Genomic DNA, 55,935 nt, shown 5'->3' on the forward strand with positions numbered 1-55,935 from the left:
GGTTGATGCGATAGACCGGCTCGACGATCAGCATCCAGGCCATGTTGTAATAGCCCAGCGGCTGCGGGCCCAGCAGGGCCGCGATCAGGAACTGGTCGAGCCGCAGGTTGACGTAGTTCACCGCCCGGTCGCCGACCTGGAACATGCCGAACCGCATGAAATGGCGGATCTCGTCATAGCGCAGCCGCATCTTGATCTGCAGCAGGTCGCGGCCGGCGATCCACAGGAACAGGCTGCGCAGCAGGGCGGTCAGCAATTGCGACAGGATCAGCGCATAGATGCCGACGCCGGCCCACAGCAGGGCGGCGGCGCTGGCCGCGCTCAACAGGTTGGCACCCAGCTCGACCCGGCCCAGCCGCTCGAACCGCAGGTTCTTCTGCAGCAGGGCCTGGAAGGTCTGGCCGATCGGGGCCACCGCGAAATTGGCCGAGGCGACCAGCAGCATGCCGGTCAGTTCCGGCTGGCCGTAGGCATAGGCCAGCACGGGTGACAGGAGGGCGGAAACCGCGGCGACGGCGCAGCCGAACAGCAGGTTGAACCAGTAGAGGCTGGACAGCTGGTCGCTGTCGGCATCCTGCTTGGCGATGATGCCCTGGGTGACGCCGGCATCGGCGAAGATATAGGCGAAGCCCAGCACCAAGTTGACGATGGCGAACAGGCCCAGCTGAAATGGCGGTAGCATATGGGCGGCGACCAGGGTCACGCCGAAGCGCGCGCCGATGTTGGATATCGTGGTCGCCGCGGTCCAGCGGACCGATTTCAGGGCTTTGACGCGCAAACTCATCGCGGTTCGATCATCCTTTGGCACCGGGTGGAAAGGCCCCGGAGGGCACAAAAAGTGCGGTGACCGCGCCGAACGCTTGGGGCGGGTCAAGGTTTGCGTCCGGGTTGATCGGGTTCTTGGCTTTTTACGCGGATTTCGCGCAACCGGTGAAACGCCGGCGCCCGTCAAACGGTTCCCCGCAGTTTTTCGAAGACATGCGCGAAGACGGTGTGGCCTTTGCGCGGCATCGCCGGGCGACCGTCACGGGTCTTTTCAGGGAGTGTAATATCATCCTGGTCGTTTGCGGAGTGATTATCCGCCGTTCCCCCGGCTCGACCGGGGGACAGCACCTTGACCTTCCTTCGAGAGACAGGTGCATCATGCCCAAAACCGCCGATCGTTCTTTCTCGACCCTGGTGAAGCAAGCGCCGCTCATCGGCCCGCTCGCACGCCGCCTCGCCCGCACGCCGCTGGTCGAACACTTGCGCAAGCGCCTGGGATTCCACGGCTCCGCCGACTATTGGGATGCGCGCTACCGGGCGGGCGGCACCTCCGGCGCGGGTTCCTACGGGCGCCTCGCCGCGTTCAAGGCCGAGGTGCTGAACGAATTCGTCCGATCCCGCGGCATCACCTCGATCGTCGAGTTCGGTTGCGGCGACGGTGCTCAACTGGCCCTGGCCGATTATCCATCCTATGTCGGCGTCGACGTGGCGCCGGCGGCGGTGGCGCTCTGCACCGAGCGGTTCGCGGCCGATCCGAGCAAGCGCTTCTATCTCGCGGGCACGCTGCCCGGTGAACTGGCACCGTTCGACCTCGTCCTCTCGCTCGACGTGATCTATCATCTGGTCGAGAACGCGGTGTTCGACACCTACATGCGCGGCCTGTTCGACCATGCGCGGAGCCACGTGGCGATCTATGCCAGCGACCTCGACGTTCCCGGCCCGTCGCCGCACGTCCGCCACCGCGCCTTCACGCGCTGGGTCGCGGCGGAACGGCCCGATTGGCATCTGGCCGGCATCGTCCCCAACCGCTATCCGTTCGACGCGGCCGATCCGGACGAAACCTCGTTCGCCGATTTCCACTTCTTCGAGCGGCGCGCTTGAGAGACTGCCCGCCGGCTGCGTCTATCGGGTATAGCCGGAATAGACGTCCTGGCCCGCCGCCTTCTCGACCTTGCTGAGGATGATGCCGGTCGGCATGTCCGGATCGAGCGCCAGGCGGCGCAGGGCCTCGCGCACCAGCCGTTGGCGCGTGCGCTTCCAGGACACGACCAGGGCGACCGCGTCGACCGAACGGGCCAGCAGCATGGCATCGGGCACGCGCATGATCGGGGGCGAATCGACGACGATATAGTCGTACTCGCGCCGCGCGTCACGCAGGATGGCCCCCAGGCCGTCGGCTTCCAGCATCGGCGCCAGCCGGCCCGATTCCTCGGTCGCGGTGAGGTAGTTGAGCCCCGTCAGGTCGTCGATGCCGATCCAGTCGCGCCAGCCCGCAGGATCGTCGAGGAAGCTCGGCTGACCCGGCCGCGACGGCGGCGGCAGGATCGTCTCCAATGTCGGGCGGCGGAAATCGCATTCGATCAGCAGCACCCGGCAGCCGTCGCGCGCGGCGAGCCGGGCGAAGGACAGGGCGAACGAGGTCTTGCCCTCCCCAGGCACGGCGGAGCTGACCAGGATCGTCTTCAGGGCGCGGCCCTCGGATGCCCAGCGCAGTTTCGCCCGGAAGGCGCGCAGCGTCTCGGCGACCGGGGACGTCGGGTGGTCGACGACATACCGGTGCGGCAGCCGCTTGCGCCCGAGGTTGCGAACCATTGGAATCGCGGCCAGGCCGGGCAGGCCGGTCACGGTGCGGACCTGCTCCAGCGTCTCGAAGCCATGGTCGAGCTGGGCGTAGAGAATGGCGCCGGCGATCGCGACCAGGCCAGCGGCGAAGCCGGCGAGCATCGCCATCAGGGTGATCTTGGGGCTCGACGGATGCAGCGGCACGAAGGCGGCCGAGATCATGCGCGCGTTCGCGGTCTGATGATCCTGCGGCTTCGCGGTCTGGGCGATGCGCAGCATGAATTCGTCATAGACCTTCCGCTTGCTCTGGGCGTCGTCGTTCAGCCGCTGCAGCTTGTCCTGGGCAGCGGTGCTGGCCGTCGCCTTGCCGTTCAGCACCGCGATCTGCTGGACCAGGCTCGCCTCGCGGGCGCGGGTCACGTCGACCTGGCCCTTGAGCGAGCTCACGACCTTGTCGATTTCCCGGCTGATCGCGCTTTGCAGGCCGGCGACCTGCTTGTTGGCCGCCTTCATGTCCGGATGGTTCGGGCCGACCCGGGTCTGCAGGTCGGACTGGTTGCGCGCCGCCTCGGCTTCCTGGCCGCGCAGCTGCTGGATGACCGGCGAGGCCAACACGTCGGTATTGGCGGCGATGCCACTCTGCTTGGCGTCGATCGCCTGATTGTATTTCGCTTCCGCCGCCGCGCGGTCGGCCCGGGCGGTCGACAATTGCCCGTTCAGTTCGGCGACCTGCTGGCCGGCGATCGTACCGCCCGGTGTCACCAGCAGGCCGGTCTTGTTGGTGAAATCCTGGACGCTCTGCTCGGCGGCGACCATCTGTTTGCGCAGATCCTCGCCGCGCGCATCGAGCGACTGGTTGGCCTCGACGGTCGCTGCCCGGTTCTCCGAGATGTATTGCGACAGGTAGGTCTGGATCAGGGAGTTGACGACGTTCGCCGCGACCTCCGGATTCTCGCTCTTGTAGGTGATCGAGATGACATAGTCGCGGCCGTCGTTGACCAGGTCGAGGTTGTGGGCGAGCGTGTTCAGCACGTCGTCGTGGATGGCCGCCCGCTCGTCGCCGACCGCCGTCTGATGGCCGCGCATCAGCCCCTGGACGATCGGGATCGGGTTGATCTCGGCCCACAGGCTGTCGTCCTTGGGCTTCAGGCGGGGATTGAATTCCGGCACCTGGTCCAGATGCAGCTTGTCGGCGACGGCTTCGAGCACGATGCGCGAGCTCATGACCGCCATTTCGCTGCGCACGAGCGCCTGGTCGCCGGTCGGTGTGATCAGGGTCTCGAGTTCGGGGATCGACATCTTGCGCGTCGCAACCACGACCGCGCCGTCGGCGGTGAACCGGGGGGTCAGCTGCTTGCCGATCAGGACGGCCAGCACCATCGCGGCCAGCACGGTCGCGCAGATGATCCAGCGCCGGCGCCACAGCAGCGCGCCCATGCCAAGGATGGACGTGACCTCGGCCGCGGGCGGCGGCGCGAAGCTTTCGAGCGCTGAATGCTCGATCAAGGCGCCGCGACGATAGATCGGAGCGGCCGGCAAGCCGCTGCCGCTGGTAGCGTCGGTCATACGCAAGTTCCTATATTTCAACGTCGGCGAAAGGATCTTGCAAAGACGGGCCTTTACGCCGAGATGCCGGTACTAGTCACCCGCGTAAACGATCTTATCCCTAATTCGTTGCGCTGCACACAATGACAATTATGGCGCAGGCGGCGAACACGCCGCCGCACAGCAGCGCCTTGAAGGTCCCGCGCACCACGCGGGTCAGGCCGGTCACGCCTTCGATCTCGCGGCGTTCGGCCGAGCGGTTCTCGCGGCCCATCAGCAGGACCATATAGAACGAGAAACCGAAGATGGTGTAGGTATCGCGGATGTCGACCGGATGGGGATTGATCGCCCGGGTCGCAAAGGCGCGCTTCAACGCCGCGAACTGGCTGGGTGTGAAGGATCCGGCGATGGCGGGGCCGACCCGGTTCGCCAGCACCTTGAAGAAGGGGTCGAGTTCGGCCTGAGGCGGCATCAGGACCTCGGGACCGGTGCCGTACCGTTCGCCTGCTGGCTCCGACTCCCAAGACATGCCGATGGCTCCCGGCGGCGCGATTTGATCGGCCGCCATCCAGAAAAAGCTTTGACGGACCGGTTTTCTTGGGGGAAGGCTTGCCGCTCCGCCCGATCGATCCGCCGGTGAACTGTAAAAATCGGTCCGACGATGGAGCGACTTTGGCGCACAGAGCGTTGACAAGGGCTTAAGCTTACGAGAGCGAGATTGATGGACGCAACGTTCGGTGGGGCCGGCATCGAGCGGCGATGGCACGGTGCCGGGATGCCGCGGTCCAGCTTGGTTTCCGGCGTGCTGGCCGCCATGCTGGTCTCGACGCTGTTCCTGACGCGCTTCGCCCTGACCCTGGGCCATAGCGAACTTTCCCTGGCCCTGGTGGTGGCGCTGTTTGGAACGGCATTGCTGGTGCTGACCGGAGCGGTGCGGATCAGCCCGACGCGGTTCGCGCTATTCGCGCTTGCGGTCGCGACCCTGCTGCTGTCGGTGATGCTCGGCGGCAGCACCAGCCCGTCCTATCTGTCGTTCCTCAACCTCATCCTGCTCTATGCCTGCTGGCTGTTCGTAGTGCCGGACGATCGGCAGTTCGAGGCAGCGATGCGGACGATGCGCAAGATGCTGCTGATCATCGCGGTCTCGGGCATCCTGCAGTTCTTCGCGCAAGTCGCGATCAAAGGACCGGTGCTGTTCAATTGGCAGAACGTCTTCCCCTATACCTGGATCAGCCACGGCTTCAATTACGTCATTCCCGTGCCGGGCCTGGGCGGGATGAACAAATCGAACGGCTTCTTCCTGCTGGAACCGTCGAGCCTGTCGCAGATGATGGCGATCGGCATCATCATCGAACTCGAGTTCTTTCGGCCGTCCTGGCGCCTGGCGGTATTGGCCGCGGCCCTGGCGCTGTCGTTTTCCGGGACCGGCCTGGTGTTGTTCATGGCCATCGTACCGCTGATGCTGCTGACGCGGGGCAAGGGCGGCATCCTGCTGGTCGCAGTGCCGGCCCTGGTCGGGCTGGCCCTGCTCGTGGCCGGTCCCAGGATCGCCCTGTTGTTCGACCGCCTGCAGGAGTTCGGATCGGACCAGTCGAGCGGCTTCGCCCGCTTCATCTCGCCGTTCTTCCTGTTCAGCGACTATCTGTATCCGCACCTCTCGACGACGCTCTTCGGCATGGGGCCGGGCTCGATCGAGGGCTTCTCGCTGAAGGCCGCCTACCTGATCCACGATCCGACCTGGGGCAAGCTGATCTTCGAATACGGCTTCCTGGGCGCGGTGCCCTTCGTTCTCTATGTCGCGTATTGCTTCTTCGCCGGAGCGCGCTCGATCTGGCTGGCGAGCGCGCTGTTCCTGAACTACCTGCTGCTCGGCGGCAATCTGGTCGATGCGCGGCTGCAGGTGCTGATCCTGGTGCTGGTCGTGCTGCAGAACCGTCCGCGCGACGTCGCACGGGCCGCCGTCAGAACTGCAGCGCGAGACTTACGTAGTTCGGCGCGCACGGCCCGGACAGCTTGAGCGACTGCATCTGCTGGCTGTCCATGCAGCCGGCGAGAAACGCCAGTCCGACCAGAAGGCCCGCGACCCGAAGCAACGCCATGGCAACCTCCGCTGAAGCCGAACCAACCTAGCATGGAAATAGGCGTCGCGGCGCGCCAGTCAATGGAGCGGCGGCGCGTCGAGGCCCAGCGGCTGGCGCCGGTCGAGCCATCCCTTCGCCAGGCCGGCGAGCCGATGATAATGCCGCTCGAACAGGAACCAGAAGATCCAGGCGGCACCGTTGGCGATCGCGAAGACTTCGAGGAAGGTCGCGAGGTCGTAGTGCCCGGCTGCGGGCCGGTGGACGGCAAACCAGATCAGCACGGTGTAGTGGATCAGGTAGAGCGAATAGCTGTAGTCGGCGATCCGGTCGATCGCGCGGCTGACCAGGCGCGGCACGGCGATCGGCGCCGCACCCAACAGGAAGAAGCCCCCGAACAGGATGCCGGCAGTGAACAGCGCGAACTGCAGGTCATAGACGCGCGTGTCGGTCACGAGCGCCCTGCCGGCCAGCAGTACCGCCGACAACAACATCAGGCCGGCGAGGCCCCAGGCCCAGCGCCGCCGGCCGGGCAGCGCCTGCGGCCCGCCCCGGCGCATCAGCCGATCCTGCGCCCAGGCTGCGGCGGCCCCGATCGCCCAGACGAAGCTCAGGCATTGGCCGACTCCGCCCATGGCATTGTAGAGCGGGACGATGCCGACCGCCGCGAGGATCAGGATGTCCCGTGCGCCCAGCCGCTTGCGCCGCGCTACGAAGAAGGCGAGATAGCCGAACGTCAGGTAGATCCACCACTCGATCGCCACGGTCCAGAATGGCCGGCCCGAGCCGAACGCCTCGATGAACCAGGACTGCTCGGGCACGCCCAGCCGGCGCAGGATCTGGAACGCTGGATATTCCTGCAGCATGACCAGGTTGCCCAGCCAATGCAGCGGGGTCGAACTGGCGGCGTAGGGATAGGCCGGCTGGTCGCGCATCAGCCCATCGACCACGGCGACCAGCACCAGGGCGGGCAGATAGCCGGCGAAAATCCGGCAGAACCGGTCGATCAGGTAATGGCCGAAGCGATAGTCGGCCCGGTCGCGCTTCTGTTGCACGCTCAAGGCGATGAGGAAGCCCGACAACAGGAAGAACACCAGCACGCCGAACGTTTCCCAGCGCCCGCCGCGATCGTGGCCGGCCAGGAAATAGGCCGTGCTATGGCCGAGCAGCACGATCTGGGCGGCGAGGGCCCGGACCAGATTGAGATAATCGACCTGGCAGGGGGCGAGCTTGACCGAATGGGCCATCAGGAGCTTTTGGGCGTGGGGTGGGACGGCATCACGCTGCGCAGAGCGCGGCGGATCGCCTTGCCCGGCCGCAGGGTCGAGGCCAGGGCCAGATAGGCCAGGGCCAAGGGTTTGCGTCCGCCGACCAGTGCGATGGTCGAGCGGCGGTAGAGCCCGTCGGACAGCAGCTGTGCCTTGAGCGCCAGCCGATCGCGCCACGGCCGGCGGCGTTCGTGCTCGATGAACGCGTCATAGGCCAGGGTCGGACGGCCTTCCCGTGCCGCATAGAAATTATGATAGGTCCAGCGCACGCTCATGAATTGCCGGGTGGCGCTGCGTGCCGAAACCGCGTTGGCGTGCACTCTGTAATACAGCAGGATTTCGGGCTGGATCAGGATCGGGGCGCCGGTCGCCAGCATGCGGGCGAACAGATCGACGTCCTCAGCCGGCTCAGTCCGTTTGTCGTAGCCGCCGAGGTCGATCGCCGTCTGTCGGCGAAAGATCATGCTCGGATGCAGGAAGCTCAGTGGTTCGCGGGCGACAAGGAAGCGCTGCAGTTCCTCGCGGCTGCGCGGCAGCGGCGTGCGGCTGCCGTGGCGGGCGCCGGCCGGATCGATGATCTCGTAGTAGCTGCCGGCGGCGACCAGGTCGGGATTGGCCGCGACGAAGGCCAATTGCCGCTCGAGCCGCTGTGGCACCATCAGGTCGTCCGAGTCGAGGCGCGCCACCCAGTCGGCACGCGCGACTGCCAGCCCTTGGTTGAGCGTGTCGGCAATGCCGGAATTGGCCTTGGCGATCGGCCGCACGCGCTGGTCCTGGGCCGCGTAGCGCGCGATGATCCGGGCCGTCTCGTCGGTCGAGCCGTCGTCGACCAGGATGAGTTCGAAATCGTCCTGGGTCTGGGCCAGCACGCTGTCGATCGAGGCTGCCAGATAGGCGGCCCCGTTGTAGATCGGCATCACGACGGAAACCCGTGGCGCGGCACGTGTCATAGGCTAGGATCCAGCGGCGGGAACAAGGATAAGGTGCTGCTGATCAACGTCGGAACCTAGCGGAACGGTCCCACATTGTCGTTGAACTTTCCATCGATTGCTCCGTAAATCCAATTTAAAACACGCGTGCACTGCGGGAACAATCCATAGGATAGTTCGTTCATAAGGCGCGTCACCGCGAAAATCGAGTATGGTGCGTTGCACAATCGACACGTTGAGTGTCTCAGAATCTTGCGCTTCAGCATCTTATCATTGCGGGCCGCACTTCGTGCCTCGCGCCGATCGCGAGGGGATATGCCGGTGCCAACCAAGCTTTTGATCGTCAGCTCGTCTGACACGAAATTCTTCGGCCTGCTGAAGGACATGATCCTGTCGCTCGAACGGCTGGCGCGCCTGCCCACCAGTTCGCTGCCGCCCTATGCGCTGGGCATCATCGATCTGGGCCTGTCGGACGAAGATCGCGCCTGGCTGGCCGAACGCGGCGCCGTCATCGTGGTGCCCCGGCCGCACATGGGCGCGGGCTCGCTCGATCGACCGCTCGAACTGGCGTTCCTGGTCCGACCGTTCCTGCCGGAATATTTCCCCGATTTCGAAATCTACTGCTGGATCGATTCCGACGTCTGGCTGCAGAACGAGGAGGCCGTGTTGGCCCTGGTCGACGGTGCGGCGAGCGAAGGCATGGCGATCGCCCATGAGAACGAGCGGGCCTATCGGTTCCAGCGATGGCTGTTCCTGTGGACGGCGAAGCATTTCGTCCTGGGGTACGGCGCGCTTCGCGGTGCGTGGCTGCTGACCCGGCCGCATCTCAATGCCGGCATGTTCGCGATTCACGCCGGGGCGCCCCATTGGGAAGCCTGGGCCCGGCGCTACAAAGCCGCGATCGTCCGCACGGGCAAGATCACGCCGCACGATCAATTCGCGCTCAACCAGGCGGTATACCAGGACCGGCTGCCCACCCGGGTGCTCGACGCCGGCGCCAACTGGATCTGCGACCGGGGCGTGCCGATGTGGAACGACGACACCGGCACCTTCTGCACGCCCTATGCGCCCTACAAGACGATCTCGGCGCTGCATCTGGCCGGGCCGGGCAAGCGCACGGCCTATCGCATCGGGCGTACCGGCGGCGGCAATTTCACGACCATGATCCGCTATGGGGCGGCGCCCAAGGATGCGCCGATGGCGTCCCCGGCCGGGCTGTCGGTGGCGGCGCAATGACGGATACGGCGTCAATGCGCGTGGCCCTGATCGATCCGTCGCTCTTCACGCTGCCGTATGACGAGCGCCTGGCCGAGGCGCTGCAGCGTCGCGGCCACCGGATCGAATTCTTCGGCAAGGCGCTCGGTCCCCGCGAGGCGGCGCCCGCGACCGTACCGCTGCGCCGGCATTTCTACGGCGAGCTCCGGGCGCTGGGGGCGGAGCGCTGGCCGCCCGCGCTCGCCAAGGTGGCGAAGGGCCTCAGCCACATCCGGGCCATGGAAAGCCTGGTCCGCGTGCTGGCGCGGGAACGGCCCGACGTCATCCATTTCCAGTGGCTGCCGCTGCCGGTGGTCGATCGGGCGTTCCTCGCGCGTTTCGCCCGGATCGCGCCGATCGTCATCACCTGCCACGATTCGCAGCCGTTCAACGCCAATCCCGGGGCTGCCGTGCAGCGGGTCGGCGCCACGGCGATCCTCGCCCGCTTCGACCGGGTCATCATCCATACCGACCAGGCGCGCGCACGCCTCGCGGCCTACGGCGTCGAGCCTCGCCGGATCGCACGGATCGCCCATGGCTTCCTCGACGAATCGGCGCCGGCCGTGGCGCCGCCGACGATCGACGCCGACCGGCCGGTGCGCTTCCTGCTGTTCGGCAAGATCAAGCCCTACAAGGGCATCGACCTGATGATCGAGGCGGTGAAGCGCCTGCCGCCGGCGGCACGCCGGCGCATCGAGGTCCTGGTCGTCGGAAAACCCTACATGGATACGACGGCGCTGGTCGCCGCAGCGGCCGGGATGCCCGAGATCCGGTTCGAATTCCGTTTCGTCCCGGACGAGGAAATGGCGGAGCTGTTCCGTTGGGCCGACGTGCTGGCCTTTCCCTATCGCGAGATCGAAATGAGCGGCGTGCTGATGGCGGCGCTCAAGACCGCCCGTCCGATGGTCGCCTCCGATATCGGCGGTTTCGCCGAGCTGCTGCGCGACGGCGAAACCGGTTTCCTGGTGCCGCCGGGCGATGTCCCCCGGCTGGCCCATGCGATCGGGCGGTTGGTCGACGAGCCGGGGACCCGCGTCCGCATGGCCGCGGGCCTGGTCGATCTGGTGCGGGCGATCCCGAGCTGGGACGCGATCGCGGCCGAGACCGAGGCGCTTTATGCGGCCGCAATCGCCGAGCGCCGGACCGACGAGGGCCGCCGCCCGGCGGCGGCCCCGTCCAGGGCGGCCTAGCCTTTCCTCAGAACCAGCGTTCCGGGACGATCACCGTATCGCCCGGCTCGATCACGGTGCTCTGCTCGGCCGCCAGTTCGGTGTGGGACGCATCGCCATGGCGGATGACCCGCAGCCCGGACTGCTTGGCGCGGTAGGTATAGCCGCCGGCGAGCGCCACCGCGTTGATCGCGCTCAGATCGCCCTGCCAGTCATAGCTGCCGGGCTTGGCGACCTCGCCCACGACATAGACCGGCAGATGGTGCGTCACGATGACCGAGACGCTGGGGCTGACCACGATGCCGCCGCGGCCGAGCCGGTCGCGCAGCGCCCCTTCGGCGGCGGTCGGCGTCAGGCCGGCCAGCTTGGCGCGGCCGGCCAAGAGGACCGAAACCTCGCCGTGATCGTCGATGACCTGCTCGCCGGTCAATTGCGGCTGCCCGAATACGGTGATGGTAACCGTGTCGCCGGTATGGAGCAGGGTCGCGTCGTCGGGCGGCGCCGACGCGGCGGGTCGCGGCGCATCGGCGCAACCCGCGACCAGGCCGGCGAGCGCCAGGCCGAGCATTGGTGAAAACAGCGCATGTTTGTTGAAGCCTGGGCGAGGCATGCTTGAGATTCCCTTCTTGTCCGGCCTCAGAACTGCTTCTTGAGGGTCAGCATGAGGATGTTGTCATCGAAGGTGCGGCTGGTACTCGACGTGAGATTCTGGAACGTGTAGTCGACGCCGACGATCAGGCCGCGCACCGCCTCGTAGTCGAGACGGGTTTCCGACGTGATGATATCGTAGCTGCGCGGGGAACGTTCCAATTGGCGCGCGTCATAGCTGACGTCGGCCTTGAACAGCAGGTCACGGTGCAACTCGTGACTGACGGTCAGCGTGGTCAGGTCGTGGACGTAGCCGGGGCTGTCGATGAAGATGTCCTCGAAATATTCATGGACGAATTTGAGGTCGATCTGGCTGAGCCGCGTCGGCGACCAGAGCACGTCCACGATTGCGTCCGGCTCGTTGATCTTGCCAAAGCCGGCGTCGGCATAGGTCTGGGTCTGGTAGCCGCCGGTGAGCGAGACCAGGAACAAGCTATCGATGTCGAACACGAAGCCCGCGTCGCCGCGCACCCCGTTGCTGGCGCGCCGACGGCCCGAGGCGTCGATGTCGCGGCCAAAGCTGCGCCCGTCGGGGCGGATTTCGACGAAGACCTTCTGCTCGCCGAAGAAGGTGTGATCGAACCGGACGTCGCCGAAGATCTCCTGGCGGTCGCGGTCGTTCGTGATGATCAGGCCCTGGGTGCCGAACGACTGGTCGAAGATGGTCTGGCTGTAGCCGGTCGTGAGTGTGAGCAAATTATGGGCGCCGGTGCCGATTGACGTGCCGGCCTCGGCGTCGTAGAGCAGATAGGTTGCCGGCTTGAATCCATTGATCGTGTTCGGGTCGGAGCGCGGGACCGCAAGGCGCTGCACGCCGCCGTTCAGGAACAGGCCGAGATCGGTGCCGAGTTGGTCAGAGAGCGTCAGTCGCGAGCCGCCCTGCCAGAAATCCTCGTTCGTCAGCGAGAGATACTGCCGCTCCTGACCATTGAGGTCGAGGTGCGCGCGAAACCCGCTCGTGCCGTAGTCCGCACCGAGGCGCGCCCCGTAATCAGCGAAGAAATCCGACTTCGTGTCATTTTGCAGCGCGAACACATTGTCGTTGAATCCTAAATCTGCCACGGCCGAGGCCTGGAACGTCACGCCGCCGATCTGTGTTCCTGGGATTGTGGTGCGGCGGTCGAAGCGATCCTGCAGCAGTTCGTCCGGTCGGACGTCGTCCGCCGAACTGTCGGCAACGCCCTGAGCGGCAGCGGGAAGGCAGGCGCCCAAAGAGAGCAGGATCGCAAAGCCGGAAACGAACGCAGCCAGGCTTCGGCCGGGCGCCCGGGCAGGGCGTCGCCGAAAATTTAATCCGGAAACAGTTCCCGGGTTCGGAACTGAATGCGAGCTGGTCGTGTTCTTTTTTGTGCGATGCAGCATTAGCGCTTGTGTCCAGCTCATAACGATGATTCAATTAGTAACAATTTTACGTTTTTCTTAGGGAAAAATTCCCTCCCAGCGGAAAAAAACTGAAACGACGCGGAAAAAATTCTGATAGAACTATGTTGCGTTGCAAAGGCGCAATCTTCTTTCAGGTGCTACCAGGCTACGTTTGGAACGCAGGAAAGTCGAGATTTCTACCGGAGAATACGAAGTATCCCGGGAGAATCAATCAGGGGCAGTCAATGCCTCAAATTTGCCCTGAACCTGCCGGTCGCACCTTCATTAGCATATTGCGTATGCGAATGAGATTTGAACTTGGCAGCGGGCATCTCTAGTCGATCCTGCAAGCAAACTCCGCGTACATTTCTCTGTGGATTTACTTGTCCGAGGATCATAATGAAGCCTTCGATGTCGAATTTGACTGCGCGCGCCGAAGGGTTGTCGGTTGGCGATCGGCCATCGTTCGGCACCGCCGGCTACGGCGCGGGCTTCCCAGGGCGCCCTGCGAGCGGCGAGAGGCAGGGGGCGGCATTGCCCCTGCGTGCACCGGCCGGCCGGCCGAGCAAGCGTGCGTTCGACCTCGCTGCCAGCCTTGTTCTCATCCTGCTGCTGGGTCCGCTGCTGCTCCTGATCGCGATCGCGGTGCGGTGCGACGGCGGCAATGCGCTGTTCGGCCATCGCCGGATGGGCGCTGCCGGCCGGACCTTCCGCTGCTGGAAATTCCGTTCCATGGTTCCCGATGCCGAGGCCGTTCTGGCCCATACGCTGGCCAGTGATCCCGCCGCCCGTGCCGAATGGGACCGCGATTTCAAGCTGCGCCGCGACCCCCGGGTGACGCCGCTCGGCAATTTCCTGCGCAAGTCGAGCCTGGACGAGCTGCCGCAGCTGTTCAACGTGCTGAAGGGGGAGATGAGCCTGGTCGGTCCGCGCCCGATCGTGGCGGCGGAAGTCGAGCGCTATGGCGCGTCGATCGAGGAATATCGCGCCTGCAAGCCCGGGATCACCGGCCTGTGGCAGGTCAGCGGCCGCAATGACGTCGATTATGCCGACCGGGTCGAACTCGACCGGCAATATGCCCAGACCTGGTCGCTGGCCGGCGACCTGATGATCCTCGTCCGCACGCTGGGCGTCGTCGCCCGGCGCAGCGGCGCTTATTGAGAGGGCTCGGAAATGACCGAAGCCGCGATCCTGCTGGCGCTGGCCTTGCTCTTCCTGGGCCTGGCCGCGCACCCCTTCGTGTTCTACCCGATCAGCCTGCGCTACCTGACGCGCCATCGCGCGTCTGCGGCAGAGCCGTTCGGCACGCCTGCGCCCGTGGCGCCGCGCCGCTTCGCGGTCTGCGTCTGCGCCTATAACGAGGCATCCTGCATCGAGCGCAAGGTTGAGAACATGCTCGAGCTGCGCGCCGTCGTGGGCGATCTCGACATTCTGGTCTATGTCGATGGGTCGTCCGACCGGACGGCCGAACTGCTTCGCCCCTATGCGGACCGCATCACGCTGGTCGTCTCGCCGGAACGTCGCGGCAAGACCTATGGCATGAACCTGCTGGTCAGCCGCACCAGCGCCGACATCATTTTGTTCACCGATGCGAACGTGCGTATCGATCCCACCGCGATCGCGGCGATCGACCGGCGCTTCGCCGACCCGGAGGTCGGCTGCGTCTGCGGCCATCTGATCTATACCAATGGCGAAGAGACGGCGACGGCGGAGGTGGGCTCGCTCTATTGGCGGCTCGAGGAAGCGATCAAGCGGGACGAGAGCACGCTGGGCGCGGTCATGGGTGCCGACGGCTCGCTGTTCGCGATCCGCCGCAGCCTGCATCGTGCGGTGCCGGCCAACTTGATCGACGACATGTTCGTGTCGCTGGGCATCCTGTGCGACGGCCGCAAGGTCGTAACCGCGCCGGACGCGCTGGCCTATGAAGCGTCGGTCACCTCGTCGAACGAGGAATTCCGCCGCAAGGTCCGCATCGCCTGCCAGGCGTTCAACGTGCATCGCGAACTGTGGCCGCGCCTGAAGCATCTGCCGCTGACCGTCGTCTACATGTACATCTCGCATAAGCTGCTGCGCTGGCTGGCGGCATTCAACTTGGCGCTCTGCGCGCTCGCGGGGTCCGCCGGACTGCTGGCCATGGGCGTGCCGGTCGAGGCGCTGGCGCTGTTGCTCGGCCTGTTCGCGACCTCGCTCTGGGCGGCGCTGCGCTTCCAACTACGGCCGCTGTCGTCGATCGCGGAAATCCTGGTGGCGCTGGCCGGCGCCTCGCTCGGCGTCATCCACTCGCTGCGCGGTCAGAAATTCCAGACCTGGACCCCGGCGTCTTCGATCCGGCGTGCCGGCCATTGACGTTGCGACCGATCGGCGCGGGCCGAATCCACCACGCCATCGATCGCCGACCGGACTATGATCGGGCCGGGGCGGCCGTCCGGACCGCCCATCGGTGACACGACGGAACGCTCGATCTTGACCATCGCCCCGCATCGTCGCGACGTGTTGATTGGTGCGGCCGCCCTGGCCGTCTGGCGGCCGTCCCTCGGCTGGGCCGCCGAGCCCGCGCTGCTCGCCCTCGATTTCACGCAGGGCCTGCCGGCCGGAGTCCGCCTGGACCGTGCCAGCCCAGGCATGGTGGATGGGCCGGGTGGGACCCTGAAGCCCGCGGCGGCGCATGTGCCGCGCCTGGCGCTCGATCCGGCAAGTGGCCGGCCGCAAGGGCTGCTGATCGAGGGGGCTGCGACCAATTTCGCGCGGAACTCGCTCAGCCTTTCGAGCCATACCTGGCAGTTCAAGGGCGCTGCCATCGCGGCCGTCGCGCCCGAGATCGAGGCGCCGGACGGTTCGCACACCGTGGCCCGGCTGCGCATCCACGAACAGAAGGGCGACCTGGGCGTCGTCGGTGGTGGCGGGCCGATCGGCGCGGGCGAGATCTGCACGCTGTCGGTCTACCTGCGCCAGATCGGCGACGGCACCGAATGGTCGCTGAACCTGTTCGACTATGGCACCTACCACGGCCATTTCGAACGGGTTCCCCTGACGCCGTCCTGGCAGCGCGTCAGCTTCACGATCCATTGGGACGGCCGCGACATCAGCAACAAGGTCATCAACCTGGCGCCCGGCCGGCCGGAATGGGTGCAGGAATCGACCCATGAGGCCCTGGCCTGGGGTTGCCAGCTCGAGCTGGGCCGGGTCGCCTCGTCCCTGATCGCGACGGATACCCTGCCGGTCGCGCGGGCCGCCGACGTGGTGACGATCGACGCGGCGGCCCTGTCACGGCCGACCGGCCTGTTGCGCCTGGCGCTGCCGCGCGGCGGGGTGCGTGGCGGCACGCTGCTCGACACGGAGGGTGGCGGCATCAAGCTCGGCTACAGCCAAAGCGGATGGCTCGAAGCGACGGTCGGCGGGCTGACCGTCGCTGGCACCAGCGACGCGACCGCCGATACGGTCGTCGAACTCGGCTGGGGGCCGACGGGCGTCACGCTCAGAAGCGGCGCCGGCACTGTTCTGATCATCCGTGGCGTCAGTGCCGGCAAGACCGGGCCGATCGCGTGCGGCGCCAGCGCCCGGCTGTTCGCCCGGATGGATGGCTCCGCCCCGCTCAACGGCGTGCTGGGTGCGCTGACGCTGGAGGCTAGCGCGCCGATGCCGAAGGTCGCCGCAACGGCGGCGGCGGCACCCAGCTTCGTGCCGGCGGGCTATCGCCTGGCGTTCGGCGACGAGTTCGACGATGGCGACGTCGCGCGCATCAACGAGAACGCGACTGGCGGCCGGCCAGGCGCGCCGGCATGGCGCAGCCGCTACCACCAGGATCGCTTCACGGTCATCAACCAGGAAAAGCAGATCTACATGGATCCGGCCTTCGGTGGGAAAGCGGACCATCCGCTGGGCGTGCAGCCCTTCTCGCTCAAAGACGGCATCCTGACCATCACCGCCGATCGCGCCGATCCGGCGGCGGTTAGCCCGCATATTCTGAATTTCAAATACACCTCAGGCTGCATCACCAGCGAACTGACCCACTGGCAGACCTACGGCTATTTCGAGATGCGCGCCCGCCTGCCGGTCGGCAAGGGCTTCTGGCCGGCCTTCTGGCTGCTGCCCAAGGCATCGCGCTGGCCGCCGGAGATCGACATCTTCGAGGGTGCCGGCACCCGACCGGGCGCCGTCCACCTGGGCGTGCTGATCGCCCAGGGCAAGACCGCCGACAAGTGGATCGAAGACGTTATCAACGTCGCCGACGGATTCCATGTCTACGGGCTGGAATGGACCCGCGACCAGTTGACCTGGTTCCTCGACGGCAAGCCGGTCTGGCAGCAACCGAACGGCATCAACGAGGATATGTACATCCTGGCCAACCTGGCGCTCGGCAGTCACGACCCGAAATTCATCCCCGACCCTGACGACACTACGCCGTTCCCCGGGCGGTTCGAGATCGATTACATCCGCGCCTATCGCAAAGGCTGACGAGGAAAAGCCGCCGAGGCCAAGGACCCGGCGGCTGATTTCATGGGTGCGGACTGCGCCCGGCAGTCAGACGCTGATGCCGACCGATCCCAGGATGCCGCTCAGGCTCGAGACGCTCGACTGCAGGTTCGCATCCGCCGCTGCCGCCGCGGTGGCGCCGCTCGAGGTCGTGGTGCCGTTGGTGTCGGCACTGGTCAGGGCCGTATCGCCGCTGCCGTTGACGTTGCCGCCGCCGGTACGTTGATAGATCGCCTTTCCGACGGCGGTCAGCTCGTAGACGCCGCCCGTCACCTTGCCGCCGGCCACGACCTTCTTGTCGAGCTTCAACCAGCCGGCGGAGCGGATGTTGGCGACGGTCGTGGGCTCGGTGCCGGTCGCGTTCCACGGAATGGTCAGCGGGGCATTGTTGTCGCCGACCGCCTGCAGCACGCGCTGCTGGCTCGTGTTCAACTTGCCTTCGGCGAGCGCCTGGGTGGTCGAGGGCGTGGCCGACGAGGATTGGGTGAGGAGTGCGGTTAGCGCGCCGCCAGAGTTGGTGGAACTGCCGCCGAGGATGTTCACCGCGCTTGCCGAACTCGTGGCCGTGCCGAGCCAGTTGGCCAAAACACCGGTCGACGAGGAGACGCCGAAGGAAGACGGAATAGACATCGCACTAACCCCTAGGTGTTTCCCCGGGAGGGACAGGCGCGTCCGAAGCGCCCTTCGCAAAGTCGACTGGGTTCAACCAATCCGGAGTCGACGGGCCGGAGCCGTTACAGGCAGGCGCATTTGCACCGTGCTGCCATAGAAGCATCAAATCGTTAACGAGTCGAGTACAAAGCCGGAAAACGCATGCTAACGCTGGCATCGGCCGCGATCCGGCGTTAATGCTGCGGTCGGTAACTGGATGGCCGGCGGTTTCATTCGTCCGGCGCGAGGCTTCAAGGGGAGAGGGCGTTTCATGAGCGCGACGGGTCCGACATCGGGCAATGGGCAGGCAAGCGGCGCCGCGCCTTCCTTGCCGCTGTTCTTCAAAGACGTGACCGTGCTCGATGCGGGCCTCCATGGCGCGCTCAAGCTCGACCGTGCGAGCGGCTACGGCTTCGCCCGGATCGCCAATGCGCTGCCGCTGGGTCTGAGCGAGGTCGCCATTGCCGCGCAATATTACCCGATCGTGCTGACCAGCGGGCCCAACCCGATGCCGGTCGCGATCCTGGGTTATCAGGCGGGGGAGAACCTGTTCATCGATACCGAGGGCGCCTGGCTCGACGACAGCTACATCCCGGCCTATGTCCGGGCCTTTCCCTTCATCCTGATCGAGCCGCCGGGTGCCGGTTCGATTTATCTCGGCATCGAGACGACGGCGCCGATCCTGGGCGACCAGGGCGAGCCGCTGTTCACGGACGGCAAGCCGACCGCCGTCGTGGACACGGCCATGAGCTTCGCGCTCGCCTATCGCGACGACCTGAAGCGGGCGACCGAGTTCGGCAAGGCGCTGAACGATGCGGGCCTGCTGGTGGCGAACGAGGCGCGCCTGACGTTCAAGAGCGGCGGCACGGCGCGGCTCGACGGCTTCAACGTCGTCGACGGCGCCAAGCTCGACGCGCTGGCGGACGAGACGTTCCTCGGCTGGCGCAAGCAGGGCCTGCTCAACCCGCTTTACGCCATCCTGCAGTCGTCGACGCGCTGGGGGCAGGTCATCAATCTTGCCAACGGCCGTCGGGTCGATGGCGTCACGGCGTAGGTTTCTTGCGGGAGGCCCTGGGACGGGCGGGCGTACGCGCTTCCCGTCCCGGACGCGCAAATGACTAACGAGTGGCAAACGCGCCCGCCTGCCGGGCGCGTTTCTGCCATGTAGCACCGGCATTTGTTGATCGGCCCGTGCAGGCGCAATTTTTACTTCGCAATCTCAGGTGACGGCGAAGCATGTCCGACCGCGTCTCGAAGCCCATTCTGGTGGCCCTGATCATCGCCTGCGCGATGTTCATGGAGAATTTGGACGGAACGGTCATCACGACCGCACTGCCGGAGATGGCCAAGTCGTTCGGCACCAACCCGATCCGCCTGTCGCTCGGCATCACGTCCTACATGCTGAGCCTGGCCGTCTTCATTCCGATCAGCGGCTGGATCGCCGACCGCTACGGCGCCCGAACCATCTTCAGTGCGGCGATCGGCGTGTTCACGCTGGGTTCGATCCTGTGCGGCCTCAGCCAGAACGTGCCGGAGTTCGTCGGCGCCCGTGTCCTGCAGGGCATCGGCGGCGCCATGATGGTGCCGGTCGGCCGCCTCGTGCTGTTGCGCAGCTGCGAGAAGTCCGAACTGGTTCGCGCCATGTCCTACCTGATGGTGCCGGCCATGATCGGCCCGGTCGTAGGCCCCCCGCTCGGCGGCTTCATCACGACCTTTGCTTCCTGGCACTGGATCTTCTTCCTGAACGTACCGGTCGGCATCCTCGGCATCTTCCTGGTTCAGCGCTTCATCGAGAATTACCGCGAGCCGGTGCAGGCGCCGCTCGACTGGCGCGGCTTCGTGCTGACCGGGCTGTCGCTCGCCTGCCTGATGTATGGTCTGGAACTGATCGGCCGCCCGGACGCGAGCGGCTATGAGTCTCTGGGCTTCCTCGGCGCCGGCCTCGCGATCGGCCTGCCGGCGGTGCGCCACGCGCTGCACCATCCGAAGCCGCTGGTCGACCTCGGCCTGCTGCGCATCCCGACCTTTGCCGCCACCGTGCTGGGCGGCTCGCTGTTCCGTATCGGCGTCGGCGCCATCCCGTTCCTCGTGCCGCTGATGCTGCAGGTCGCCTTCGGCATGAGCGCGTTCAGTTCCGGTCTGCTGACCTTCGCGGCCGCCGCCGGCTCGATGACCATGAAGATGTCGGGCGGTCCGATCCTGAAGCGCTTCGGCTTCCGTACCGTCCTGCTGGTCAATGGCGCCATCAGCGCGCTGTTCATGATGGTCTGCGCCCTCTTCACCCCGGCAACCCCGGCCGTCAGCATCTTCGTGCTGCTGCTGGCCGGCGGCTTCTTCCGCTCGCTCGAATTCACCAGCCTGAACACGCTCGCCTTCGCCGATGTGGCGAAGCCCAAGATGAGCGCCGCCACCAGCCTGTCCAGCATGGTGCAGCAGGTATCGCTCGGTACCGGCGTGGCGCTGGGCGCGGTTCTCCTGCATGTGCGCCTCGCCTGGCGCGCGGCACCCCACGGGCCGCTCGAGACCGGCGATTTCCAGTTCGCCTTCGTCGTGATCGGCCTGATCTCGCTCGTCGCCGTCACGCTGTTCCTGCGCCTGGCACCCGATGCTGGTTGGGAAGTCAGCGGCCATCGCCCGCGCGGCCGGACCCCCGCTCCCGTGCCGGCCGCGGGCGACGACTAGGCTAGTCCAAGAACTCCCAGGTATCGGCGCCGTCGAACCGGCGCACCCGGATGCCCTCGAGGTCGGCCGGCTCGAACAGCCGGGCATTGACCGCGACCCGCTCCGAATATTCCGGTCCGATGCCTTCCCAATGGGTCGTACAGCCACAGACCCGGCAGTGATGCGTCGCCAGCGTCCTGTCGCCTTGGGCATAGGCCACCGTTGCGTCCGGCGCCTTGTGGATCGTGATCTGGCCGCGGGTGTAGTAAGCCCAGCGCGTGGCAAGGCGCCGGCACATCGAGCAGTTGCACTCGGTCAGCCGCTCCGGCGCTTCGGGGATCTCGATGCGGACCGCGCCGCAATGACAGGAAGCTTCGATCATGGAAGGCCTCGTCTCGATTTCGATGGGTGCCCATGATAGGGGCCGGCGGCCCGATCTTCTACGCTCCATCCAGGCTGGCCAGGCGCCTTTCCAGCCATAGCCGTTCGGCGGGCGCGGGGTCGAACGCCAGCACGGAGCGATAGGCCGCCCGCGCTTCGTCGATCCGCCCGGTCCGGCGCAGCAGGTCGGCCCGGGTCGCATGGTAGGGCGGAAAGCCTGCGAATTTTTCCGGATCGAGCATCGCCAGCTGGCGGAGCGCCGCTTCGGGACCCGCGATCTCGGCCAGCGCCACGGCCCGGTTGAGCCGGATGACGGGATCGTCGCCGAGGGTCAGCAGCGCATCGTCGTAGAGCGCCAGGATCCCCGCCCAGGGGGCCGGCTGGTCCAGGCTCCGGCGCGCGCACCAGGTGCCATGAAGTGCCGCCTGCCAGCACCGGCGCCCATCGCTGTCGAGGGCAGCAGCGCGACGGAGATAGCCGTTCGCGGCCTCGATCAGCGGACGGCGCCACAGGCGCGGGTCCTGCTCGGACAGCGGCACCATCGCGCCGGTCTCGTCGACCCGCGCCGGTCGCCGCGCCTCGGCATAGCGCACGAGCGCCGCCAGGGCCAATGCCTCCGGTTCTTGCGGCAGCAACTCGGTCAGCACCCAGGTCAGGTCCAGCATTTCCTGGGCATAACCGGCATGGCGACCGGCCCCGGCGGCATCCTCGTGGGCCTTGGCATAGGCGATTTCCAGCGTCTGGAGCACGGCATCCAACCGCTCGGCCCAGGCTTCCGGGCGCGGGATCTCGAAAGGAACGCCGGCCTCGGCGATCTTGCGCTTGGCGCGGACCAGGCGCTGTGACAGCGTCGGCTCGGCGACCAGAAAGGCGCGGGCGATTTCGGCCACGGTCAGACCGCAGACCAGCCGCAGCGTCAGCGCCGCGCGCGCCTCGGGCGCGACGGCGGGATGGCAGCAAACGAAGATCAGCCGCAGGCGCTCGTCCGGGATCAGGTTGGCATCGTCGAGCATCAGATCTTCCGCGGTGGGCTCGGGCGGTGGCGGCTCGGGCGGCAGGCGCTCGCGCACGCGGCGGCGGCGCAGCGCGTCGAGGGCGGCGCGGTCGGCGGTTCGATAGAGCCAGGCCGCCGGATCGCGCGGGCAGCCATCGCGCGGCCAGGTTTCGGCCGCGCGGCTACAGGCCTCGGCAAAGCCATCCTCGGCCAGATCGAGATCGCGATAGCGGGCGGCGAGGGCGGCCGTGATGCGCGCCCCCGCCGCCCTGACCGCGCCGTCGAGCGCGGCGCCGCTCACCGAGGCATGGGCGGGATCAGTGGCCGGATCTCGACCGCACCATTCGCGGCGAGCGGGACCCGCTTCGCGATCGCGAGGGCCGCATCCAGATCGGGCGCTTCGATCAGGTAGAAGCCGCCGAGCTGTTCCTTGGTCTCGGCGAACGGTCCATCATAGACCGTGGTCTGGCCTTTTTCGGTGCGCACCGTGGTGGCGACGGCCGTGGCCTTCAGGCCCGAACCGCCCAACCGGGTGTCGCCCAGTTCATCGACCAGGGCCATGTGTCGCGCCCGGATCGGCTGCATGGCGGGGCCGTTCTTGTCGGGGCCATAGACCGACTCATCCTCGTAGATCAGCAGGACATATTGCATCGGCTCGTTCCCTCTCTCGCGTTCGAAGGTCGCGATGTGCGACCCACCGAGGCAAAGACGCGCGAGCTTGACCGGAATCGACGGCCGCCGGAATTATTTCGTTCTTTCTCGTCGCCTCAGTCCGGTTCGCCCCAGGCCTCGCAGCCTTTCAGGAACAGGCGGGTGGTGCGGCGGACCCATTCCGCCTGCTCGGCCGGCGACATCGGGGTGCCGAGGCCAAGCGCCCGGCGCTGCGGCCAGGAAATGACCATCTGAAGGAATTGCCCAGCGGCGAAGGCGGCGTCTTCGCCGGTCGGCGGCAGGCCCTCGACGCGGGTCTCCAGCAGGCTGGTGATCAAGGCCACCGCCTCGGCGCGGCCCCGGCCCGGGCCGAGCGCAGTCGCCAGTTCCGGAAAACGTTCGGATTCCGCGATGATCAGACGGTTGAGCGCCAGCGCGCGCGGCGACAGCGCCGCCTGCAGCATGAGGCCGGCCAGCCGCTCCAGGATCTCGGCAGCCGTCTTGCCGGCCAGCAGGGGAACGTTCGGCGGTGGGCGGATCTGCTCGACGATCCGCGCCACGACGGCGGCGAACAGTGCCGGCTTGCCGTCGTAGCGATGGTAGAAAGTCCGCTTGGACATGCCTGCGGCCTGAGCGATCGCCTCGATGCTGGTGCCGCCATAGCCGTCGCGCAGGAAGAAATCCGTCGCGATCTCGAGGATCTTCTCACCGAGCTGTGCCGCCGCTTCGCGCGACGGCCGGCCGCCGCGCCCCGGGGCGCGGCGTTCGTCGTCAGCCACCGTCACCGGGCGTAGTAGCCGGGCGGTGCGTAGTAGCCCGGCGGCGCGTAGTAGGCCTGCGGAGGCGGGGCATAATAGACGCGCGGCGGCGGGGCATAATAGGCCTGGGGCTGCGGCGCGTAATAGACCGGCGGCGGGGCGGCATAGACGGGAGCGGCGGCGATGGCGCGGAACGGCGCGGTCGCGATGATCGCGGCGGTGCCGACGACGGCGGCCGCGGCGGCCCCCAGGCCGAACAGCAAGCCACCACCCCGGAAATGCTCATGGGCGGAGGCCGGCGAAATCGGCGCCACGGCCAGGGCGGCAGCGGCGAGAATGCTGAACGAAGCGGTCTTGAGGTGCATGGGGCGAACTCCCGAGGAAGCCGCTGGCGAAAGCCCGACGGTACCTGGAGTAAATATAGGCGCTTTTCTAACGAAACGCAACGGTACCGTTTTGTTTTTTTGTGGTCACGCGCTGGACCCATCGGGTGAGCGCCGACGTTCATGGAAAGCATGGCTCCAAAGCTGCGGGTGTATTTTTATATCATTTCGATCTGTAACGGATTGTTTCGATAATTTTCGACATCGAAGATAATGCCGATCTCGGATCGGCAATAAATGCCGACGGATCGTTATTTTTCTATGACGAGAATACTGGAGTCCAAGGCTTCTGTGTTATTGTCGACGGCATACGGTTTGCTTGGAGTTTTATGGCGAACATTCGGATGGTATTCGGGTGTTGCCCAGCGGCGAGTTCCGGCCGGCAGGACCTCGATCGAGGCTCCCGGGGGAGTTCGCGAACCAGGAGCATGGAATATGTCGATCAGTTCCATCGGAACCAGTACCGGCGCACCGGTCACGGCGCCGCAGCCAACGGAACCGGGAAAAGCGAAGAGTGCCAAGGCCGCGGACGGTGGCCAAAGCAGCAGCGCGTCTTCCAGCAGTTCGGCCTCGTCGACCACGGTCACCAATACCGCGACCCAGACCAATGTGGACGGGTCGACTACGACGATCACGACCTATGCCGACGGAACGACCACGAGCAGCACCACGGCGCCGCAGCCGCCCAAGAGCGGTCCCGGCGGCGTCGGCGGGCTGCTCGACGCTCGCAATGCCGGGCAGGGCGCCACGTTGTTGGCTGCCCAGGCGCAGAACAACCAGCCAACCGCGACCTCGTAGGCGGCTGCCGCCTCCATCGGTTCCGGTGAGCGGGAACCCCAAACCCCCTACCGTGGCCTGCGGTAGGGGGTTTCCGTCACGCCTGGGGTGCAGACGAGTGTCGGGAGTGCCTAGGCACAGCCACCGATTGCGCATACACTAGGTACTCTCCAACGCATCTTGATCGTGGAACGGGGCGAACTTTCGTGCCGGCTGGCCGTTGCGAACGACATCGTCGTCGTCCGGGCCGCAGCCGCTTGTCCGATCCCTTTCGGCTGGAGGCTTCGATGCAGCGCTCGATCCGGTACGCCATCCTCGTCGCCACGATGCTTGCCGCGTCGGGCGGTGCGGGGCGGGCTCAGGGCCAGACCATTTCTCCCTATGTCATCCAGAAGATCAGCTTGCCCGGCTCCGCGCTGAACTACGGTGAGGGCATCAACAACAGCGGGGTCGCGGTCGGCGGCGTCGATGCGGGCGGCGCCCTCAGCACGATATTCCTGAGCGCGGCGATCTTCGCCAATGGTCAGGTGAGCGGTCCCGGCATCCTCGTCGGCTATACCGGCAGCTACGACTACGCCATCAACGACATGGGCCAGTCGGTCGGGTGGGCGATCAAGCTGCTCGGCCTCTATCCGGGCCCGACCCAGGTCCATGCCGTGCTGTTCGTGCATGATTCGGCCCAGGACCTGGGCGTTCTCGTTCGCACCGGCAACAGCACCGCCTACGCCATCAACCATTGGGGCGTCGCGGTCGGTTCCGCCGACACGGTCGACTCGAGCCATGCGACGCAATTCACCTTCGCCACCCATTCGGTGAAGGACCTGGGCATCCTGCCCGGCGACCGGTCGAGCGTCGCCTACGGCATCAATGCCTACGGCCTGATCGTGGGCTCGTCTATCGACACGAACGGCATCGAACGCGCCGTCAGTTTCGCGCCGGGACCGGTCGCGCAGCTGGGCGCGCTGCCCGGCGACTTCTATAGCGAGGCCCGCGGCGTCAACGACCAGGGGCAGGCCGTGGGATATTCATCCTCGCTCCGCGGTCCGAACCATGCCGTCATGTTCTCCGGCGGCACGGTCACCGACCTCGGTGTCTATCCCGGCGGCAAGCAAAGCTTCGCTGCCGCCATCAATAATTTCGGCCAGGCCGTCGGGTCCGGCGATATCGACGGTGGATTCTACCACGCCCTGCTGTTTCAGAACGGTCAGGTCCTCGACCTGGGCATCCTGCCGGGCGGCCAGGGCAGTTCGGCCTCCGGCATCAACGACCAGGGCGACATCGTCGGCACGGCGGACGACGGGCAGGGTGTCTGGGCGGTGAAATGGACGCTGGCTCATCACTCCATCGGGCCGGTCCGGACCTTGGCGGCGCAGTGAATGCGTCAGGCGAGCCAGCTCTGCAGCTCTGCCGTCACGTAGTCGGCCGCGAATGACCTGTCCCGTGCCGCCGCGATGATCGCCTCCAGGTATCCCGGCTTGGGTGGCCCAGGGTCGACGTCGCTCGCGACATAGACGAGCGTCGCCAGGCCGTCGACCGGCATCTCGTGCTTGGCATAGAGGCCGCGCGCGACGCCCTCGTAGCGGTCGAGCGCCGCCTCGCAGTCGGGTGTCAGCGTCCAGACCACACCCAGCACATGGGCGGCCGGATCCGGCACGATGGTGGCGAAGCCGCGCGTCATGATGCGAAAGCGCCAGCCCTCCAGCCGGGCGAGGCCTACGGCACATGCGGCCGGGCAGCGATGGGCCATCTGGCGCGTGACGATGTTCGAGCCATAGGCGAAATAGCGGCGGGGCGGGGTCATGATCGGGCGGCGGGGCTCCGGTTGGCGGCAGGTCGGTGCGACACGGCGACACAAGTAAGGGTTCGGTCATCGGTTGCCAATACCCGCGGCTTGACAGGCCACGGCGCCCGTTCGATATGCTCGGATCACGGGAACGGGGCGAGGGATCCATGGGCAAGCTTGAAGCGGTCAAGGCGGCACCATCGCGCGGCGCGGAGTGGATGGGCACGATCAAGATGGTGATCGTGACGCTCGCCTTCGTGCTCGGCATCCGCACCGTCGCCGCCGAGCCGTTCGTCGTCCCGTCGCCGTCGATGGTGCCGACCCTGCTGATCGGCGACGAGCTGCTGGCCGCGAAATACCCCTACGGTATCGGTAAATATTCTTCGCCGATCGGCCTGATGCCCGACTTCGCAGGGCGTTTCGCCGGCCACCTGCCCGACCGCGGCGACGTCATCGTGTTCCGCCTGCCGCGCGATCCGTCGGAGACCTACGTGAAGCGTCTGATCGGCCTGCCCGGCGACCGGATCCAGATGAAGGGCGGTCGCCTTCTGGTCAACGGCGAGGTTCTGCCGCGCCGGGTGGCCGGGATCTACCAGACCGTGCTCGACGGAACGCCGCAGCGCTTCGCCCGCTATGTCGAGACCCTGCCGGGCGGGCGCGAGCATCCGATCCTGAAGCGCGGCGTGGGCTCCCCGCTCGACGAGACGCCCGAATTCACCGTACCGGCCCGCCACTATTTCATGATGGGCGACAACCGGGATATGTCGCTCGACAGCCGGGTCCCGGCCGCGGAGGGCGGGGTGGGCTTCGTGCCCGAGGAGAATCTGGTCGGCCGCGCCGATCGCGTGCTCTATTCCCGCGATCCGGAAGTGGCGGCCTGGGATCTGGCCGACTGGCGCGGAATCTTCCGAGCCGACCGCTTCCTCGGCCGGATCGACTAAAGAGGCTCCGGCAGAACCCCTTGCCGACCTCCGGTCTATTGCAATCGCAAGTTTTGACCGGATGCCAATCCGGTTGAATTCCCGTGCAGGTCGAACGATGATGGTGCCGTCGTCGCCGACTGGGAGCGGGTAGCCTATGCAAGACGAGAACCTTTCCGACGGCCTCGTGGCCCGCGGGCCTGGCCGTTGGGGACAATTGGCGCTCGGTATCGTCGGCATGATGATGATCGCGAACCTCCAGTACGGCTGGACCCTGTTCGTCGTACCGATCGACCAGGCGCATCATTGGGGCATCGCCCAGATCCAGGTGGCTTTCACACTGTTCGTGCTGGGCGAGACGTGGCTGCTGCCGTTCCAGGGCTATCTGGTCGACCGGATCGGACCGCGTCCGACCGTGGCCGCCGGCGGCGTGCTGGTTGCCGCCGCCTGGATGGCGAATTCCGCCGCCGACAGCCTGGCGCTGCTCTATGTCGCGGCCGTCGTCGGCGGCACCGGCGCGGGCATGATCTACGGTGCCGCGGTCGGCAATGCCTTGAAATGGTTTCCCGACCGGCGTGGGCTCGCCGCCGGCCTGACCGCGGCCGGCTTCGGTGCCGGGTCGGCGGCGACCATCGTCCCGATTGCCCATTGGATCCAGCAATACGGCTATCAGTCGGCATTCTTCTGGTGGGGACTGGGACAGGGCGTCGTCGTGATCGTGGTGTCCGGGTTCCTGCGCGCGGCCCCTCCGGGGCCGGGGACGGAAGCGATCGGTCTGCCGATCGGCGCCCGGCCGCAGCGCCATGGCAAGCCGGCCGGCGACAAGACTCCGGGGCAGGTTCTGGCGGCGCCGATCTTCTGGCTGATGTACCTGATGTTCGTCCTGGTATGCGCCGGCGGCTTGATGGCGACGGCGCAACTGTCGGTCATCGCGCGCGATTTCGGCGTTGCGGACCAGCCGGTGATGCTGCTCGGCCTGACCCTGCCGGCCTTAACCTTCGCCCTTTCCCTCGATCGGATCATGAACGGGATCACGCGACCGTTCTTCGGCTGGGTCTCCGATCGGATCGGGCGCGAGCCCACCATGTTCGTCGCCTTCCTGCTCGAGGGCCTGGGCATCCTGGCGCTGCGCTCCTGGGGCGACGATCCGGTGCGTTTCGTGCTCCTGTCGGGGCTCGTGTTCTTCGCCTGGGGCGAGATCTACAGCCTGTTTCCGGCGCTCAGCGGCGATATCTTCGGCCGGCGCTTCGCCACGGCCAACTATGGGCTGCTCTATACCGCCAAAGGCACGGCTGCGCTGCTGGTGCCGCTGGCGAGCGTGCTGAAGCAATCGACCGGGGACTGGAACGGCGTGTTCCTCGTCTCGGCGCTGTGCAACCTGCTCGCGGCCTTCCTCGCCATTCTGGTGCTGCGGCCGATGCGGCGCCGGCGCCTCACCGTCGAGCGACGGCTGGCGCTCGGCGGACCTGGTCTCGGCACACCGGAAACCGATCGGGCCTGAGGGGCGGTCTGCGGATTACCCGGGGCGGGTGCGACCATCGCGCGGGCAGATGATGCTTGCGCGCGCCGCCCGGCCGTGCGGATCATATTGCGCCGCACGCCCCGCCATCCGATGGAGTTTCCGATGAGTGCCAGCTGGTTCGATCGTCTGCTGTCCTCGATCGCCGATCGTGGCCGGGCCTGGGTCAAGATCCCGACCGGCGTGCCGCCGCTCGAGCAGGCCGTGCAACTGAGCCGCAGCCTGATCTCGGAGCGCGGCGAGGCATCGGGTGCCGCCCTCGCCCGGGCCCTGCTGGAAAGCCTGGGAACCCTTGGCGAAACCGATCGGCTCGCCTACTACCGGCTCGTCGCCGCGGATTTCGCGCCGGACCCGGAGCCGCTGAAACGGGCTGCCGAGGCTTATCTGGCGGCACCCTCGCCGGCGACCGCGATGGTGCTGGGCGAGGTCGCGGAGCCGCCGCGTCAGGAATTGCTGCGCCGCATCAACATGGCGCCGGGCGGCACCGGCACCCTGGTTCACATGCGCGAGAACCTGCTGCCGTTGCTGCGCGAGCATCCGGACCTGGCACCACTCGACGGCGATCTGCGCCACCTGCTCGGATCCTGGTTCAACCGCGGCTTCCTCGAACTGCGGCGCATCGACTGGCACCAGACGCCGGCGGCGATCCTGGAAAAGCTGATCCGCTATGAAGCGGTGCACGAAATCAAGGGCTGGCCCGACCTGCGCCGTCGCCTGGCGCCCGATCGGCGCTGCTTCGCATTCTTCCATCCGGCGCTCGCCGACGAGCCGCTGATCTTCGTCGAGGTGGCGCTGGTCAACGGCCTGTCGCAGGCGGTGCAGCCGCTGCTCGAACAGGGCGAGGTCGATGCCTCCAAAGCGCCCGACACGGCGATCTTCTATTCGATCTCAAACTGCCAGAAGGGCCTGCGCGGCATCTCGTTCGGCAATTTCCTGATCAAGCAGGTCGTCGAGGAACTGAAGGCGGAGACGCCAAGCCTGGTGCAGTTCGCGACCTTGTCGCCGGTCCCGGGGTTCCGGCGTTGGCTCGACGCGAAGTTCAGCGGCGGCGCGAAGCATCTGCTGACGGCGGAAGAGCGCGTGCCGATCGCTGCGCTGGCCGACATCAAGGGCGCCAAGGGCGCGTTCCGCCGGCTGCTCGATGCGCCGGGCTGGCACGAGGATGCCGCGACGGAAGCGGCGCTGCGTGCACCGCTGCTGCGGCTGGCGGCCGAGTACCTGACCTCGAGCAACGAGGGCAAGGGGCCGACCGATCCCGTCGCGCGCTTCCATCTGGGCAACGGCGCGCGGCTGGAGCGCGTCAACTGGCTGGCCAACATTGCGCCGCGCGGCTTCAAGGAAAGCTATGGCGTGATGGTCAACTACCTCTATGACCTGGACCGGATCGAGGCCAACCACGAAGCCTTCGTGCGCCACGGCACGGTCGCCCATTCCGACGCGGTCGAAGCCCTCGTGGCCCAGGGCGTCCGACGCAACGGCGTGACGAGCCTGCTGGGCTTTTCCGGTCGACGGAACGCGTCGTAGGGCGTGTTGCCGCTGAGGAAACCGGAAACCATGTCACGCCAGATCTTCGACACGGTCGACCTGCATACCGCCGGCGAACCGGTGCGCATCGTCACCGGTGGCTATCCGGAGCTCGCGGGGCGGACGATCCTCGACAAGCGGCGCGATGCGCGGGACCGGTTCGACCGGATCCGCACCGCGCTGATGCTGGAGCCGCGCGGCCATGCCGGCATGTATGGCGTGATCCCGATGGCCCCCTGCCATCCGGATGCCGACCTGTCGGTGCTGTTCACCCATAACGAGGGCTACAGCACCATGTGCGGTCACGCGACCATCGCGATCGGCCGCTGGGCGGTCGATTCCGGCCGGGTCGCCGCCGACAACGGCAGCGCACGCTTCCGGCTGGAAACGCCCTGCGGCATCGTGCGGGTCTCGGTCGAGCCCGCGGAGGGCGACGCGCCGCTGGTGACGTTCGAAAGCGTGCGCGCCTTCGCGAGCCACCTGGACCTGGCGGTCGAGGTGCCAGGCCATGGACGCGTCACGCTCGATATCGCGTTCGGTGGCGCCTATTACGCAATCCTGCCGTCCTCGCGCCTGGGCCTGCCGCTCGCGACCACGCCGGTCGATACCCTTGTCGCCGCCGGGGTCGCCATCACCGACGCGGTCAGGGCGGCCGTCGAGATCACCCATCCGGACGAGCCGGACCTGGGGTTCCTCTACGGCACCATCCTGACGGACGATGCCGCGATGGATGCGCAGAGCGACAATCTCTGCATCTTCGCCGAAGGCCAGATCGACCGATCGCCGACCGGCAGCGGCGTCACCGCGCGCATGGCGCTCGACTATGCAAAGGGATCGATCGGACCCGGCCGGGCGCGTGCGTTCCGCGGCATTTCGGGTCAGGCGTTCCGGGGTGAGTTGGGGGAGGCCGACGGCAGCGGGCTCGATGCGTCGGTGACTGTGCGCGTGTCGGGCCGGGCACATTATGCCGGCGAAGCCCGTTTCATCGTCGAGGCGGCGGACCCGCTGGGTTTCGGCTTCACCCTGCCGCGCCGCTTCGCCGATCTCGGGCAGTCCCGCTAAAAGCCGCGGTGGGCGGTTTCCAGCATGCCGTGGACGCTCTGGGTCATGATGCCGAGAAAGGCCGCGAGCCCCAGGTAGAACACGCCATATTCCAGCTTGAGCCGAACCGGCACGCCATAATAGGCGAGGTTCTCCGGCGCGTTCGGGTCGTAGCGCCAGGCCTTCATGACCGACGGGAACGACAGGATCGCGATCATGATCAGGAGCGGACTCGGCCGATAGACGGCGAGCGCCACCATCATCGGCGCGCCCAGCAGCCAGACCCGCGGCGTCAGGATCGCGGTCATCCGCCCGCCATCGAGCGGCGAGATCGGCAGCAGGTTGAAGAAATTGAGGAAGAAGCCCGAATAGGCGATCGCGAGCAGCAGGCTGCTGCCGGCGTCGCGTGCCCAGAAATAGACGGCGGTCGCGGCCAGCGTGCCGACGAACGGGCCGGCGGCCGCCACATAGGCCTCGGTCTCGACGTTCATCGGCTGTTCTTTGAGCTGGATCCAGGCGCCGACGAACGGGATGAAGGTCGGCGCGCCGACTGCGAGGCCGCGCTGGCGGGCCGCCAGATAGTGGCCCATCTCATGGGCGAACAGCAGTCCGATGAAGCCCGCGGCATAGCGCCAGCCGTAGATCGAACCATAGATGAGCAACGACAGCAGCATGGTGCCGCCGGTCGCCGCGACCTTGCCCAGCTTCAGAAAGCCGAACAGCACGAACAGCAGCTTGACCATCGGCGCTAGTCGCCCGCCCGGGGCGAGCGCTTGAAGAAGCGCTTGATGCCGGCTCCGACGCCGGCGATCGCGAGCAGGCCGACCTTCCAGATTTTCACCAGGAAGATGCCCAGGCCGGCCAGCAGCCCGATCTTCTTGACCGCGACGACGCCGATGAGCGCCGCCAGCCCATAGCCGGCGACCTTGTCGGTCGAACCCACGAAATCCTCGTAACGCTTGCCAGGCAGGTAGTCGAGCGAACCCAGCAGTGCGCGCACGATCGGCTTGTCCGCTTCGACGTCGGTCGAATCGGTCAGCAGGTTGAGGCTGAAATAGCCGTTCCGACCCAGTGCGTAGGTATTGTAGTTGACGCTGTGGGGCTGATCGCTGGGCGCCCCGCGAACCTGCCCCGACAGCGACCAGACCAGCCGATGCGTGGCCGCATCATAGCCCGGCGGCTCGACCCAACCGATGATGTCCATCTCCGGGAAGCCGCGCGCCGCACGCTCGCGATTGGCCTTCGCCGTTCCTTCGCGCAGGCTCTTCAACAGGTCGTCGGCGTTCCATTCCTTCGCGTCGCCATCCTCGATATAGCCGTCGTTGACGAACCGGATCACGATCCACCAATGGCCGGCGTCGCTCATGCCGACGATCATACCGACCAGCGATTCGTTGGACATGTTGCCGGCAGCGCGCAATATCTGAGCAGCCTGCGCCTGCGGTATGAATGCCTCGCCGCCCGGCAGTTGCAAAACCGCCTGATCGCGCAATGTGATCGGGGCAGGGCCACGCACAGCGGTTTTCTCTGCCTCTTGCCATGCCGCGTCGACCTCTGCCTGGTGATCTGGTGCATCGGCGGCGCGGGCCCGATGGGGCGTGGCGACCAGCAGGGACAGGACGGCAAAGAGGCCGGCCGAGAGCCGGAAGGTCCGAACAGAATGGGCGAGCACGATGATCCTCGGCAGCGGGCACGGGTGACGGCCCGATGCCGTCCGTCGGACCGGGCCAGCTTCATCTATGGCGACAAAGATGCCAATTCTCAATCGAAGATTGTTGCGGCGGCGGCCGGCCTAATGCCGTTCGGCGGCCACCCTGATCAGGCCGGCGGGGCGAGGAGAGTGAAGCCCTGGTGGCTGAAGAACGGGGCGGCGGCAGGGCTTTCCAGATAGGCGAGGAAGGCCTTGGCGCCGGCGTTGGTGCTGGCCTTGACCACGGCGGCCGGATAGATGATCGGCGGATAGGAGCTTGCCGGGAAGTCTGCGGCAACCCGAACGCCCGTGTCGGCCGCTGCATCGGTCGCATACACGATGCCGAGCGGCGCCTCGGACCGGCTGACCAGCGCCAGGGCCGCGCGCACGCTCTCGGCACGGGCCAGATGAGGCTCGATGCCGGCCCAGAGCCCAAGCTTTTCCAGCGCCGCCTGACCGTACTTGCCGGCCGGCACCGACTGCGGGTCGCCAATCGCAAGCCGCCCGCCCTTGAGCGCGCTCAGCAGGTCGGCATTGGGGGCGAGCGTGATTGCGATCGGATTGTCCTTGGCGGTCACCAGCACCAGCCGGTTGCCCAGCAGGTTGGTCCGGCTCTCGGGCCGGATCAGGTCGTGCTTGGCGACCTCGTCCATCCAGTCGAGGTCGGCCGAGATGAACAGGTCGGCAGGCGCGCCATTCTCGATCTGCTTCGCCAACGGACCGCTGGCAGCATAGGACGCCTCGACCTTGACGCCGCTGCGCTTGCCATAGTCGGCGATGGCGTCGTCGAGCGCGTTCTTCAGGCTGGCCGCCGCGAACACCAGTAGGTCGGCCGCCGCCGCCGGACGCCCGGCCAAGCCGGCGAAAAGGGCGACCGCGAACAAGCCGAAACGGAAAGAGCGACGCATGGGACCTCCGGACGATCGATATGTTCGTCAGGATATATCGCCCGAGGCACGAAGGCCAAGGCCGACGATGGAAGCTGCAATTTTCTATTATATTCCAGATGGACAGCCATTTTTCATCGTCATGGCCGGGCTAAAACAACTAGGCGGCGCGTACGGGAGCATGCCCGAGTTCGGCGCCTACTTGAAATCCTTCAGCTTCAGTTTGGTCCGATGGTCCGGCGGGGCAGTACCGAAGCTGGCGGCGCCTTTGAAATAGTCCTTCTGCCATTTCGCGGCCTGGGCGGCGGAGCCGGGCACCTGCAGGTCCTTGTTGAAGGCCGCGCGCTCGGCCGACCATTTGGTATAGGCGTCCTGGACCTCAGGATCCTCGGCCATGATCCGGATCTCGGGCTCGACCTGTTCGATCAGGCCGCGCTGCATCGGGAAAATCGTGCAGAACGGCTCGCCCTCGGCGAACGTGACGGGATGGTGGGGCCGAGTGAATTTCCAGTTCATGGTGAAGGTGAAGGGCGACCAGTCGGTCTCGACCACGGCGCTCATGGGCTGGACACCATCCTTGAACTCGTTGACCGGTCCGCCGACCCACAGGTCGAAGCCGGGTTCGGTGCGGAACAGGCCGGTCACGTGAAAGGTCAGGATGCCCTGGCCGAAATGGCTGAGCGCCGGCAGGGGTGTCCCGGGGATCGTCGGCGTGAGGATGATGGCGTCGATATTGGCGCCGCCGTTCCACAGCGCCACGAAGCCGGTCGGGTTCAGCACCTGCCAGCCGTAGGCGTTGGCGATGTTGAGCGGCAGGCAGCGATAGGCGAACCCCTCCGGTGTCGCGGTCATCCAGTCGCGTTCGACCGGGGCGGTGCGGATGAGCGGCGGGGCGCCGGAGGTCGGATAGCAGATCAGGCGCATGGGTCCGCTCACTGCGCCCTCGCCGCTTCGATCAGCGCGCGCGCGGTCGGTATCGGCGACGGATGGCGCAGCAGGTCGACCGCCTCGTCGGCCGGCACCGGGCGGCCGGTCAGGAAGCCCTGAACGACCGTGCATTTGAGCGTACGCAGCACGTTCAGCTGCTCGCGCGTTTCGACACCCTCGGCGACCACGTCCAAGCCCAGTTCGGCCGCGAGCGAGATGATGGCGGAGGCGACGGCGCGGCTCGCACGGTCCCAGTCCACGTCCTTGGTGAAGGCGCGGTCGATCTTCAGCGTCGAGATCGGCAGCCGGTTGAGATTGGCCAGGCTCGAATAGCCGGTGCCGAAATCGTCCATGGCGACCTTGATGCCCGCGTCGGTCAGGGTCTGCACGATGCGGCAGACCCGATCGAAATCGTCGATCATGGTGCTTTCGGTGATCTCGATCTCCATCAGGCCGTCCGGCAGGTCGTACTGCTTGTACGCGGCCAGATGTTCCTCGAGCAGGTCGCCCAGGAATTCCCGTGGCGAGACGTTGACCGCGATCGGCACCGGCACCAGGCCCGCGTCGATCCACTCCCGCTGTTGGCGGCCGACCGCTTCGAACACCCAGCGGGTCAAGGGTCCGATCAAGCCGGCTTCTTCGGCCAGATTGACGAAGGTGACGGGCGGCAGCATGCCGCGTTCAGGGTGCTGCCAGCGCACCAGCGCCTCGAAACCGACCAGGCGATAGTCCGGCAGCGAGACCTTCGGCTGGAAATGCAGCACCAGTTCGCCAGCGGGGATGGCGCGGCGCAGGTCGGTCTCCAGGTCGAACCGGTTCTTGGCATTGCCATGCAGGTCGCGGTCGAAGAAGGCGAAATGATTGCCGCCCAGCTGCTTGGCGGTCTGCAGGGCCGCCTCGGCGGCGCGCATCAATTCGCCCGGCTCATGGCCGTCGTCCGGAAAGATCGAGATGCCGATCGAGGCGGACAGTTCGTGCGGCACGTCGTTGAGCCGGAACGGCACCCGGCACAGGTCGAGCAGGCGGCCGGCGGTCCGATAGGCGTTCTCGGTGCTGACCCCCGCCTCGCCGATCATCACGAAGCGGTTGCCGGACAGATGGCCCGCGACCTCGTGGCCATGGCGGATCAGGCCGATGCGCCGGCCGACCTCGGCCAGCAGTGCGTCGCCGGCGCCGTGGCCCTGGGTCTCGTTGATGGTCTGGAACCGGTCGACGCCGAAGGTCAGTACCGGCAGCTTGCGGCCGTCGCCGCGCGCGCTGTCGACCGCCGCCTCGATCAGGCTTTCCATCAGCGCCCGATTGGGCAGGCCGGTCAGCTTGTCATGGGTGACCATGCGGGCGAGTTCGTGCTCGTGCCGCTTCGCGTCGGTGATATCCAGGCTGAGGCCGATGGTGCCGCGATACGTGCCGTCGGGATCGAACAGCGGCTGGCCATGCACCTGCATCCAGCGATATTCCCCGTCACGGCGCCGATTGCGGATCTCGGCGCGCAAGGGGGTATGGTCCTGATGGTGGGCGGCGATGCTGGCGTCGAGCGGAACCAGATCGTCGGGATGGATCGTCTCGCGCCAGCCGCCGTGCAGCATTTGCTCCAGGGTCCGACCGGTGAAGGCAAGCGTCGCCCGGTTGACGTGGATGCAGCCGTGATCGGCGTCGGTCACCCAAATCATCGCCGGAATGTTTTCCAGGAGATTCCATAGAAATTCGCGGTCCAACGCCGTCTCGGCCATCAGGCGGGCTTTCCGTTCGCTTGAAGAAGGCGGAGTCTATCTTCAATGCAGGGCGGAAATAAAGCCACCTCATCGAGGACAATGGTCAGGGGTGGCGCCCCAGGTAGCGGACGACGGCCGCGGGCCCGCGGTGCCTGGCACCTTCGGCCAGCAGCACGGTGCCTTCGAGCAGTTCGAGGGTCTCGAGCGCCCCGAAATCCTCGGCGAGCGCGTCGGCGTCATACAGCAGCGGTGCCGACCGGGGGCCGCCCGACGCCCGGTCGGCCTGGCCCTTCCGGAACGCCTCGACCAGAGCCAGGCCGCCGGGCTTGAGGCTGGCGGCCATGGCGCGATGGATATGTCGCCGGTCCGCAACCGGCACATGGACGAAGATCTCGACCGCCAGATCGAACTGGTCCCGCGGCCAGTCCCATCGAGTCAGGTCGGCGGTGACCGTCGTGATTCGGCACCCCTGGTGCCGTGCCAGTCGCAACGCCTTGTCGATGCCGACCGGCGAGATGTCGACCAGGGTGACGTCCAGCCCCTGGCGCGCGAGCCAGATCGCGTTCCGCCCCTCGCCGTCGCCGACCGCGAGTGCGCGCTGGCCCGGCACCAGGCGATGAAGCTGCGCGGCCAGATAGCCGTTGGGCTCCGTGCCGAACAGATAATCCTCGGCCCGGTAGCGCGCGTCCCACAGGGCCTGCTGGTCGCTCATGCCTTGAGGTCTGCGATGGTGAGGTCGACGTTCCCGTCGGGTGACAGGCGGCGCTCGCGGATCCGCCGTTCGGCCGCCTGCTCGAACCGGGCGCGTTCCAGATGGAAGGCCTCGACGCAGGCTTCCGGCGTCGGGCCGACCGGCAGCAGGGCCTGGAACAAGGTGCGCGGCACGCGCACGACGCCGCGATACTCCCCGATCTCGACCGAGAAGGTCACCGCACGCAGGGGCTCGTCCCATTCGGCATCGTCGGGAAAAGTGAAGATCGGCATGGCCATGAAAATGCCGCCGCGCCGGGGCCGATGTCCAGAGGCGCGTGGTCGGACGAGCGGGCCGGCTCGTCAGTGCAGGACCATCAGCGTCAGGAAGCCGACGAAGATCGCCGCCCCACCGACCAGGCCGATGACATCGAAGAATTCGTGAAACCGCTTCATGGGACCCTCCCAGGCGACCGCGGAACGAACCCATTGCACTCCTGTTTCAACCTGCTGGGAAGATGGATTCGATTCCGCGCTGCGGCATGGCGGTCAGGGATAGCGCCGGGCGAAGCCCTCGCGGACATGGCGCGCGAGTTCGGCGGTGACTGCGGCCACGCCGGTCGAGGGCAGGCGCAGATTGACGTGGTAGCGCGGCAGGGGCGGCAGTTGCGCGTCGTCGACCGTCGCCAGGCGATCGGGCACGGTGCGCGACAGGAAAGTCGCGACGGCCATATCCGCCTCCAGGGTCGCGAACACCGGTTCCAGGCTACCGACCTGGCAGATCGCGCGCCATTCCAGCCCGGCCTTGGTCAGGGCCTGGATCGTGGAAGCGCGGAAGCCACAGCTCTCCTGGCCGAGCGCGACCGGCACGGGCCGGCGGCTGCCGGCATCCCCGCCGCGCGCGCCGACCCAGACCAGCCGGTCGGACATCAGCAGTTGGTCGCCGTCGCCCGGCTCCAGTTCGGTCAGCAGGGCGAGGTCGACCAGGCGGTCGCGCAGGCTCGTCCGCAGCGACCGGGTCGTGTCGCTGACCAGGGTTACCAGCACATTCGGATGCGCCTGGCGAAAGCTGCGCAGGATCGGCGGCATCAACATGCCGACGATGTCGTGCGGCACGCCCAGGCGCACCTCGCCCGCGAACTCCACCGCGCGCATCTGGCCCATGATGGCATCGTTGAGGGCAATCAGCTGATGAGCATGGACGATCAGCCGCTCGCCTGCACGCGTCAGCCGCACGGCATCGGCCGTGCGATCGAAGAACCGAGCCTCGAAGAAGCCCTCCAGCCGCTTGATCTGCTGGCTGACTGCGCCTTGGCTCACGTTCACGATCTTGGCGGCGGCGGTCATCCGGCCGGTCTCGGCCACGGCGACGAAAGTGCGCAGCAAACCGACGTCGATGTTGCTCAGGGTAGGCATCGCTATCTCGATCTCTAATAGAGTCCAGAAGTTAAATTAGCTTCTCTATTGTGGATCGACCTTCGTAGTTTCGCAATCGACGACAACGAAGGGGCGGTTGCGAATGGACGCGGTGGCATTCGGTTTATTCATGATTTCGGCAGTGTCGCTGCTGGGTTCGCCGGGGCCGGGTATCGCGGCATTGATCGCGGTCGGGCGGACGGCGGGGCTGGCGCGCGGCCTGCGCTACTACGCCGGCCTGCAGGTCGGCCTGGCCGCCGCCTCGGGATTGTGTGCGGTCGGGCTGTTTTCGCTGCTGACGGCGTTTCCGGGTTTCCTGCGCGCGCTCACGATCGTCGCCACGATCTATCTGGTCTATCTGGCCTACAAGATCGCGACCGCGCCGGTCGGGTCGGCGCTCCAAGGCCGGGCGACCTCGTCCCGACCGATCGCCGGCTTCCTGCTCGGCATCACCAACCCCAAGGCCTATGTCGCCTTCGTCTCGCTGCTGGCGTCCCAGTCGATCCTGGCAGGCGCGCCGACCGCCGATCTGCTGGTCAAGTGGCTGCTGATGGTGGCGGCGATGATCGTCGTCGACATCGCCTGGCTGCTGGTCGGCGTGGCGCTGCACCAGGCGATCCTGCGCCCGGCGACCGAACGTGCCTTGAACCTGGGCCTGGGTGCCATGATCCTCGGCGCGGCGGCGATCAGCTTTCTGTAAGCCGGATTTGCTAGAACATCGTCTCCAGCACGCGGTCCGGCGGGCGGTGGCCGTCGGCGAAGGTCTTGATGTTGATGATGACCTTCTCGCCCATGTCGATGCGGCCCTCGATCGTGGCCGAGCCCATGTGGGGCAGCAGCACGACGTTGGACAGCTTGACCAGCTTCGGATTGACCGCCGGCTCGTGCTCGAACACGTCGAGGGCGGCGCCGGCCAGTTCGTCGGCCGCCAGCATGCGGGTCAGCGCGTTCTCGTCGATCACCTCACCGCGCGCGGTATTGACGATGTAGGCATGGCGCGGCATCAGCTTCAGCCGGCGCGCCGACAGCAGGTGATAGGTCGCCGGCGTATGCGGGCAATTGATCGAGATGATGTCCATGCGGGCCAACATCTGGTCGAGGCTTTCCCAATAGGTCGCCTCGAGCTGGGACTCGATCTCGGGCAGTACGCGGCGCCGGTTGTGATAATGGATCGACAGGCCGAAGCCTTTGGCGCGGCGGGCCAGCGCCGTGCCGATGCGGCCCATGCCGACGATGCCGAGCCGCTTGCCCCAGATGCGATGGCCCAGCATGTGGGTCGGGCCCCAGCCGGTCCATTTGTCCGAGCGCAGCAGCCGCTCGCCTTCCGAGAGACGCCGGGCGACCGCCAGGATCAGCGCCATGGTCATGTCGGCGGTATCCTCGGTCAGCACGCCCGGCGTGTTGGTGACCGTGATGCCGCGCTGGCGGGCGGTCGCGAGGTCGATGTGGTCGACGCCGGTGCCGAACGACGCGATCAGCTTCAGCTGAGGACCGGCCTGGGACAGCACGGCGACGTCGATCCGGTCGGTCACGGTCGGCACCAGTACCTCGGCGGTCTTGACCGCCTCGATCAGCTGAGCCTGGGTCATCGGCGTGTCGTCGACGTTGAGCCGGGCGTCGAACAGCTCCACCATCCGCGTCTCGATCGGCTCCGGCAGCTTGCGCGTGACGACGACGATGGTTGGTTTTTTCTGCATGGAATTTCCCGTCCCGACGGAGCCCGTGCCCAAGGCCATATCAGCGGGAGTCGGCCTTTGTCCAGGGCCGCAGCAGCAGGCGGGCCGCGTCATGCGCGCGCTTGACCCGGGCGTCCCCCGCGCTTAACAAGATTTCGGCATGGGGGACTGGGAAATTACGCTGAATCGGTCGAGCTTTCGGCGCTCCGTCGCCGTGGCGACGGCGCTGGCCGTCCTGCTGATCTGGCTGGTGTCCGGCACCGCCTTCGCCGCCGACAAGATCCCGCGGCCCAAGGTGAAGCCGCCGGTGCCGCCGATCACCCAGCCGGCGACGCCTGGCGAGGCGCCTGCTGCCGGCGCCGCACCGCCGGCGGCGACCGTCAAGCCGCCGCCGAAGCCGACCGTCAAATCGTCCCATGAAACCAGCTTGCCGCTGCCGCGCTTCGCCGCGATGCGCAAGGGCGAGGCTTACGTGCGCGTCGGCCCGGGCACGCGCTTCCCGATCGACTGGGTATTCACCCGTCGCGACATGCCGGTCGAGATCCTGGCCGAGAACGACGTCTGGCGGCAGATCCGCGATTGGGAGGGCACCGTCGGCTGGGTGCTGTCCTCGCAATTGACCGGCCGACGCTCGGTCATCGTCAAGGGCGAGGTGGGCACCCTGCGCAACGACCCGTCCGCGACGGCGGCGCCGGTCGCCCATATCGAACCGGGCGTGATCGGCCGGCTGATGGAATGCCCGATGCCCGGCGACTGGTGCCGCATTGAGGTCAACGACATCCGCGGCTGGATCCATCGCGGCGAGGTATTCGGCGTCTATACGACCGAGGTCTTTCCGGCGCCGTGAACCGGCGGATCATCCTGGTCGGCGGCGCCGGCAGTTTCGGCCGACGGCTGGCCGATGCGCTCATCGTTTCGACCGATTTCCATATAGTGCTCGCGGGCCGGCATCCCGAATGCGCCTCGATTCCGGCGGCCGACCCCGGACGCTGGAGCGCGGTTCGCCTGGATCGCCGGGACGTGACGGCCGGGCAATTGCGTGCGCTGGAGGGCTTTCTCGTGATCGACGCAGCCGGACCGTTCCAGGCGAGCGACCTCACGCTGGCGCGGGCGGCGATCGAGGCCGGGTTGCATTATCTGGATCTGGCCGACGCGCGCGATTTCGTCGCCGCGTTTCCGGCCCTCGACGACGCGGCGCGCGCCGCGGGGGTCGTGGCATTGACGGGCGCCAGTTCGACGCCGGCGCTGTCGAATGCGGTGCTGGACCATTTGACCGCCGGGTGGACCGTCGTCGAGACGGTCGATATCGCCATTTCGCCCGGCAACCGGGCACCGCGCGGCCTGTCGGTCGTGGCGGCGATCCTGTCCTATGCCGGGCGGCCGGTCCGGCTGTTCCGGAACGGGCGCTGGGGTACGGCGGCCGGATGGGGCCTGCTGACGCGACAGGAGATCCCTGGCGTCGGGCGGCGCTTATTGTCGCTCTGCGAGACGCCGGACCTCGACATCCTGCCCGCGCGGTTCGCCGTGCGGCAGCGGGCAATCTTCCGGGCCGGGCTCGAACTGCCGATCCTGCATCTGGGTCTGGTCGCGGCGAGCTTGCTGGTGCGAGCTCGGCTGGTGCCGTCGCTGGTGCCGTTCGCCGGCCTGTTTCGCGCCTTGGCTGACCTGTTCATCCTCTTCGGGTCCGATCGTGGCGGCATGATCGTTGCGGTGGTGGGGCTGGACGCCGGCGGGGCGCCGGTTGGGGCGCGTTGGAGCCTGGTGGCGGAGGGCGGCGATGGGCCGGTCGTGCCGGTCCTGCCGTGCCTGGCGGCAGTCCGGGCATTGGGGGATGGAAGGCTCGTCCATCCTGGTGCCATGGCCTGTGTCAGTGTCTTGCCGCTCGACTGGATCGAGGCCGAGTTTCGGCCGTACCGACTGTCGACCCGGATCGAACGCACCCGTCCGAACGACCCGCTGTTCGCCCGGGTATCGGGCGATCGATTCTCGTCGCTGCCGGCGCCGATCCGCGCGCTGCATTCGCCGACCGGTCGAAACGTCCATGCCGGTCGCGCCGGTATCGGGGGAGCGTCGAATCTGGTCGGGCGGATCCTCGCTCGGCTGCTCGGCTTTCCACCGGCCGGCCGGGATGTCGCGGCGACCGTCGTCATCGAACGGCAGGAGGGCGGCGAGCGATGGACCCGCGTATTCGAAGGTCGGCGCTTCGTCAGCCATCTGAGCCCGGCCTGTTCGGTCGGCGTGATCCGCGAACGCTTCGGCCCGCTCACGTTCGATTGTACCGTCCTGATCGAAGGGGAGGCGCTGTCGATGACCGCCGACCAGTGGCGGTTCGGGCCGCTGCGGTTGCCGCGCCGCTTGATGCCGCGTGCGACTGGCCGCGAGACGATCGACGACCAGGGACGCTTTCGCTTCGACGTCTCGATCGATCTGCCTTGGATCGGGCAGATCGTCAGGTACAGCGGCTGGCTCGGGCCGGTGGCCGGACAGGATGTCCCATGACCGAGCCGGTGCCCTACGGCGAGTATGACGATGCCGCCCTCTACGATGCCGAGAACGGCTGGGGGCCGGATGATGATTTCTACCGGTCGCTTGCCGCCGAGACCGGCGGGCCGGTCCTCGACCTGGCGTGTGGCACCGGCCGGCTGGCCCGGGCGCTGGCGGGCGATGGGCACGACGTGACGGGGCTCGATCTGGCGGCACCGATGATCGAACATGCCCGGACGCTCGACGCGGCGGGCGCGGTCGACTGGCATGTCGGCGATGCGATAAGCTTCGACCTGGGTCGGTGTTTCCGCCTGATCGTCATGACCGCCCACGCCTTCCAGCATCTGATCGGTGCATCATCCCAGGCGGCCCTGTTCGCGCGGGTGGCACGGCATCTGGCGCCCGACGGGATCTTCGCTTTCGAGACGCGCAATCCGGGACAGCAGGATTACGCCGACGGCGCCGGCTTCAAATTCTGGCACCGTTTCACTGATCCTGCGCGCGGGCCGGTCGAGGTCTGGGCCGCGTCTGCCTATGACGCCGCGACCGAGGTCGATCACGTCACCCTGGTGCGCCGCTTCGCCGACGGCACGGAACGGCGGTCCGAGGCACAGCTGCAATTCACCGCCGCCGCCATCCTCGACGCCCGCCTCGCCACCGCCGGCCTCGTCTGCGACCGGCGTTACGGCGACTTCGGGCGAGAATCGTTCGGGCCGGGCAGTCCTGAGATCGTCACCCTGGCGCGGCGGGGATAGCGTTCGTCAAAAGAAGCTCACCTCATGCGGCACATAGGGGCGCTCCAGTATCTGGATCTCTTCGTCGGTCAACCCGACCGCGAGCGCTGCGACGGCATCGTCCAGATGGGTCGGCTGGGTGGCGCCGACAATCGGGGCGGTGATGCCGGGTCGTTTGAGCAGCCAGGCGAGCGCGATCTGGGCACGCGACACGCCGCGGGCGGCGGCGACCGCGCCGACCGCATCCACGACCTTTTCGTCCGCCGCTTCCGTCGCCGTATAGAGATGCGCCGCGGTCTGGTCGTGGCGGACGCGGTCGGTACTCGATGGTGCCTGCCACGGACGGGCGAGCCGGCCGCGCGCGAGCGGTGCCCAGGGCAGCACGCCGATGCCCTCGGCCCGGCACAGCGGCAGCATCTCGCGCTCTTCCTCGCGGTTCATCAGGTTGTAGTGCGGTTGCATCGACACGAAACGTGTCCAGCCGTGCCGGTCGGCCAGATGCAGGGCGGTGCAGAACTGCCAGGCGAGCATCGAGGAGGCACCGATGTAGCGCGCCTTGCCGGCCTTCACGATGTCGTGCAGCGCCTCCAGGGTTTCCTCGATCGGGGTGTGTTCGTCCCAGCGGTGGATCTGGTAGAGATCGACATGGTCGGTCCGCAGCCGGCGCAGGCTGGCGTCGATGCCGGCGAAGATCGCCTTGCGCGACAGGCCGCGGCCGTTGGCATCGGGGCGGACCGGATAGAAGACCTTGGTCGCGATGACGATCTCGTCGCGCCGGGCATAGTCGCCTAGCGCGCGCCCGACCAACTCCTCGCTCTCGCCGTCGCCGTACATGTCGGCCGTGTCGAACAGGGTGATGCCCAGTTCGAGCGCTCGGCGGATGAACCCACGGCTCTCCGCCTCGGCCAGCCGCCAAGCGCGCTGCTCGATTCCATAGCTCATGCAGCCGAGGCCGATGCGCGACACTTTGAGGCCGGAACGGCCGAGATTGACATAGTCCATTATTTTATCTCCGCAGGGCGATGCAAGCCGACGCCGGCCATGACCAGCGCGATGCCGCCCAGGTCGCGCAGGGAAGGGATCTGCGCCAGCACGATGGCGCCGATGAGGGTGGCGCTGGCTGGCAGCAGGGTGAGCAGCAGCGCGAAGCTGGCGCGCGGCAGCCGCGCCATGGCGAGCTGGTCGCAGACATAGGGGATGACCGAGGAGCAGAGGCCGACGCCGACGCCGGCCAGGATGAGCACGGGATGGTCGAACGCCTTGAACGCCTGCAGTGCGCCGATCGGGAAGATGAACAGGAATGCGACCGCCATGGCGGCACCCAGCCGCTCGATCCCGGCGCCCGCGCCAGCCCGGGCGATCCGGTGACCGAGCACGACATAGAGGACGAACAGCACGCCGTTGAGGGCCGCCCAGCACAGGCCCGCCAGATTGTCCGACCAGCGCACGTCGATCAGCAGAAAGACGCCGCCCATGGCCAGGATCAGGGCCAGCAGGTTGCGCCCCGTGCGCAGCCCGTAGAGTGCCAGGCCGATCGTGCCGACGAATTCTATGGTGGCGACCAGGCTGATCGGCAGGCGGTCCAGCGCCAGGTAGAAGCTGCAGTTCATCAGGGCAAGGCAGGCGCCCAGCGCCACCAGCAGCCAGCGCTCGCGCGCCCCGGCTTGGGCAATGGTTCGCCAGGGGCGCGTCGCAGGGGCGAACAACAGTGCCGCGGATGCGATCCGCAGCCACGCGACGCCGAGCACGCCGACGGCCGGAAACAGCAGCACTGCGAAAGAAGGGCCGAGATAGTGGAAGATCGCGCTGACGCCGAACCATGCCTGGGGCGGAATGGGGCGGGCTGTGCGGGCGCCGGTCGCTTGGATCTGGGTCATGCCGTCATCTTCCGTCGGAAGACCGCTCGGTTCCATGTCATAAGATCGATAAGGTCGCCCATTTTCCTACAATATGAAGGCAGATCGACTATCTTGCCTTTTCGATCGTCGGGAGATGCGCGTCATGAAGCGAATTCGATATGTCGATGGCGCGCTCGATGCGCTCGATACCGAAATCCTGCGGGCGTTGACCGAGGATGCCCGGACGCCGATCCGCGATCTCGCCCGCAAGATCGGGTTGTCGGCACCCAGCACGACCGAACGGGTTCGACGGCTCGAAGAGGCGGGGGTGATCGAGGGCTATACCGTACGGATCAATCCCGCCGCAGTCGGCCTGCCCCTGGGCGCGTATCTGCGCATCCGCCCGATGCCGGGCGAACTGACGCGGGTGGCCGAGATGCTCGCTGCCCTGCCGCAGATCATCGCGTGCGACCGCGTGACGGGCGATGACTGTTTCATCGCGAAGGCCCTCGTGCCCACGGTCGCCGACCTGGAGACGCTGATCGACGGGCTCCTGCCCTATGCCTCGACCAACACCTCGGTGATCGTCTCGACGACCGTCGCACAGCGCGTACCGCCCTTGCAGTAGCAGCGTGCCTTTCCGGGATTCGCTCTGGCTATGGTTGGGAAGAAACCATGAAAGACATGTTTAAATGGTTACAATATCGCGTGAGACGATCGACGAAACCGAACGGCGTCTGCTGCGGGTCACGGCAGAAGCGAAACTGCTGGTCTATCCCGGCACCTTCGCCTTCCTCGAATTCCCGCTCGGCGATTTTCCGGCCGCGGCACGGGCCGATGCGCTGGCGCTGGTGCGCGACGAGCAGGTCTGGAGCCAACTCGTGCCAAGCATCGACGAAGCTGAGGAACTGTTCGGCCTGTTCCGCTTCCATTTCCCGGCCGGGGCCGACAACAGTGGTTTCGTCGGCTGGCTGGCATCGCGCCTGAAACAACGCTTCGGCACGGGCGTGTTCGTCACCTGCGGGCAAAACCGGCGGGACGGCGGGATCTTCGATTATTGGGGCGTGCCGGCGGCGCTCGCGCCCGAAATCATCGCCGAAGTCGAACGGATGGTCGGCAAGCCTTAGGCGCGCGCCGGGCCGATCCGGATGATGACGTCGACCCGGCTGATCGTGGTGCCGGCCGGCGGGGTCGGCAGGCAGGCGAGGCTGACGGTGTCGCCCGGGATGTCGAGCAACTGGCCTGAGCCCTCGACGTAGAAATGATGATGGTCGTCGATGTTCGTGTCGAAATACGACCGGCCCGGCTCGATCACCACTTCGCGCAGCAGGCCCGCCTCGGTGAACTGGTGCAGCGTGTTGTAGATCGTCGCCAGGGAGACCTTGATGGCATTCGAACTCGCTTCGCCCTGCAACTGCTCCGCCGTGACATGGCGCGGGCCGCCTTCGAACAACAGGCTCGCCAGCGCCAGGCGTTGACGGGTCGGGCGCAGGCCGGCCTGCTTCAGGCGCGCGGGAACGGCTTGGTCGATCGAGGATGCGGGCGGCATTGATGGGATGTCGGTCATGGACATCCCACCAATATGGTCACGAATTTGCCGCAAGGGAAGCGGTGATGCCATGTGCCCCGTGCGACGAGCCCATGTAGTGCCCAAGTATCGCCCGGAACCGTTGCATCAGGCGCCGGTCTGCAGTCGCTCGATCAATTGCCCGACCGTCGGCACGAAGCCATCCGCGTAGAACGGATCGCTGCCGAAACGATAGGCATTATGGCCGGCGAACATCAGATTGTCGTCGATCTCGTCGGAATGGCTGATGCCCTGCAGCGTCTTCTGGATGCAGAACGAGCGGGGATCGGCCTTCTTGCCGGTCGTTCCACTCTCGCCCTGGGACCAGTTCGAGAAGCCGCAGGCCGACAGGCAGCCCATGCAATCGACCTGGTCGATGCGGATCTGCTCGGCCGAGGCCGGGGTCACGAATACCAGGGTCGAGTCCGGGGTGCGCATGGTTTCGGTGAAGCCTTCGGCGACCCAGCGCTCAGCATGCTCCTTGTCATGCGCCGCCAGATAGACAATACGCGCGCGCGGGCCCACGGCGAAGGCGACGCTGTGTTCGCCGACCGGCTCGACGGTGTAGGCCACCTGGCGCTCCGACCGATGGGTCAGGTCCTGGAGGAAATCGTTGGTGACGCCCGAGGAATAAAAGCCGGTCGGGCTGAAGCGGTTGAGATAGACGTCGCCAGGCTTCAGGGTCAGCAACCGCTTCTTCCAGGCCTCGGAGATCGGGCTTTCCCTGGTCAGCAGCGGGCGGGTGCCGAACTGGAAGGCGATCGGCCCCATTTCCGGATTGTCGATCCAGTCTTCCCACTCGTCGAGGCGCCACACGCCGCCGGCCATGAAGATCGGGGTCTGGTCGAGGCCGAACTCGCGCATCTGCTGGCGCAGCTCCAGGACGCGCGGATAGGGCGCTTCCGGCTTCTCCGGGTCCTCGGAATTGGACAGTCCGTTGTGGCCGCCCGCCAGCCAGGGATCCTCGTAGACCACGCCGCCCAGCAGGCCCGAGAATTTGTGGTAGGCGCGCTTCCACAAGGCGCGGAACGCGCGGGCCGACGACACGATCGGATAATAATAGACGCCGTATTCCGCGCAGATCTCCGCGATCTTGTAGGGCATGCCGGCCCCACAGGTGACGCCGTGGATCAGGCCCTTGGCGCCCTCGAGGACGCCGTGCAGGATGCGCTCGGCGGCGGCCATCTCCCACAGCACGTTCATGTGGATCCGGCCTTGGCCGTTCGACACTTCATGCGCGATCTTGGCCTGCTGGATGCCGCCGCGGATCGAATAGGCGACCAGTTCCTCGTGCCGTTCGCGCCTGGTCTTGCCGTAGTAGATCTGGGGGATTTCCTGGCCGTGCTCGTCGAAGGAATCCGCATTCACGCCCGAGAAGGTGCCGACACCACCGGCGGCCGCCCAGGCACCGGAGCTCTCGCCATTCGATACGGAGATGCCTTTGCCGCCTTCAACCAGCGGCAATACCTCGCGTCCCGAAATAACCAGCGGTTTCAACGCCTTCACTGCCATCCACTCCCAGTCCATACGGCGCCGGACTCCAAGGTCCCCCGCGCCATCCAACGTCGTTATAAAAATCCCGCCCCTTATATGGGCTCCATCCGAAAAAAGCTAACCCCGACCGGCGCGCCGTCAGGTCCGCCGCTCAGACCAGCGGCAGGACCTGATCCGGAACATCGGTGAAAACGCCCGAGACGCCCCAGCCGAACAACTCCTGCGCGCGGCCGGCATGATTGACCGTATAGCAGAAAAGCGGGTATCCGGCGGCGCGGATTTCCCTGGCGCGCGCCGGGGTGAGCGGCGTATGGCCGCAATGCAGGGTCGTGGCCTCGATCGCCTCGACCATCCCGCGCCATTCGTCGGTCACCGTCTCCAGCAACAGGCCGCGCGCGATCTCCGGAGCCACGTCGCGCGCCACTTCGAGCGAACGATAGTCGAAGCTTGAGACCAGCGGTGGCGGCAGATGGTCGGGCCAGGCCGAGCGCAGCAATTCCATGGTGGCGATGGCGGTGTCGTCCTCGACGCCCGGCGTCGGCTTCAGCTCGACGTTGGCGCCGAGGCCGAGGTCGGCCAACAGGTCGATGACCTCCTCCAAGGTCGGAATGGTCTCACCGGCGAAGCGCGGGTCGAACCAGGCACCGGCGTCGTAGGACGCGATTTCTTCCAGCACCATGTCGCCGACGGCGCCCTGGCCGTCGGTCGTGCGATCGATCAGGTCGTCATGCAGCACGACGCAGCGACCGTCGGCAGTCAGATGCACGTCGAACTCGACCCACGAGACGCCCAGCGCCTTGGCAATGCGGAAACCGGCGAGCGTGTTCTCGGGCGCATGGCCCGCGGCACCGCGATGGCCGACGACCTTGGGGACCAGGAGTTGGGGTTGTCGCATCGGACCCTCCTCGAAAGTGAAAGAGCGGCCGCGAGACTGGCGGCCGCTCTTCCGGAGCAGTGGCAGAAAGGGGCTGTGGCCGGTTATTCGCCGGCCGGGGCCTCTTCCTGCTTGGTGAGGTCGGTGCCGGTCGCCTGGTCGACCTGCTTCATGCTGAGCTTGACCTTGCCGCGATCGTCGAAGCCCAGGACCTTGACCTTGACCGCATCGCCGACGTTGACGACGTCCGTCACCTTGCCGACGCGCGAGGATGCCAGCTCGGAGATGTGGACGAGCCCGTCGCGCGAACCCAGGAAGTTCACGAAGGCGCCGAAATCGACGGTCTTCACGACCTTGCCGTTGTAGACGACGCCCAACTCCGGCTCGGCCACGATGCCCTTGATCCAGTCGATCGCCGCCTGGCTGGCCGCGCTGTCGACCGAGGACACCTTGATCGTGCCGTCGTCTTCGATGTCGATCTTGGCGCCGGTCGTCTCGCAGATCTCGCGGATGACCTTGCCGCCCGAACCGATCACTTCACGGATCTTGTCCTTGGGGATGTTGATCGTGGTGATGCGGGGCGCGTTGCCGGACACTTCCTCGCGGCCGGACGTCAGCGCCTTGGCCATCTCGCCCAGGATGTGCTTGCGGCCGTCATGCGCCTGCGCCAAGGCGATCTTCATGATCTCCTCGGTGATGGACGTAATCTTGATGTCCATCTGCAGGGCGGTGACACCCAGCTCGGTGCCGGCGACCTTGAAGTCCATGTCGCCCAGGTGATCTTCGTCACCCAGGATGTCGGACAGCACGGCGAAGCCCTTGTCTTCCTTGATCAGGCCCATGGCGATGCCGGCGACGGGCCGTACGAGCGGCGCACCGGCGTCCATCAATGCCAGCGAAGTGCCGCAGACCGTCGCCATTGACGACGAACCGTTCGACTCGGTGATCTCCGAGACGACGCGCATCGTGTAGGGGAAGGCTTCTTTGCTGGGCATCAGCGGGTGGACTGCGCGCCAGGCGAGCTTGCCATGGCCGATCTCGCGGCGGCCGGGCGAACCCATGCGGCCGGCTTCACCCACCGAGTACGGGGGGAAGTTGTAGTGCAGCATGAAGTTTTCGCGATATTCGCCGTCGAGCGCGTCGATGATCTGCTCGTCCTGGCCGGTGCCGAGCGTGGTCACGACCAGCGCCTGGGTCTCGCCGCGGGTGAACAGCGCCGAACCATGGGCGCGCGGCAGGACGCCGACCTCGGCCACGATCGGGCGGACGGTCTTGGTGTCGCGGCCGTCGATGCGGATGCCGGTCTCGAGGATGGCGCCGCGCACGATGTCCTTCTCGACATCCTTGAACAGCTTGCCGGCGATCTCGCGCTCGGCGGTATCCTCGAAGATGGTCTCGAGCCGGCCCTTGACCGACTTGATCTTCTCCTGGCGGATCGACTTCTGACGCTCGCCATAGGCGGCGGTCAGCTCGGCCGTCACGGCGTCGCGCAGCTTCTTGTCGACGGCGGAGACGGTGTCGGCCGGAGCCGGCATCGCCCAGGGCTCCTTGGCGCACAACTCGGCCAGGCCGATGATCGCGTTGATCACGTCCTGGTAGGCGTTATGACCGAAAGTCACGGCGCCGAGCATGATCTCTTCGCTCAGCTCCTTCGCCTCGGACTCGACCATCAGCACGCCTTCGTTGGTGCCGGCGACGACCAGGTCGAGCTGGCTCTTGTCGCCCTCGCCGACCTTCGGGTTGAGGACGTACTGGCCGTCGACGTAGCCGACGCGCGCGCCGCCGATCGGACCCATGAAGGGGATGCCCGAGATGGTGAGGGCAGCCGACGCGCCGATGAGCGCGACGATATCCGGATCATTCTCGAGGTCGTGGCTGAGGACCGTGCAGACGACCTGGGTTTCGTTCAGGAAGCCGTGGGCGAACAGCGGACGGATCGGGCGGTCGATCAGGCGGGAAACCAGCGTTTCCTTCTCGCTGGGACGGCCTTCGCGCTTGAAGAAGCCGCCCGGGATCTTGCCGGCCGCGAAGGTCTTTTCCTGGTAGTTGACCGTCAGCGGGAAGAAGTCCTGGCCCGGCTTGATCTTGCGCGCGCCGACGGCGGTGCAGAGCACGGTGGTGTCGCCATAGGTCGCCATCACGGCGCCGTCGGCCTGGCGGGCAACCTTGCCCGTTTCGAGGACGAGCTTGCGCCCGCCCCAAATGATTTCCTTGCGGAAGACTTGGAACATTATGGGGTTTTCCCTTTTTCTTGATCCCGCGCGCGCCCGGCGAATTTCCGACCATCATGGCCGGTTCCGAAATCCGTGGGGGTGCTGTCACCCTGGATGGCCTGGCGGCTGGCGGGATCGGGTGTCTTGGAAAGCACCGAAAGTACCGCGGTGCGGCGGCGGGTCGGAAATAGCCCCGACCCTCGGGATACGACCCGGCGAAGCGATGCGGCGATATGCAAAACCCCGGGCGCGGCTTGGGCATCGACCGGTCCGATGGACCGGTCCCCATGCCGCGATGCCCGGGGTCGCATCGCGTTCGTTTGGGCGTCTAGCCTGCTCAGCGGCGCAGGCCCAGCCGACCGATCAGCTGCTCATACCGCGAAACGTTCTTGCGCTTCAGGTAGTCCAGCAGCGAACGTCGCTGACCGACCATGACCAACAGGCCACGGCGGCTATGGAAATCTTTCTTGTGGTCGCCCAGATGCCCGGTCAGGTTCTTGATCCGCTCGGACAGGATCGCGACCTGGACTTCCGGCGAACCGGTATCGCCTTCGTTCGTGGCGTATTCTTTGACGAGCTCGGTCTTGCGCTCAGCGGTAATCGACATCGGAAACGTTCCTTTATCTTACAGGTTCAGGACACGCACCGGCCGAAGCATGCCTGCATCGAACTCCGCCAAGGCGACGAGCTTGCCGCTCGCGCTGACGGAGACAATCGACCCGTTGCCGAGTAGACCGATGGTTGCCCGATCCGGCGGGCAAGGCGACGGGACGCTTTGTCCTTGTCGCAGGCGGAGCGCTTCAGCCTCCGACAAGGCCAGGGCCGGGATGTCGTCCAGCGCGGTCTCGATCGGCAGCAGGTGCTCGGATAGCGCGGGAATATGCCCCAGATGGTCCAGCATATCCACAGAAATCGCGTGTTCGACCGTGAAGCGGCCGACCGTCAGGCGCCGGAGCGCGCGCAGGTGACCGACCGTGCCCAGGACGCGGGCTAAGTCCCTGCCAAGGCTGCGCATATAGGCGCCTTTGCCGGACGTGACGTCGAAAGTCGCGTGGTTTTCATCGTCGATCGAGACCAGATCGAAGGCATCGATGCGTATGGCGCGGGGCTGCAATTCGACCGCCTGGCCGGCGCGGGCCAAGTCGTAGGCCCTGACGCCGTCGACCAGGATGGCCGAATAGGTCGACGGTACCTGCTGGATGTCGCCGGTGAACTGCGGCAGCGCCGCGCGGATCTGATCTTCGCCAGGCCGCACCGGGCTGGTCTCGGTGACCGTCCCCTCGGCATCGTCGGTCGCCGTCGCCTCGCCCCAGCGCACGGTCAGGCGATAGCGCTTCATGCCGGCCATGGCATAGGCGACGGTCTTGGTCGCCTCGCCCAGTGCGATCGGCAGCATGCCGCTGGCCAGGGGGTCGAGCGTGCCGCCGTGGCCGGCCTTTTCCGCATTGAACGCCCGGCGAACCCGTCCGACCGCCTGAGTCGAGGTCATGCCGACCGGCTTATCGAACGCGACCCAGCCGTGGACGGGGGTACCCTTGCGCTTCACGCGCCCGGCGCTTCGTCGTCTTCGTCGGAAGCGGGCGGCCGGATGTCCTGCAGCACTTCGGGGCGATGCAGCAGTTCCTCGATACGCTGGGCCTGGTCGAACGAGACGTCGAGCTCGAACGATAGACGCGGCACCGCGCGCAGGCGCACTTCGCGGCCCACGGTGCCACGCAGATAGGCCGAGCAGCGCTTCAGCCCTTTCAGCACTTCCGCACCATGCTCGCCGTTGAGCGGCACGATGAAGGCGGTCGCGTTCTTCAGGTCGGGACTGATGCGGACCTCGGTCACCGTGATGGTGCGGCCCATCAGGTCCGGATCGCGCAGTTCGTCCCGTGCCAGCACCTGGGCCAGCACATGGCGAATCTCTTCGCCGACGCGCAATTGCCGTTGGCTCGCCGTCCGGCCGTCGCGTTTATTCATGGTTCTTCCTTCCAGCGGAAACGCCCTCACCCGCCGCGCTTACGCTCGGCACCCTCCACCGCCGAAGCGGAGAGGGAAGGGTGAGGGCCGCTGCTCTTGAGCGATACGCCCGGTCAGAGCGTCCGCTTGACCTCTTCGACTTCGAAGCACTCGATGATGTCGCCGGCCTGGATGTCCGTGTAGTTCTCGAACGCCATGCCGCACTCGTAACCCTCGCGGACTTCCTTGACCTCGTCCTTGAAGCGCTTGAGCGTCTTCAGGCTGCCTTCATGGATGACCACGCTGTCGCGCAGCAGGCGAACCTTGGCGCCGCGCTTGACGATGCCTTCGGTGATCATGCAGCCGGCGACCTTGCCGACCTTGGTGATGTCGAACACTTCGCGGATCTGCGCATTGCCCAGGAAGTTCTCGCGCAGCGACGGGGCGAGCATGCCTTCGAGCATCTGCTTCATGTCGTCGATCACGTCATAGATGATCGAGTAGTAGCGGATGTCGACGCTGTCGCGCCGGGCCAGGTCGCGGGCCTGCGGGTTGGCACGGACGTTGAAGCCGATCACGATCGCCTTGGAGGCGCCGGCGAGGTTGATGTCGCTCTCGCTGATCGCACCCACGCCGCTGTTCAGCACGCGCACCGCCACTTCGTTGGTGCCGAGGCCGCGGAGCGAAGCCAGGATGGCTTCGAGCGAGCCCTGCACGTCCGACTTGACGACGATCGGCAGTTCCTTGGCCGTACCGGCCGCGATCGCGGAGAACATCTCCTCGAGCGTGCCGCGCGCACCGGCGACATGGGTCGCATCGCGCTTGCGGCGCTGGCGGAACTCGGCGACGTCACGGGCGCGCGCCTCGTTCTCGACGACCGAGAAATCGTCGCCGGCCATCGGGGCGGCGTTGAGGCCCAACACCTCGACCGGCATGCCGGGGCCGGCCGTCTTGATGTTCTCGCCCTTGTCGTCGAGCAGGGCACGCACCTTGCCGGACTCGCCGCCCGCGACGAAGATGTCGCCGACCTTGAGCGTGCCGCGCTGGATCAGCACGGTCGCCACGGCACCCCGGCCCCGCTCCAGCTTGGCTTCGATGATGACGCCTTCGGCCGACCGGTTCGGGTTGGCGCGCAGGTCCAACAGCTCGGCCTGCAGCAGGATCGCCTCTTCCAGCTTGTCGAGGCCGGTCTTCTTCAGCGCCGATACCTCGATGTCGAGCACGTCGCCGCCCATGCCTTCGACCACGAGGTCGTGCTGGAGCAGTTCCTGACGGACGCGATTGGCGTCGGCACCCGGCTTGTCGATCTTGTTGATCGCCACGATGATCGGAGCGCCCGCCGCCTTGGCATGGCGGATCGCCTCGACCGTCTGGTCCTTGATGCCGTCATCGGCGGCGACGACGAGCACGACGATGTCGGTCACGTTGGCGCCGCGGGCACGCATCGCGGTGAAGGCCTGATGGCCCGGCGTATCGATGAAGGTGATCTTGTGCTGGCTGGGCAAGGTCACCTGATAGGCGCCGATATGCTGGGTGATGCCGCCCGCTTCGCCGCCGGCCACGTCGGTCTGACGCAGCGCATCCAGCAGCGAGGTTTTGCCGTGATCGACATGGCCCATGATGGTGACGACCGGCGGACGCGCCTCGCGCGCCTCGTCGATGTCTTCATCGCCCTTGAGGCCGATCTCGATGTCGGCCTCAGCGACGCGCTTCACCACATGGCCGAATTCGGCCACGATCAATTCGGCCGTATCCGGGTCGATCGACTGGGTCAGCGTCGCCATGATGCCGTTGCGCATCAAGGCCTTGATCACATCGGTGCCGCGCTCGGCCATGCGATTGGCCAGCTCCTGCACGGTGATCGATTCAGGGATGATCACGTCGCGCACGACCTTTACTTGTTCGGCCTGCTGCATCATGCGCAGGCGTTCGCGTTCCCGGGCCCGGCGAACCGAAGCCAGCGAGCGCGTACGGTCGTCATCGTCCGACAGGGCGCGGGTGACGGTCAGCTTGCCGGTGCGGCGACGCTGATCGGTCCGGGTCCGTGCGGGGGCGGGGGCGGGCGTGCGCTTCTCGACCACGCGGCCGATGGCGCCGCGCTTCGGTGCCTCCTCGGCTTCGGGCTCGGCGACGCCCGGCTTGACCTTGCCGGCTGCCGTCAGGGCAGCGACCTTGGCGGCGGCGTTCTTGCCGGCCCGCTCGGCCATCTCGCGGCGCGAATCGTCCTCGACCTTCTGCTTCTTGGCGACTTCGTCCGCGGTGCGACGCGACTCGTCCTCGGCGCGACGGCGGGCCTCCGCGGCAGCCGTCTCCTCGACGTGGCGGCGGCGCTCTTCCTCGTCCCGGGCGCGTTCGGTCTCGAGCTCGCGCGAGCGCCGGGCCAGCTCGATCTCGGTCTGCTTCCGCTGCGCCTCGCCATGGACCATGCTCTGCACGGCCTTCATGCGGGCGGCACGCTCTTCCTCGGTCAAGG

55 protein-coding genes (2 of these 55 cut by a window edge) are annotated in these 55,935 nt (G+C 66.8%); 22 read left to right on the top strand and 33 right to left on the bottom strand.

Annotated features, from left to right (window positions below):
* Positions 1–784: the 5' portion of an MOP flippase family protein gene (locus VGV37_RS05130; protein WP_326878551.1), read on the bottom strand. Its footprint begins 662 nt before the window's first position; 784 of the gene's 1,446 nt are visible here — the first part of the coding sequence; the start codon lies at positions 782–784; its stop codon lies off the left edge, out of view.
* Between the two features lie 359 nt (positions 785–1,143).
* Here VGV37_RS05130 and VGV37_RS05135 point away from each other — a divergent pair, with 359 nt between their 5' ends.
* Entirely contained in the window at positions 1,144–1,866 is a 723-nt protein-coding gene (locus VGV37_RS05135; protein ID WP_326878552.1) for a class I SAM-dependent methyltransferase, read from the top strand.
* Positions 1,867–1,887: 21 nt separating this feature from the next.
* Here the strand turns inward: VGV37_RS05135 and VGV37_RS05140 are convergent, their stop codons facing one another.
* Positions 1,888–4,113, bottom strand: coding sequence for a polysaccharide biosynthesis tyrosine autokinase (locus tag VGV37_RS05140; protein WP_326878553.1), 2,226 nt, complete (start codon positions 4,111–4,113; stop codon positions 1,888–1,890).
* A 100-nt stretch (positions 4,114–4,213) separates the two neighbouring features.
* Complete coding sequence (locus tag VGV37_RS05145; protein WP_326878554.1) at positions 4,214–4,621, bottom strand: hypothetical protein; 408 nt, start codon at positions 4,619–4,621, stop codon at positions 4,214–4,216.
* A gap of 192 nt (positions 4,622–4,813) precedes the next feature.
* Here VGV37_RS05145 and VGV37_RS05150 point away from each other — a divergent pair, with 192 nt between their 5' ends.
* On the top strand, positions 4,814–6,109 hold the full coding sequence (locus tag VGV37_RS05150) for a hypothetical protein (protein ID WP_326878555.1): 1,296 nt from the start codon (positions 4,814–4,816) through the stop codon (positions 6,107–6,109).
* Between the two features lie 141 nt (positions 6,110–6,250).
* Here VGV37_RS05150 and VGV37_RS05155 read toward each other — a convergent pair whose 3' ends face one another.
* Both VGV37_RS05155 and VGV37_RS05160 read right to left on the bottom strand, forming a co-directional pair.
* Entirely contained in the window at positions 6,251–7,417 is a 1,167-nt protein-coding gene (locus VGV37_RS05155) for an acyltransferase (protein ID WP_326878556.1), read from the bottom strand.
* Complete coding sequence (locus VGV37_RS05160; protein ID WP_326878557.1) at positions 7,417–8,388, bottom strand: glycosyltransferase family 2 protein; 972 nt, start codon at positions 8,386–8,388, stop codon at positions 7,417–7,419. Before VGV37_RS05160 ends, VGV37_RS05155 begins: the two co-directional genes overlap by 1 nt.
* Before the next feature lie 300 nt (positions 8,389–8,688).
* Between VGV37_RS05160 and VGV37_RS05165 the strand changes: the two genes are divergently transcribed.
* Positions 8,689–9,603 (top strand): hypothetical protein, encoded by a 915-nt coding sequence (locus VGV37_RS05165; protein WP_326878558.1) that lies wholly within the window; start codon positions 8,689–8,691, stop codon positions 9,601–9,603.
* Positions 9,604–9,617: 14 nt separating this feature from the next.
* Positions 9,618–10,811 (top strand): glycosyltransferase family 4 protein, encoded by a 1,194-nt coding sequence (locus tag VGV37_RS05170; RefSeq protein ID WP_326878559.1) that lies wholly within the window; start codon positions 9,618–9,620, stop codon positions 10,809–10,811.
* Positions 10,812–10,818: 7 nt separating this feature from the next.
* Here the strand turns inward: VGV37_RS05170 and VGV37_RS05175 are convergent, their stop codons facing one another.
* Together VGV37_RS05175 and VGV37_RS05180 are read right to left on the bottom strand one after the other, a co-directional pair.
* Positions 10,819–11,400, bottom strand: coding sequence for a polysaccharide biosynthesis/export family protein (locus VGV37_RS05175; RefSeq protein WP_326878560.1), 582 nt, complete (start codon positions 11,398–11,400; stop codon positions 10,819–10,821).
* 26 nt (positions 11,401–11,426) lie between these two features.
* On the bottom strand, positions 11,427–12,800 hold the full coding sequence (locus VGV37_RS05180; protein WP_326878561.1) for an outer membrane beta-barrel protein: 1,374 nt from the start codon (positions 12,798–12,800) through the stop codon (positions 11,427–11,429).
* A 411-nt stretch (positions 12,801–13,211) separates the two neighbouring features.
* On the opposite strand from VGV37_RS05180, the gene VGV37_RS05185 reads away from it, so the two are divergent.
* The 3 genes from VGV37_RS05185 to VGV37_RS05195 all read left to right on the top strand — a co-directional run bounded on the left by VGV37_RS05185 (position 13,212) and on the right by VGV37_RS05195 (position 17,255).
* On the top strand, positions 13,212–13,961 hold the full coding sequence (locus tag VGV37_RS05185) for a sugar transferase (RefSeq protein WP_326878562.1): 750 nt from the start codon (positions 13,212–13,214) through the stop codon (positions 13,959–13,961).
* A gap of 12 nt (positions 13,962–13,973) precedes the next feature.
* The gene (locus VGV37_RS05190; protein WP_326878563.1) at positions 13,974–15,146 is read left to right on the top strand and encodes a glycosyltransferase; all 1,173 of its coding nucleotides are present in this window, start codon (positions 13,974–13,976) and stop codon (positions 15,144–15,146) included.
* A 117-nt stretch (positions 15,147–15,263) separates the two neighbouring features.
* Complete coding sequence (locus VGV37_RS05195; protein ID WP_326878564.1) at positions 15,264–17,255, top strand: glycoside hydrolase family 16 protein; 1,992 nt, start codon at positions 15,264–15,266, stop codon at positions 17,253–17,255.
* 66 nt (positions 17,256–17,321) lie between these two features.
* On the opposite strand, the gene VGV37_RS05200 is transcribed toward VGV37_RS05195, so the two are convergent.
* The gene (locus VGV37_RS05200; protein ID WP_326878565.1) at positions 17,322–17,903 is read right to left on the bottom strand and encodes a hypothetical protein; all 582 of its coding nucleotides are present in this window, start codon (positions 17,901–17,903) and stop codon (positions 17,322–17,324) included.
* Positions 17,904–18,195: 292 nt separating this feature from the next.
* On the opposite strand from VGV37_RS05200, the gene VGV37_RS05205 reads away from it, so the two are divergent.
* Both VGV37_RS05205 and VGV37_RS05210 read left to right on the top strand, forming a co-directional pair.
* Positions 18,196–18,978, top strand: coding sequence for a SapC family protein (locus VGV37_RS05205; protein WP_326878566.1), 783 nt, complete (start codon positions 18,196–18,198; stop codon positions 18,976–18,978).
* Between the two features lie 182 nt (positions 18,979–19,160).
* The gene (locus tag VGV37_RS05210; RefSeq protein WP_326878567.1) at positions 19,161–20,606 is read left to right on the top strand and encodes an MFS transporter; all 1,446 of its coding nucleotides are present in this window, start codon (positions 19,161–19,163) and stop codon (positions 20,604–20,606) included.
* A 1-nt stretch (position 20,607) separates the two neighbouring features.
* Here the strand turns inward: VGV37_RS05210 and VGV37_RS05215 are convergent, their stop codons facing one another.
* From VGV37_RS05215 to VGV37_RS05235, 5 genes are all read right to left on the bottom strand, one after another.
* Positions 20,608–20,967 (bottom strand): GFA family protein, encoded by a 360-nt coding sequence (locus tag VGV37_RS05215; RefSeq protein ID WP_326878568.1) that lies wholly within the window; start codon positions 20,965–20,967, stop codon positions 20,608–20,610.
* A gap of 58 nt (positions 20,968–21,025) precedes the next feature.
* Positions 21,026–22,261: an RNA polymerase sigma factor gene (locus tag VGV37_RS05220; protein ID WP_326878569.1), complete on the bottom strand. Its 1,236-nt coding sequence runs from the start codon at positions 22,259–22,261 to the stop codon at positions 21,026–21,028.
* The gene (locus tag VGV37_RS05225) at positions 22,258–22,611 is read right to left on the bottom strand and encodes a YciI family protein (RefSeq protein ID WP_326878570.1); all 354 of its coding nucleotides are present in this window, start codon (positions 22,609–22,611) and stop codon (positions 22,258–22,260) included. The genes VGV37_RS05220 and VGV37_RS05225 overlap by 4 nt, the downstream gene beginning before the upstream one ends.
* Positions 22,612–22,727: 116 nt before the next feature.
* Positions 22,728–23,396, bottom strand: a complete 669-nt coding sequence (locus VGV37_RS05230) for a TetR/AcrR family transcriptional regulator (RefSeq protein ID WP_326878571.1) — start codon at positions 23,394–23,396, stop codon at positions 22,728–22,730.
* On the bottom strand, positions 23,393–23,734 hold the full coding sequence (locus VGV37_RS05235; protein WP_326878572.1) for a hypothetical protein: 342 nt from the start codon (positions 23,732–23,734) through the stop codon (positions 23,393–23,395). The genes VGV37_RS05230 and VGV37_RS05235 overlap by 4 nt, the downstream gene beginning before the upstream one ends.
* A gap of 453 nt (positions 23,735–24,187) precedes the next feature.
* Between VGV37_RS05235 and VGV37_RS05240 the strand changes: the two genes are divergently transcribed.
* Positions 24,188–24,550: a hypothetical protein gene (locus tag VGV37_RS05240; RefSeq protein WP_326878573.1), complete on the top strand. Its 363-nt coding sequence runs from the start codon at positions 24,188–24,190 to the stop codon at positions 24,548–24,550.
* A 266-nt stretch (positions 24,551–24,816) separates the two neighbouring features.
* Positions 24,817–25,905: a hypothetical protein gene (locus tag VGV37_RS05245; protein WP_326878574.1), complete on the top strand. Its 1,089-nt coding sequence runs from the start codon at positions 24,817–24,819 to the stop codon at positions 25,903–25,905.
* Between the two features lie 5 nt (positions 25,906–25,910).
* On the opposite strand, the gene VGV37_RS05250 is transcribed toward VGV37_RS05245, so the two are convergent.
* Positions 25,911–26,330: a gamma-glutamylcyclotransferase family protein gene (locus VGV37_RS05250; RefSeq protein ID WP_326878575.1), complete on the bottom strand. Its 420-nt coding sequence runs from the start codon at positions 26,328–26,330 to the stop codon at positions 25,911–25,913.
* 149 nt (positions 26,331–26,479) lie between these two features.
* On the opposite strand from VGV37_RS05250, the gene lepB reads away from it, so the two are divergent.
* The 4 genes from lepB to VGV37_RS05270 all read left to right on the top strand — a co-directional run bounded on the left by lepB (position 26,480) and on the right by VGV37_RS05270 (position 31,337).
* Entirely contained in the window at positions 26,480–27,253 is a 774-nt protein-coding gene (gene lepB, locus VGV37_RS05255; RefSeq protein ID WP_326878576.1) for a signal peptidase I, read from the top strand.
* Between the two features lie 136 nt (positions 27,254–27,389).
* Positions 27,390–28,733, top strand: a complete 1,344-nt coding sequence (gene oxlT / locus VGV37_RS05260; protein ID WP_326878577.1) for an oxalate/formate MFS antiporter — start codon at positions 27,390–27,392, stop codon at positions 28,731–28,733.
* A 123-nt stretch (positions 28,734–28,856) separates the two neighbouring features.
* Positions 28,857–30,275 (top strand): malonyl-CoA decarboxylase, encoded by a 1,419-nt coding sequence (locus VGV37_RS05265; protein WP_326878578.1) that lies wholly within the window; start codon positions 28,857–28,859, stop codon positions 30,273–30,275.
* A gap of 30 nt (positions 30,276–30,305) precedes the next feature.
* Positions 30,306–31,337 (top strand): proline racemase family protein, encoded by a 1,032-nt coding sequence (locus VGV37_RS05270; RefSeq protein WP_326878579.1) that lies wholly within the window; start codon positions 30,306–30,308, stop codon positions 31,335–31,337.
* On the opposite strand, the gene VGV37_RS05275 is transcribed toward VGV37_RS05270, so the two are convergent.
* Positions 31,334–32,059 carry a site-2 protease family protein gene (locus VGV37_RS05275; RefSeq protein ID WP_326878580.1) on the bottom strand — a complete coding sequence of 242 codons (726 nt, stop codon included), beginning with the start codon at positions 32,057–32,059 and terminating at the stop codon, positions 31,334–31,336. The genes VGV37_RS05270 and VGV37_RS05275 overlap by 4 nt on opposite strands.
* Before the next feature lie 5 nt (positions 32,060–32,064).
* Positions 32,065–32,784, bottom strand: coding sequence for a DUF2167 domain-containing protein (locus VGV37_RS05280; protein WP_326878678.1), 720 nt, complete (start codon positions 32,782–32,784; stop codon positions 32,065–32,067).
* Here VGV37_RS05280 and VGV37_RS05285 point away from each other — a divergent pair.
* On the top strand, positions 32,665–33,207 hold the full coding sequence (locus VGV37_RS05285; RefSeq protein WP_326878682.1) for a hypothetical protein: 543 nt from the start codon (positions 32,665–32,667) through the stop codon (positions 33,205–33,207). The two genes, VGV37_RS05280 and VGV37_RS05285, sit on opposite strands and share 120 nt — an antisense overlap.
* On the opposite strand, the gene modA is transcribed toward VGV37_RS05285, so the two are convergent.
* The 6 genes from modA to VGV37_RS05315 form a co-directional block, all read right to left on the bottom strand.
* Positions 33,135–33,914: a molybdate ABC transporter substrate-binding protein gene (gene modA / locus VGV37_RS05290; RefSeq protein ID WP_326878581.1), complete on the bottom strand. Its 780-nt coding sequence runs from the start codon at positions 33,912–33,914 to the stop codon at positions 33,135–33,137. The two genes, VGV37_RS05285 and modA, sit on opposite strands and share 73 nt — an antisense overlap.
* 177 nt (positions 33,915–34,091) lie before the next feature.
* Positions 34,092–34,829, bottom strand: a complete 738-nt coding sequence (locus VGV37_RS05295; protein ID WP_326878582.1) for a DUF6065 family protein — start codon at positions 34,827–34,829, stop codon at positions 34,092–34,094.
* Complete coding sequence (locus VGV37_RS05300) at positions 34,826–36,550, bottom strand: putative bifunctional diguanylate cyclase/phosphodiesterase (protein WP_326878583.1); 1,725 nt, start codon at positions 36,548–36,550, stop codon at positions 34,826–34,828. The genes VGV37_RS05295 and VGV37_RS05300 overlap by 4 nt, the downstream gene beginning before the upstream one ends.
* An 85-nt stretch (positions 36,551–36,635) precedes the next feature.
* Positions 36,636–37,244, bottom strand: a complete 609-nt coding sequence (locus VGV37_RS05305) for a class I SAM-dependent methyltransferase (protein ID WP_326878584.1) — start codon at positions 37,242–37,244, stop codon at positions 36,636–36,638.
* Positions 37,241–37,522 (bottom strand): DUF1488 family protein, encoded by a 282-nt coding sequence (locus VGV37_RS05310; protein ID WP_326878585.1) that lies wholly within the window; start codon positions 37,520–37,522, stop codon positions 37,241–37,243. Before VGV37_RS05310 ends, VGV37_RS05305 begins: the two co-directional genes overlap by 4 nt.
* A gap of 249 nt (positions 37,523–37,771) precedes the next feature.
* Positions 37,772–38,638: a LysR family transcriptional regulator gene (locus VGV37_RS05315; RefSeq protein WP_326878586.1), complete on the bottom strand. Its 867-nt coding sequence runs from the start codon at positions 38,636–38,638 to the stop codon at positions 37,772–37,774.
* A gap of 112 nt (positions 38,639–38,750) precedes the next feature.
* Here VGV37_RS05315 and VGV37_RS05320 point away from each other — a divergent pair, with 112 nt between their 5' ends.
* Positions 38,751–39,338: a LysE family translocator gene (locus VGV37_RS05320; protein WP_326878587.1), complete on the top strand. Its 588-nt coding sequence runs from the start codon at positions 38,751–38,753 to the stop codon at positions 39,336–39,338.
* Between the two features lie 10 nt (positions 39,339–39,348).
* Here VGV37_RS05320 and VGV37_RS05325 read toward each other — a convergent pair whose 3' ends face one another.
* Positions 39,349–40,335, bottom strand: a complete 987-nt coding sequence (locus VGV37_RS05325) for a D-glycerate dehydrogenase (RefSeq protein WP_326878588.1) — start codon at positions 40,333–40,335, stop codon at positions 39,349–39,351.
* 139 nt (positions 40,336–40,474) lie between these two features.
* Between VGV37_RS05325 and VGV37_RS05330 the strand changes: the two genes are divergently transcribed.
* The 3 genes from VGV37_RS05330 to VGV37_RS05340 are packed head-to-tail and all read left to right on the top strand — an operon-like array spanning position 40,475 to position 43,553.
* Complete coding sequence (locus VGV37_RS05330; RefSeq protein ID WP_326878590.1) at positions 40,475–41,161, top strand: SH3 domain-containing protein; 687 nt, start codon at positions 40,475–40,477, stop codon at positions 41,159–41,161.
* Complete coding sequence (locus VGV37_RS05335) at positions 41,158–42,813, top strand: DUF4166 domain-containing protein (RefSeq protein ID WP_326878591.1); 1,656 nt, start codon at positions 41,158–41,160, stop codon at positions 42,811–42,813. The genes VGV37_RS05330 and VGV37_RS05335 overlap by 4 nt, the downstream gene beginning before the upstream one ends.
* On the top strand, positions 42,810–43,553 hold the full coding sequence (locus tag VGV37_RS05340; RefSeq protein WP_326878592.1) for a class I SAM-dependent methyltransferase: 744 nt from the start codon (positions 42,810–42,812) through the stop codon (positions 43,551–43,553). Before VGV37_RS05335 ends, VGV37_RS05340 begins: the two co-directional genes overlap by 4 nt.
* Positions 43,554–43,559: 6 nt before the next feature.
* Here VGV37_RS05340 and VGV37_RS05345 read toward each other — a convergent pair whose 3' ends face one another.
* Together VGV37_RS05345 and VGV37_RS05350 are read right to left on the bottom strand one after the other, a co-directional pair.
* Positions 43,560–44,534: an aldo/keto reductase gene (locus VGV37_RS05345; RefSeq protein ID WP_326878593.1), complete on the bottom strand. Its 975-nt coding sequence runs from the start codon at positions 44,532–44,534 to the stop codon at positions 43,560–43,562.
* Positions 44,534–45,409, bottom strand: coding sequence for an EamA family transporter (locus VGV37_RS05350; protein ID WP_326878594.1), 876 nt, complete (start codon positions 45,407–45,409; stop codon positions 44,534–44,536). Before VGV37_RS05350 ends, VGV37_RS05345 begins: the two co-directional genes overlap by 1 nt.
* A gap of 124 nt (positions 45,410–45,533) precedes the next feature.
* Here VGV37_RS05350 and VGV37_RS05355 point away from each other — a divergent pair, with 124 nt between their 5' ends.
* Entirely contained in the window at positions 45,534–45,998 is a 465-nt protein-coding gene (locus VGV37_RS05355; protein ID WP_326878595.1) for an Lrp/AsnC family transcriptional regulator, read from the top strand.
* Positions 45,999–46,062: 64 nt separating this feature from the next.
* Positions 46,063–46,497 (top strand): DUF6196 family protein, encoded by a 435-nt coding sequence (locus VGV37_RS05360; RefSeq protein ID WP_326878596.1) that lies wholly within the window; start codon positions 46,063–46,065, stop codon positions 46,495–46,497.
* Here the strand turns inward: VGV37_RS05360 and irrA are convergent.
* The 8 genes from irrA to infB form a co-directional block, all read right to left on the bottom strand.
* Positions 46,494–46,937: an iron response transcriptional regulator IrrA gene (irrA, locus tag VGV37_RS05365; RefSeq protein ID WP_326878597.1), complete on the bottom strand. Its 444-nt coding sequence runs from the start codon at positions 46,935–46,937 to the stop codon at positions 46,494–46,496. The genes VGV37_RS05360 and irrA overlap by 4 nt on opposite strands.
* A 108-nt stretch (positions 46,938–47,045) precedes the next feature.
* Positions 47,046–48,464 carry an NAD(P)H-dependent flavin oxidoreductase gene (locus tag VGV37_RS05370; protein WP_414637926.1) on the bottom strand — a complete coding sequence of 473 codons (1,419 nt, stop codon included), beginning with the start codon at positions 48,462–48,464 and terminating at the stop codon, positions 47,046–47,048.
* Between the two features lie 118 nt (positions 48,465–48,582).
* A complete protein-coding gene (gene ugpQ, locus VGV37_RS05375) occupies positions 48,583–49,326 on the bottom strand; it encodes a glycerophosphodiester phosphodiesterase (protein WP_326878598.1) in 744 nt (247 codons plus the stop codon).
* A gap of 83 nt (positions 49,327–49,409) precedes the next feature.
* Complete coding sequence (pnp, locus tag VGV37_RS05380) at positions 49,410–51,536, bottom strand: polyribonucleotide nucleotidyltransferase (protein WP_326878599.1); 2,127 nt, start codon at positions 51,534–51,536, stop codon at positions 49,410–49,412.
* 319 nt (positions 51,537–51,855) lie between these two features.
* The gene (gene rpsO, locus VGV37_RS05385) at positions 51,856–52,125 is read right to left on the bottom strand and encodes a 30S ribosomal protein S15 (RefSeq protein ID WP_326878600.1); all 270 of its coding nucleotides are present in this window, start codon (positions 52,123–52,125) and stop codon (positions 51,856–51,858) included.
* Between the two features lie 18 nt (positions 52,126–52,143).
* On the bottom strand, positions 52,144–53,064 hold the full coding sequence (gene truB, locus VGV37_RS05390; RefSeq protein WP_326878601.1) for a tRNA pseudouridine(55) synthase TruB: 921 nt from the start codon (positions 53,062–53,064) through the stop codon (positions 52,144–52,146).
* Positions 53,061–53,483, bottom strand: coding sequence for a 30S ribosome-binding factor RbfA (gene rbfA, locus VGV37_RS05395; RefSeq protein ID WP_326878602.1), 423 nt, complete (start codon positions 53,481–53,483; stop codon positions 53,061–53,063). Before rbfA ends, truB begins: the two co-directional genes overlap by 4 nt.
* 113 nt (positions 53,484–53,596) lie before the next feature.
* Positions 53,597–55,935: the 3' portion of a translation initiation factor IF-2 gene (infB, locus tag VGV37_RS05400; RefSeq protein ID WP_326878603.1), read on the bottom strand. The gene runs 577 nt beyond the window's last position; the window shows 2,339 of its 2,916 coding nt (coding positions 578–2,916); its start codon lies off the right edge, out of view — the gene reads right to left on this strand; the stop codon is at positions 53,597–53,599.

Origin of the sequence: Aliidongia sp. (genome assembly GCF_035943795.1) — a bacterium.
Classification (GTDB): Bacteria; Pseudomonadota; Alphaproteobacteria; order ATCC43930; family CGMCC-115725; genus Aliidongia.

Excerpts from the sequence above, each read along its gene's own strand:
- VGV37_RS05175 (WP_326878560.1), bottom strand. The coding sequence starts at position 11,400 with ATGCCTCGCCCAGGCTTCAACAAACATGCGCTGTTTTCACCAATGCTC.
- VGV37_RS05145 (WP_326878554.1), bottom strand. The coding sequence starts at position 4,621 with ATGTCTTGGGAGTCGGAGCCAGCAGGCGAACGGTACGGCACCGGTCCC.
- VGV37_RS05275 (WP_326878580.1), bottom strand. The coding sequence starts at position 32,059 with ATGGTCAAGCTGCTGTTCGTGCTGTTCGGCTTTCTGAAGCTGGGCAAG.
- VGV37_RS05315 (WP_326878586.1), bottom strand. The coding sequence starts at position 38,638 with ATGCCTACCCTGAGCAACATCGACGTCGGTTTGCTGCGCACTTTCGTC.
- rpsO (WP_326878600.1), bottom strand. The coding sequence starts at position 52,125 with ATGTCGATTACCGCTGAGCGCAAGACCGAGCTCGTCAAAGAATACGCC.
- VGV37_RS05225 (WP_326878570.1), bottom strand. The coding sequence starts at position 22,611 with ATGCAATATGTCCTGCTGATCTACGAGGATGAGTCGGTCTATGGCCCC.
- VGV37_RS05235 (WP_326878572.1), bottom strand. The coding sequence starts at position 23,734 with ATGCACCTCAAGACCGCTTCGTTCAGCATTCTCGCCGCTGCCGCCCTG.
- VGV37_RS05140 (WP_326878553.1), bottom strand. The coding sequence starts at position 4,113 with ATGACCGACGCTACCAGCGGCAGCGGCTTGCCGGCCGCTCCGATCTAT.
- VGV37_RS05300 (WP_326878583.1), bottom strand. The coding sequence starts at position 36,550 with ATGGCCGAGACGGCGTTGGACCGCGAATTTCTATGGAATCTCCTGGAA.
- rbfA (WP_326878602.1), bottom strand. The coding sequence starts at position 53,483 with ATGAATAAACGCGACGGCCGGACGGCGAGCCAACGGCAATTGCGCGTC.
- oxlT (WP_326878577.1), top strand. The coding sequence starts at position 27,390 with ATGCAAGACGAGAACCTTTCCGACGGCCTCGTGGCCCGCGGGCCTGGC.
- VGV37_RS05250 (WP_326878575.1), bottom strand. The coding sequence starts at position 26,330 with ATGACCCCGCCCCGCCGCTATTTCGCCTATGGCTCGAACATCGTCACG.
- VGV37_RS05160 (WP_326878557.1), bottom strand. The coding sequence starts at position 8,388 with ATGACACGTGCCGCGCCACGGGTTTCCGTCGTGATGCCGATCTACAAC.
- irrA (WP_326878597.1), bottom strand. The coding sequence starts at position 46,937 with ATGACCGACATCCCATCAATGCCGCCCGCATCCTCGATCGACCAAGCC.
- VGV37_RS05180 (WP_326878561.1), bottom strand. The coding sequence starts at position 12,800 with ATGCTGCATCGCACAAAAAAGAACACGACCAGCTCGCATTCAGTTCCG.
- VGV37_RS05305 (WP_326878584.1), bottom strand. The coding sequence starts at position 37,244 with ATGAGCGACCAGCAGGCCCTGTGGGACGCGCGCTACCGGGCCGAGGAT.
- VGV37_RS05355 (WP_326878595.1), top strand. The coding sequence starts at position 45,534 with ATGAAGCGAATTCGATATGTCGATGGCGCGCTCGATGCGCTCGATACC.
- VGV37_RS05370 (WP_414637926.1), bottom strand. The coding sequence starts at position 48,464 with ATGGACTGGGAGTGGATGGCAGTGAAGGCGTTGAAACCGCTGGTTATT.
- VGV37_RS05340 (WP_326878592.1), top strand. The coding sequence starts at position 42,810 with ATGACCGAGCCGGTGCCCTACGGCGAGTATGACGATGCCGCCCTCTAC.
- VGV37_RS05345 (WP_326878593.1), bottom strand. The coding sequence starts at position 44,534 with ATGGACTATGTCAATCTCGGCCGTTCCGGCCTCAAAGTGTCGCGCATC.
- VGV37_RS05270 (WP_326878579.1), top strand. The coding sequence starts at position 30,306 with ATGTCACGCCAGATCTTCGACACGGTCGACCTGCATACCGCCGGCGAA.
- pnp (WP_326878599.1), bottom strand. The coding sequence starts at position 51,536 with ATGTTCCAAGTCTTCCGCAAGGAAATCATTTGGGGCGGGCGCAAGCTC.
- VGV37_RS05285 (WP_326878682.1), top strand. The coding sequence starts at position 32,665 with ATGGCCGGCGTCGCTCATGCCGACGATCATACCGACCAGCGATTCGTT.
- VGV37_RS05200 (WP_326878565.1), bottom strand. The coding sequence starts at position 17,903 with ATGTCTATTCCGTCTTCCTTCGGCGTCTCCTCGTCGACCGGTGTTTTG.
- VGV37_RS05170 (WP_326878559.1), top strand. The coding sequence starts at position 9,618 with ATGCGCGTGGCCCTGATCGATCCGTCGCTCTTCACGCTGCCGTATGAC.
- VGV37_RS05265 (WP_326878578.1), top strand. The coding sequence starts at position 28,857 with ATGAGTGCCAGCTGGTTCGATCGTCTGCTGTCCTCGATCGCCGATCGT.
- VGV37_RS05155 (WP_326878556.1), bottom strand. The coding sequence starts at position 7,417 with ATGGCCCATTCGGTCAAGCTCGCCCCCTGCCAGGTCGATTATCTCAAT.
- VGV37_RS05240 (WP_326878573.1), top strand. The coding sequence starts at position 24,188 with ATGTCGATCAGTTCCATCGGAACCAGTACCGGCGCACCGGTCACGGCG.
- VGV37_RS05190 (WP_326878563.1), top strand. The coding sequence starts at position 13,974 with ATGACCGAAGCCGCGATCCTGCTGGCGCTGGCCTTGCTCTTCCTGGGC.
- VGV37_RS05245 (WP_326878574.1), top strand. The coding sequence starts at position 24,817 with ATGCAGCGCTCGATCCGGTACGCCATCCTCGTCGCCACGATGCTTGCC.
- VGV37_RS05310 (WP_326878585.1), bottom strand. The coding sequence starts at position 37,522 with ATGGCCATGCCGATCTTCACTTTTCCCGACGATGCCGAATGGGACGAG.
- VGV37_RS05135 (WP_326878552.1), top strand. The coding sequence starts at position 1,144 with ATGCCCAAAACCGCCGATCGTTCTTTCTCGACCCTGGTGAAGCAAGCG.
- VGV37_RS05215 (WP_326878568.1), bottom strand. The coding sequence starts at position 20,967 with ATGATCGAAGCTTCCTGTCATTGCGGCGCGGTCCGCATCGAGATCCCC.
- VGV37_RS05330 (WP_326878590.1), top strand. The coding sequence starts at position 40,475 with ATGGGGGACTGGGAAATTACGCTGAATCGGTCGAGCTTTCGGCGCTCC.
- VGV37_RS05185 (WP_326878562.1), top strand. The coding sequence starts at position 13,212 with ATGTCGAATTTGACTGCGCGCGCCGAAGGGTTGTCGGTTGGCGATCGG.
- modA (WP_326878581.1), bottom strand. The coding sequence starts at position 33,914 with ATGCGTCGCTCTTTCCGTTTCGGCTTGTTCGCGGTCGCCCTTTTCGCC.
- VGV37_RS05325 (WP_326878588.1), bottom strand. The coding sequence starts at position 40,335 with ATGCAGAAAAAACCAACCATCGTCGTCGTCACGCGCAAGCTGCCGGAG.
- VGV37_RS05360 (WP_326878596.1), top strand. The coding sequence starts at position 46,063 with ATGGTTACAATATCGCGTGAGACGATCGACGAAACCGAACGGCGTCTG.
- VGV37_RS05350 (WP_326878594.1), bottom strand. The coding sequence starts at position 45,409 with ATGACCCAGATCCAAGCGACCGGCGCCCGCACAGCCCGCCCCATTCCG.
- VGV37_RS05150 (WP_326878555.1), top strand. The coding sequence starts at position 4,814 with ATGGACGCAACGTTCGGTGGGGCCGGCATCGAGCGGCGATGGCACGGT.
- lepB (WP_326878576.1), top strand. The coding sequence starts at position 26,480 with ATGGGCAAGCTTGAAGCGGTCAAGGCGGCACCATCGCGCGGCGCGGAG.
- VGV37_RS05210 (WP_326878567.1), top strand. The coding sequence starts at position 19,161 with ATGTCCGACCGCGTCTCGAAGCCCATTCTGGTGGCCCTGATCATCGCC.
- ugpQ (WP_326878598.1), bottom strand. The coding sequence starts at position 49,326 with ATGCGACAACCCCAACTCCTGGTCCCCAAGGTCGTCGGCCATCGCGGT.
- VGV37_RS05205 (WP_326878566.1), top strand. The coding sequence starts at position 18,196 with ATGAGCGCGACGGGTCCGACATCGGGCAATGGGCAGGCAAGCGGCGCC.